The organism is Erwinia mallotivora (assembly GCF_000590885.1).
In the GTDB taxonomy this organism is placed as follows: Bacteria; Pseudomonadota; Gammaproteobacteria; order Enterobacterales; family Enterobacteriaceae; genus Erwinia; species Erwinia mallotivora.
The window spans coordinates 1-46,574 of the sequence record NZ_JFHN01000035.1; the positions used below are offsets into that span (position 1 = coordinate 1).

Genomic DNA, 46,574 nt, shown 5'->3' on the forward strand with positions numbered 1-46,574 from the left:
CTGGCTGGTTTTCAGCGGCAGACGAGCCTGCTCCAGCAACACCGGCACCACTTCCGTTTCCGGACGCCGCGTGGCGGAAGTGAGGGCGGCGCGGATAACCGACTGTGGCAGGATGGTTTCAGCAAAATGCAGAAATGGCTGATGTGACTCTTCTGCGGCCGGGGTTTCCCCCTCGGCATCGACGGGTTGTGAGGCGATCTCCGGCAGGGCTTCGCCGCGTTCAAGTTGTGCAAGGTAGTTAAAGATTGCCTGTTTAATCAGCCAGTGCGGCGTGCGATCAATCTGACTGGCTGCCAGCTTGATGCGTTCGCGGGTGGCGTCATCCAGTTTTACGCCCATGGTGGTGGTGCCCATACCTGAGAACTCCTCACGAATTAAATGATGATGTTACGAACAATATCATTCAAGTTGCAACTTTGTGCAACCATGTTAAATGTGAGCCGGTTTGCAGAGTCAGCAGCAATATTTAACCCGCTGGCATGATTGTTGCCTTCAGTCATTGTCGATCGCGAAGAATGTGTTAACTCCTGGTTTTAATATGGTTTTTTACAGGTGCAACCGCTTACACTGTGATCCAGTGCAACCTGTCAGCATCACAGTCAGGATTAATGGTGAAAGCGTTGTAACTACCGTGTTAAATCATTTGTCCGCTATCGCGGTTTACGGCAGGATACCCCGCTCCGGATCCAGAAAGAATTTTTAAGGATGTCTGCAGGCCGGGGAGTGTGCATTAACAATCATAAAGTGGAGAACCTGAATGACAGCAAGCACACCAATGATGGTGACCTTTTGCGTTTATATCTTCGGCATGGTGCTGATTGGATTTATTGCCTGGCGGTCAACAAAAAACTTTGATGACTACATACTGGGCGGACGCAGCCTGGGAAGCGTGGTCACCGCGCTGTCTGCCGGGGCATCTGATATGAGCGGCTGGTTGCTGATGGGCCTGCCCGGTGCCATTTTCCTCTCCGGTATTTCAGAAAGCTGGATAGCCATCGGCCTGACCATCGGTGCGTGGCTCAACTGGAAAATTGTTGCCGGACGCCTGCGCGTGCAGACCGAGCACCATGATAACGCCCTGACGCTGCCGGACTACTTCTCCAGCCGCTTTGAAGATAACAGTAAGCTGCTGCGGGTGATTTCTGCGCTGGTGATTCTGGTGTTTTTCACCATTTACTGTGCCTCCGGCATTGTCGCCGGGGCGCGTCTGTTTGAAAGCACCTTCGGCATGAGTTATCAAACCGCGTTGTGGGCAGGCGCTGCGGCCACCATCATCTACACCTTTGTCGGTGGTTTTCTGGCAATCAGCTGGACCGATACCGTGCAGGCCGGTTTGATGATTTTCGCGCTGATTCTGACCCCGGTCATCGTCATTTTTGCCGTAGGTGGGGTGAGTGACTCGCTGGCGGTGATTGAGGCGAAAAGTCTTGAAAACCTCAATATGCTGAAAAATCTCAATTTTATCGCGGTGATTTCCCTGCTGGGCTGGGGACTGGGCTACTTTGGCCAGCCGCATATTCTGGCGCGCTTTATGGCGGCCGACTCGCACCGCTCCATTCGTACTGCCCGCCGTATTGGCATGAGCTGGATGATCCTCTGCCTGGGCGGCGCGGTGGCGGTGGGCTTTTTTGGTATCGCTTATTTCCAGAACCATCCTGAGCAGGCGGCGGGGGTGTCGCAAAACGGCGAACGGGTGTTTATCGAGCTGGCGCGTTTGCTGTTCAATCCGTGGATTGCCGGGGTGTTGCTGTCGGCTATTCTGGCGGCGGTGATGTCCACCCTCAGCTGCCAGCTGCTGGTCTGCTCCTCGGCGCTGACCGAAGATCTCTACAAGAATTTCCTGCGTAAAAATGCCAGCCAGCGCGAGCTGGTATGGATGGGCAGGGCGATGGTGCTGCTGGTGGCGCTGGTCGCTATCCTGATGGCGTCCAATCCGGAAAACCGGGTGCTGGGGCTGGTGAGCTATGCCTGGGCTGGCTTTGGTGCGGCCTTTGGTCCGGTGGTTCTGCTCTCGCTTATCTGGAAACGCATGACCCGCAACGGCGCGCTGGCCGGAATGATTGTCGGCGCCGCAACGGTACTGATCTGGAAACAGTATGCCTGGCTGAATTTGTACGAAATCATCCCTGGCTTCCTCTTTGCCAGCCTGGCAATTGTGCTGTTCAGCCTGCTGGACCGTGAGCCTTCTGCCGCAGCGCAACAGCGCTTTGCCGCTGGCGAAGCGGAATTTAAAGCACACTGATATCAACGGGCCGTATTTCGCGGCCCGTTTAATCCTCACAGCACCACAGCCCGCACGAAAATACCTGCCACAACCCTTGTTTTTTCTGCCGCGATAATGATAATCGGTATCGTTTTGATTTACGTTTCTTTACCCGAACTGAATTTCTCTTAACACTTGAAGGTACCGGCATGTTTGTCCCGTTTCTCATCATGTTACGCGAAGGGCTGGAAGCCGCGCTGATCGTCAGTCTGATTGCGGGCTACCTGAAGCGGACCGGGCGAGGCCAGTGGTTCAGCGCCATGTGGATTGGGGTGTTTGTTGCCGCCGCGCTCTGCCTCGGACTGGGCTGGTTTATTAATGAAACCACCGGCGAATTTCCGCAGAAGCAGCAGGAGCTGTTTGAAGGGATAGTGGCCGTGGTGGCTGTCTGTATCCTGACGTATATGGTGTTCTGGATGCGCAAGGTTTCACGTAACGTGAAGGCGCAACTGGAAGGGGCGGTGGAAACCGCGTTGCAGAAAGGCAACGGCAGCGGCTGGGCGCTGGTGATGATGGTCTTTCTGGCGGTGGTCCGCGAAGGGCTGGAGTCAGTGTTTTTCCTGCTGGCGGCGTTTCAGCAGGATGTCGGCATGGCTCCGCCGGTCGGCGCGCTACTGGGCCTCGCGACGGCGGTTCTGCTCGGGGTGTTGATCTACTGGGGCGGGGTGCGCCTGAACCTGGCGCTGTTCTTCCGCTGGACCAGTCTGTTTATTTTGTTTGTCGCCGCCGGGCTGGCGGCCGGTGCAATACGGGCTTTCCACGAGGCCGAATTATGGAATCATTTCCAGACGGTGGCCTTCGATTTCAGTCAGACCCTCTCCACCGGTACGCTGGCAGGTACGTTACTGGAAGGCTTTTTTGGCTATCAGGAAACGCCCAGCGTCAGTGAAGTGGCGGTATGGTTAATCTATTTAGTCCCTGCGCTGGTGCTGTTCTTTATGCCAGCGCGTCCCCAGGTGGCAGCAATTCGCTCCTCGCGTTGAAGCCTTTATCCGATGAACTTTTCACAGGTATTGAATATGACTCTTCGTTTTCGTCACTCTGCACTGAGCGCTGCACTTGTTACCCTGCTGGCCGGGACCTCTGCGGCAATGGCGGCGGATATTCCTCAGGTAAAAATCACCGTCACTGACAAGCAGTGTGAGCCGATGGCGGTCACCGTCAGCACCGGTAAAACCCAGTTCATTATCCAGAACAACAGCCAGAAAGCGCTGGAGTGGGAGATCCTGAAAGGGGTGATGGTGGTGGAAGAGCGTGAAAATATCGCCCCTGGCTTCAGCCAGAAGCTGACCGCCACGCTGGAAGCCGGTGAATACGAGATGACCTGTGGCCTGCTAAGTAATCCAAAAGGCAAGCTGACGGTGAAAGGTGGCAGTGCAGCGGCAAATGGCAAAGCGGATGTGATGCAGCTGGCGGGACCGGTGACCGACTATAAAGCGTATGTCACCAAAGAAGTGGCGCAACTGGTAGCCGGAACCAAAGCCTTCACCGATGCGGTAAAAGCGGGCGACCTTGAGAAAGCGAAAGCCCTGTATGCCCCAACCCGCAGCCACTATGAACGTATTGAGCCGATTGCCGAGCTGTTCTCCGACCTCGACAGCAGCATTGATGCCCGTGAAGATGATTACGAGAAGAAAGCGGCCGATCCGAAGTTCACCGGCTGGCACCGTCTGGAAAAAGCCGTGTTCGGCGACGCCAGTACTAAGGGCATGAACGAGTATGCCGACAAGCTGAACAGTGACACGCTGGAATTGCAGAAACGCGTCAGTGAGCTGGCTTTCGCACCGGGTAAAGTGGTGGGAGGCGCGGCGTCGCTGATTGAAGAAGTTGCCGCCAGCAAAATTTCCGGTGAAGAAGACCGTTACAGCCGCACCGATCTCTCTGATTTCCAGGCGAACGTTGATGGCGCGCAGAAAATTGTTGATCTGCTGCGCCCGGCGCTGAAGAAAGCCGATGCGGCGCTGCTGGCTAAAGTGGATGCCAACTTCAAAAAAGTGGACGCCATCCTTGGCAAATATCGCAGCAAAACCGGGTTTGAGTCTTACGACAAGCTGACCGATGCCGACCGCACCGCGCTGAAGGGACCAATTACCACTCTGGCGGAAGATCTGGCTAAACTGCGCGGCACGCTGGGACTGGATTAACGGGCTATGGCAAGGAATTCTGCTGACGATACGGCGCGTACCGAGCGCCGTCGTTTACTGAAAGGTATCGGCCTGCTTGGCGGTGCTTTTGCCGTGGGCGGCGGTTGCCCGGCACACGCCGCTGCGCAAGATCAATCCTTCTCGCCGGGCGCGCTGTCACCCAATGCCCGTCAGGAAGTACAGCCTTTCTATGGCCGGCATCAGGCGGGCATTATCACTCCGCAGCAGGCGTCGATGATGCTGGTGGCGTTTGACGTGCTGGCAACCAACAAAGCCGAGCTGGAGCGGCTGTTCCGGCTGCTTGATAACCGCATCGCGTTTCTGACCAAAGGCGGTAAAGCGCCACAGGTGGATAATCCGCAACTGCCGCCGATGGACTCAGGTATCCTCGGCGATAAGATTTACCCTGATAATCTGACCATTACCGTTTCCGTGGGGCATTCGCTGTTTGACGATCGTTTTGGATTACAGGCGCACAAGCCGCTGAAATTACAGCCGATGAGCCGCTTTCCCAATGACGCGCTGGACAGCAGCCTGTGCCACGGCGATCTGTTGCTGCAAATCTGCGCCAATACCAATGACACGGTGATCCATGCGCTGCGCGATATCATCAAGCATTCGCCGGATTTACTGAGTCTGCGCTGGCGGCGCGAGGGCTTTATCTCTGACCATGCGGCACGCAGTAAAGGGAAAGAGACGCCGGTCAATTTGCTGGGCTTTAAAGACGGCACGGCTAATCCTGACAGCAGTAATCAGACGTTGATGGATTCGATTGTGTGGGTATCGGCGGAGCAGGGCGAACCGGCCTGGGCGGTAAACGGCAGCTATCAGGCCGCACGGATTATCCAGTTTCATGTCGAGTTCTGGGACCGTACGCCGCTTCAGGAGCAGCAAAGTATTTTTGGCCGGGTGAAGCACAGCGGTGCGCCGTTGGGTATGCAGAATGAGCATGACGTGCCGGACTATGGCCGCGACCCGGATGGCGACGTTATCCCGCTTGATGCACATATCCGGCTGGCTAATCCACGCACGCCGGAGACACAAAGCAGTCTGATGCTGCGACGGGGATACAGTTACTCGCTGGGCGTTTCCCATTCCGGGCAGCTGGAAATGGGTTTGCTGTTTGTCTGTTATCAGCACTGTCTTGAAAAGGGATTTCTCACCGTACAAAAAAGACTCAATGGCGAAGCGCTTGAGGAATATATCAAGCCGGTTGGCGGCGGCTACTTTTTTGTTTTGCCGGGCGTCCCCGATGACAAACATTATCTTGGTCAGTCTTTGATCGAAGCATAAACCGCGCAGCCTTCTCTCCGTGCAGGAGGGGAGGTTGTTTTTCGTACAATTATTCCTGCCAGGTTTAACTGATAATTTACAACTGCTAATTAAAATTTAACGTCCCCGCGTTAAATTTATCTCACTGATTCTAATCATCATTTAAATAAGCTCTGCCATTTTCACTGTTATTTAACCCCTTTGTGCTGCCGGTATGTAAAAATTAATGTTGCATTTCGGTTGAGATCTGTTGCACTTTATTCACAGCATCTGCTGGTCGTATTCATCACGGAGATTGCGTATGATAAAATCCTGTTGCCAACGGCAGTTTCAGAAAATAATCCGCGTATCTCCCTGCGACGGCTTCATTGCCTCAACGACCCTCTCTCTTTTTAATGACTACGTTCAGCTTTTCACCCGCCCTAATCTTATCCGGTACGCCGACGGCGTTTTTACCGTCGGTTTATCATTATCAACGGCCAGACAAGGCTTACAAGGAAGCCACCAAAACCTCTAAAGCGTTCACGTAATCGCGTCGATAGTTATGATGCGGGAAATGAAACCAACTGTAAGGTGCCACTATGGGAAGACAGAAAGCAGTGATCAAAGCGCGTCGTGAAGCCAAACGTGTGCTTCGTAGCGATTCACGCAGTCACCGTCAGCGTGAAGAAGAATCGGTCACCTCGCTGGTGCAGATGGGTGGGCTGGACTCGATAGGCATGGCGCGCGATACCCGCGACCATTCGCCGATTGAAGCCCGTAATGAAGCTCAGGCGCACTATCTTAAAGCCATAGAAAGCAAACAGCTGATTTTCGCCACCGGCGAAGCAGGCTGCGGTAAAACCTGGATAAGCGCCGCTAAAGCGGCAGAGGCCCTGATAAATAAGGATGTGGACAGGATCATCGTTACAAGGCCGGTATTGCAGGCGGATGAGGATTTAGGTTTTCTGCCTGGCGATATTTCAGAGAAATTTGCTCCCTATTTCCGGCCGGTCTATGACGTTCTGGTTAAACGTCTTGGTTCATCTTTTATGCAGTACTGCCTGCGTCCCGAAATTGGCAAAGTGGAGATTGCGCCATTTGCCTATATGCGTGGACGTACCTTTGAAAATGCCGTGGTGATCCTTGATGAGGCGCAAAACGTCACCGCTGCGCAGATGAAGATGTTCCTGACCCGCCTTGGCGAAAATGTAACGGTTATCGTTAACGGCGATATTACCCAGTGTGATCTGCCATCTCATGTGAAGTCCGGCCTGGGCGATGCCCTGGCGCGTTTTGAAGAGGACGATATGATTGGCGTGGTGCGTTTTGCCAAAGAAGACTGTGTACGCTCTCAGCTTTGTCAACGTACGCTGCTGGCCTACGATTAATTTCTCTGTCAGTCAAAAAGCAAACAGGCCCGGATGTCAGTCCGGGCTTTTTTATCAGCGGTTCATTAGCGGAGGGCGACGGTTAATTATCACTGCCAGTCCACGATTACCGGAAAGATTAACGGAAAAAAACTCGGTCAATTCTTTTAGAAAAAAGAAAATAAGGCACCCAGATAACCGCCCCGACAATGCCGCTTATCAATAATTTTATTTCTTCCTCGTCCGGACGGCTGTCCAAAATTATTGCGGGCAGTAAACCAACAAAGAGAGAAAAAAGTAATCCGCTCAGATAGAAAATAATCATGGCCTTACGGGTTCCTTTCTTACGCCTGAAAAAAAACCATGAGGCATAAAGTGTCACCAGCAGCCAGAGTGTCATACTGATAAGCACGGCGAGCGAGTAGTAAAACAGCAGGTTATCATCATTAAAAGGGCTGATGGTCACTATAAAAAAGATAACAATGCCGGCAGCGCCGCCAATAATACTTATTATCAGCCCCATCGCAGGAAGAATAAGCCAGCCGTTAATTTTACCGATGCTTTTCTTTTCACAACTATCGCATAAACCCGATTGTTCATTTGCTTCAGACATTTTGCATTCATTGCATTCCATTGTTGTTCCTCTCTATCCATGTTTATTGTTGGTAGTGGAACATGTTATTGCAGCTGCCCACGCAGAATGTGGGGGCACCTTATGTTCCGGACGAGATTATGCCCGCTGGTTTAAATAATGTCTGCACCCACACTGCCTTATTTATCGGCTGACTTTTTGCAACGGCAATCGCCAGCTCTCTCTGACAGATGAACGACTGATGGAGCCTGTTTTCCTGTTGGCGAAGGCAACCCCGATAGATTGAATATGGCCTGAGATGCTGAGGGGCAAGTCGTTTTTGCCATTGAGCGTAAGTGCCGCCGGTGCGATTTAAGATGTGGCAGGAGATTGCAGGAAAGGGTTAAGGGACAACGTCACAAATGTTGCAGTGCATTATCAACGCCAGATGAGGACAGCACCTGGCGTTCGGGGTTATCCGTTTACTGCGGTTTTAAATCCCCATACCACCAGGAGGCAGTCACGCCGCCGTCCATCAGAATGTCACTGCCTGCAATAAACGTCCCTTCCGGTCCCATTAACAGCGCGGCAACGGCAGCGACTTCATCAGGCGTTCCGCCACGCCCGGCGGGTGAACGTACCAGCATGTCACGGTAGCCTGCACCACGCGGGCCGGTCAGTTCGTCATTCGCCAGCGGCGTGTAAATGATGCCGGGGCTGATGGTGTTGACGCGCGCTTTACGTTTACTCCATTCAACCGTTTGTGCCATTACCCGCAGGGCATTACCGCGTTTCGCATACTGATAGGCCAGCAGTGAATCGGTGATGGTATCTTCCTGTAAAAAAGGCAGCGCCAGCAGTTCTTCCACGGGCGTCAGCGCCAGGGCCGCATTTTGCTCTTCAGGCAGCGCAGGCAGGCGATGGCCGGACTGGGAAGCGATGACGATGGCGGAGCCACCTTCGGCAATGACTTTACCAAATTCTTCCAGAATGACGGCGGTGCCGTACAGGTCAACCCGCAGAATGGTAGCCGGGGAAGCCTGAGAAGGTGAGACGCCTGCCGAATGGATAACTCCGGTAACCGGGCCGGTTTTGCTCGCCGTTTCGGCCAGTGCCTGGACGGAAGCGCGTGAAGAAACATCCACCTGGGTCGTGGTGGTGGAGAATCCGGCATCACGCAATATTTTTGCAGCGGCTTCGCTGTTTTCAGGGTGCAGGTCTGCCACCAGCAGATGCTTACCCTGACCAACGCGCCGGGCAATGGCCTGACCGATGGAACCCGCACCGATGATCACAATGACGTCTTTCATATCCGCTCCTGAGATTAAGTGAGACAGCGCCGCGATGACATTACCGTTGTCGGATGGCGGCGGCATGCAATGAAAAATAACCGGTTGAGAAGGGCGGGCCTTGCTTACCGGGTAATTCAGTTGCGCGAGAAGCTAAATATAATTGCAAGAGGTGATAATTGCTTTAAGTATGAGCTGCAAGGCTTTATGAGCCAGGCTCATTAATAAGGGGGGCCGTCTGTCGAACCCCGGCGGGGGTTCTCATCACCCCCCTTTGTACGGGGTATATGCAAAAAAAAATGCCCGGCGGTTAACCGGGCACTTCTCTGAAATCATGGCGGTGAGGGGGGGATTCGAACCCCCGATACGTTGCCGTATACACACTTTCCAGGCGTGCTCCTTCAGCCACTCGGACACCTCACCACATTTTCAACTGCCTCGCCCTGAAGGGCGACGGGGCGCTACTATAGGCAGTCGCCTGATTACGGTCAAGAAAAATATTCTTTTTATTCTGGCAGGTTAAGTAATGTACAGCAGTTAACCGACTCAATGAAAATTACTGCCGCAGGCCATCAGTCCAGGCAGGCAATATTATTTCGGGCGCAACATAGCAGATGGCAATAAATGGTCTTTCTGGTCTGCACGGTCTTCCAGTTTCAGACCCGGGACCCGCTCAAACTCTCTTGCATTGTTCGTTACCAGAATGGCGGTGAGGGGGGGATTGATTCGCTGCGCTCACCCTGCGGGCAGTCCGTCCGCAGGCGTCCGGCCTGTCCAGCGGCGTTGCCGTCTGTCGAACCCCGGCGGGGGTTCTCATCACCCCCCTTTGTAGGGGTATATGCAAAAAAAAAGTCTGAACGCGAATTCAGACTCTTCTTCGAATAATGGCGGTGAGGGGGGGATTCGAACCCCCGATACGTTGCCGTATACACACTTTCCAGGCGTGCTCCTTCAGCCACTCGGACACCTCACCACATTGTTACGCCGTCAGCAGCGCTGACCGGCGCTAATGTAGGGAAAACAACGACGGTGGTCAACACCCTTACTTCACTTTTCACTGCGTTTAGCCAGTTTTAAAACAGTTTGCCGTTTAAATCAGCAAAAGAGAGACGTTTATCACACCCGGTCAGGCAGGCAATTTACCTCTCAGATGACACCACCGCCCAAACTGCTCTGCTGCTTTGCGATAATCCAGCTACCTGTTTTCGGACGGTGAAAACAGACTTTATCCCCGGCAGCCCCCGCTGGCTGTATGAAAAAAAGACAACCCGGTTATCCCTGAAACGAAATATCAGCCCTGCAACTGCCAGCGACGATAAAAACATGCTGATAAACGGCACATATCAGCGCAATTTTTGCTTGTCAGACGCCTCTTTTTCCCTGAGCCTGAAGAAAAAACAGGAGAGCAAACGTGGACATCATTTTCTATCATCCTTCTTTCAATGCAGAAAAATGGTGCCAGGGGCTGCAACAGCGTCTGCCCCAGGCAAAGGTGCGTGTCTGGACTGCGGGTGACGATGCTCCCGCAGAATACGCGCTGGTGCGCCAGCCGCCAGTGGAGATGCTACAGGGGCGTCGTGGGCTGAAAAGCGTCTTTGCTCTCGGCGCGGGCGTCGATGACATCCTGGGACAGTTACGTAACAACCCGCAGATGCTGCCGCCAGAGGTGCCGCTCTACCGGCTGGAAGATACCGGCATGGGCCGTCAGATGCAGGAATATGCGGTGTATCACGTGCTCGGCTGGTTCCGCCGTTTTACCGAATATCAACAACAGAAAAATGAGTCGCGCTGGCATCATCTGCACAATTATCAGCGCGATCAATTCACTGTCGGTATCCTCGGCGCAGGTGTGCTGGGACGCAGCGTGGCAGAAAGCCTGAAAATGTGGGGCTTCCCACTGCGTTGCTGGAGTCGTTCACCCAAGGATTTGCCCGGTGTCACCAGCTTCCACGGCGATGAGCAGCTCAGTAGCTTCCTCTCCGGCACCCAGGTGCTGATTAACCTGTTACCCAATACCCCGCAAACGGTGGGGATCCTCAACCGCCAGTTGTTGAGCCAGCTGAAACCGCAGAGCTTTTTACTGAATCTGGCCCGTGGTGCTCACCTGGTGGAGGCCGATTTACTGGCAGCCATTGCCGCCGGAGAGGTAAAAGCTGCGGCGCTGGATGTGTTTGTTCAGGAACCACTGCCGCAGGATCACCCGTTCTGGCAGCATCCGGCGATTGCCATCACGCCGCATAATGCCGCCGTTACCCTGCGCGATGAGGCCATTGACGCCATTGCCCACGCCATCAGACAGTGTGAAGCGGGAGAAATACCCGCCGGACGCGTGGATGTCGGACGCGGTTATTAAACAGTGACTGGCAGGCGGTGACTGTCAGCACAATTCAGGAGAAATGTATGTATCCCGTTGATCTTCATATGCATACCGTTGCCAGCACTCATGCCTACAGCACGCTGCGCGATTATGTACAGCAGGCGCAACAGTGTGGGGTCAGGTTACTGGCCATCACCGATCACGGTCCCGATATGGCCGATGCGCCACATTACTGGCACTTCGTTAACATGCGTATCTGGCCACGGCGGGTGGATGGCGTGGGCATTTTGCGCGGTATCGAAGCCAATATTAAAAATATTGCCGGAGATATTGACTGCACCGGACCGATGATGGACGTGATGGATATCGTGGTGGCAGGCTTCCATGAGCCGGTTTTTGCCCCATCCGATCGGGCGACGCACACCGCTGCGATGATTGCCGCGATGGCCAGTGGCAATGTGCATATCATCAGCCACCCGGGCAACCCGAAGTATCCGGTCGATATTCCGGCTGTGGCCGCCGCAGCGGCAAAATACAATGTGGCCTTAGAGCTGAATAACTCGTCGTTTACCCATTCGCGCCCCGGCAGTGAACCCAACTGTCGCCAGATTGTGGCTGCGGTACGTGAGGCCGGTGGCTGGCTGGCGTTTGGTTCTGATTCTCACACCGCCTTTACCCTCGGCAACTTTGAGCACTGCCTGCGCATCGTCGAGGAGGTGGATTTTCCGCAGGATCGCATATTAAATGTCACTCCGCGCCGCCTGCTGGATTTTTTACAGCTGCGCACCGGTAAAACCATTACTGAATTTGCTGATATGTGACCCTGTCACCTACAGCCACTGACTGGACTGATTTGATGAATGAATTTTCCATTATCTGCCGCGTTCTGGGCTCTTTATTTCACCGCCAGCCACAGGATCCGCTGCTGGTGCCGCTGTTTTCCATGCTGCGTGAAGGCAAACTGCAACAGCACTGGCCGCTGGAACAGGATGCACTGCTGATTCGCCTGCAACAGAACAGCGACCCGCTGACGCTGGCTGCTGATTACAATGCGCTGTTTGTCGGCAGCGACTGCCGCGTGTCGCCTTATGGCTCACAATGGGAAAACGGTCCACAGGAAGACGAGGTCCGCGCTTTCTTACAGAGTCGCGGGATGCCTGTAACTGATTCACCAACCGACCATTTCGGTGCCCTGTTACTGGCCGCTTCCTGGCTGGAAGATCAGTCACAGGCTGATGAGTTTCAGGCGCAGATCACCCTGTTTGATGACTACCTGCTGCCCTGGTGCGGTGCGTTTCTCGGCAAAGTGGAAGCCCACGCAGAAACGGCATTCTATCGCACCCTTGCCTTGCTCAGCCGCGAAGCTATCCAGGCGATGCGTGATGAACTGGCGGAAGAGGCGGACCGCTGAGGTCGGGGCCGTCCTGTATTGCCCAGGCGGGCGGGGCGGGGATCCTGTTTACCGATCAATAATGAGGATATTTCAGTCATGAACACTGCTTCTCTGCCGCTGGCAATTATCCAGCTGGAGGTGCCGCCGGATGCGGTAAAAACGCTCACCGGCGATCAGTATCACTGGTTTGTGGCCGCGCTGGGACTCCAGCCCGATGAATATATCGTGGTCCGTCCCGATCTGGGCGATGCCTTACCCGATCCCGCCTGCGTGGCGGCGGCCGTCCTGACCGGCTCGTGGGCGATGGTTACCGACCATGCCGACTGGAGTGAGCGCACTGCCGCGTGGATCCGCAGCGCGGTTGAACACTCGCTGCCGCTGTTGGGGGTCTGCTATGGTCATCAGCTGATGGCTTATGCACTGGGCGGGCAGGTGGCTGACAATCCCCGAGGCTGGGAAGGGGGATTACAGCAGCTGGTTGCCGATGCGGCGTGCAGGCAGGATCCCTTACTGGCACCGCTGCCGGAGCAGTTTACCGCCTGGCTTTCGCACCGCCAGTCGGTATTGCGTGCGCCGCAGGGCGCGCAGGTGCTGGCAAAATCGGCGCTGGATGATTGTCAGATAATTCGCTACAGCCCGTCTGCACTCTCTTTCCAGTTTCATCCGGAGTTTACCGCCGAAATTATGGCTGCCTGCGCCTCCACGCCTTTGCCGGAGAGTCACGCTGAACCCCTCTGGCCGCGACGGATGTTGCAGGTCTTCTGGCAACAACAACGTCAGCTGGATAAAACCGCCTGATTAATCTGCCAAAGCCGCGCCTGTAACGACGTCGCTTTGGCCGCCTCTCTTCACCGCTGTGCGCTGTTTCACACTTCGTTGTGAAATCAGCGGCCAACAGCGCATCCGATCACAGTTTCAGCATCGACAGCCTGACATTCTCCTGTACCGATCATTAATGTTAATGATTGGTTTAAATGTTGTTAATTTTCGTCGCGCAGTCACCTACAGGAGAACGATGATGCGTTATGCTTATCCGGGCAGCAAAGATTCCCTAATCACCCTTAAATCTCAGTACGGTAATTTCATCAACGGTGAATTTGTGCCGCCGGTTAACGGGGCCTGGTTCAGCAATACGTCGCCGGTTAACGGATCGGTTATCGGTGAGTTTCCCCGTTCGGACCAGCAGGATGTGGAGCGGGCGCTGGATGCGGCCCACGCGGCAGCGGCGCAGTGGGGCAAAACCGCCGTACAGGCCCGTTCACTGATCCTGCTGAAAATTGCCGATCGTCTGGAAGAGAATCTGGAATATCTTGCGGTAAATGAAAGCTGGGATAACGGTAAGCCGGTGCGCGAAACCCTCGCCGCCGATCTGCCGCTGGTGGTGGACCATTTCCGCTATTTTGCCGGTTGCCTGCGGGCGCAGGAGGGAGCCGCTGCGGAAATAGACGAGTTCACTGCGGCTTACCACTTTCATGAGCCGCTGGGGGTGATAGGGCAGATTATTCCGTGGAATTTTCCCCTGCTGATGGCCGCGTGGAAGCTGGCCCCGGCGCTGGCGGCGGGCAACTGTGTGGTACTGAAGCCCGCCGAGCAAACGCCGCTCTCCATCACTTTGTTTATCGAGCTGATCGCTGACCTGCTGCCTAACGGCGTGTTGAATATGGTACACGGTTTTGGCCGTGAAGCAGGTGAAGCGCTGGCCGCCAGCCCGCGTATCGCCAAAGTGGCCTTTACCGGTTCAACCCAAACCGGTGAACATATTCTGCAACTGGCGGCGAAGAATCTGATCCCCTCTACCGTTGAGCTGGGCGGCAAATCGCCAAACCTCTTTTTCGAAGACATCATGCAGGCGGAACCTTCTTTTATTGAAAAAGCCGCAGAAGGCGTGGTGCTGGGTTTTCTCAATCAGGGCGAAATCTGTACCTGTCCGTCGCGGGCGCTGGTACAGGAGTCAATCTACGAACCCTTTATGGCTGCGGTACTGAAGCGCATGAAAAATATCAAACGCGGCGATCCGCTGGATACCGAGACCATGATTGGCGCGCAGGCTTCCCGCCAGCAGTTTGATAAAATCCTCTCTTATCTGGACATTGCCCGTCAGGAGGGCGCAGAAGTGCTGACCGGAGGCGGTACAGAATCGCTGCTTGGCGATCTGTCTGGTGGCTTCTATATTCAGCCCACCCTGTTGAAGGGCAACAACAGTATGCGCGTCTTTCGCGAGGAGATTTTCGGCCCGGTGGTCGGCGTGACCACCTTCCGGGATGAGGCGGAGGCCATCGCTATCGCCAATGACTCGATTTATGGCCTGGGTGCCGGCGTCTGGACGCGGGATATCAATCGTGCTTATCGGGTGGGGCGGGCGATCAAAGCCGGTCGGGTGTGGACCAACTGCTACCATCTCTATCCTGCTCATGCTGCATTCGGCGGCTATAAAAAATCGGGTATCGGGCGCGAAACGCACAAGATGATGCTGGATCACTATCAGCAGACCAAAAATCTGCTGGTCAGCTACAGCACCGAGCCGCTGGGCTTTTTCTGAGGTGCACCCAGGACGCGGTAAACCGGCGGGCGTCAGCCCGCTTTACGCGGCGTGAGCAGTCCGACAATTTCTGCTTCCGGCACCGCCTGTGAAAAATAAAATCCCTGCAACTGATTGCAGCCTGCCTCCGACAGCGCGGCCATCTGGCTACGGGTTTCGACGCCTTCTGCCGTCACGGTCAGTCCCATTGCCTGTCCCAGCCTGACCATCGACTCCATAATAGCGCCGCCGTTGCCGGTGACGCCGAGTGACTGAGTGAAGGAGCGATCGATCTTAATTTTATCCACCGGAAAATGGCTCAGGTAGTTCAGGCTGGAATAGCCCGTGCCGAAGTCATCCAGCGCGATACGAAAACCGACCTGACGCAGCTGTGAAATGGTTTCCTGTGCCCCTTTTTCATCCTCAATCAGTACCCCTTCCGTAATCTCCGGTTCAATACGCGATGGCAGGGTTTTCTCCTGGCGAATAATGGCGGTGGTGCGTTCAGCAAACCCGGCGGTGCGAAATTGCAGCGGTGAAACATTTACCGCGATGATCAGATCCGGCCACGCCAGCGACACCCGGCAGGCTTCCCGCAGCACCCACTCGCCAATCTGCATAATCAGTCCTGCCTCTTCCGCCAGCGGGATAAATTCGGTCGGCGCCATTTCGCCATACCGCGGGTGGTTCCAGCGGATCAGGGCTTCCAGCCCGACTACCTTCTGCCCGTCCATATCCAGCTGAGGCTGATAATAAACGGCCAGGTCCTGTTTGCTTTGCAGTGCGGCCCGCAGATCGGCCGCTACCTGCTGACGGGTTTTTACCGATTCATCCATTGCCGCGACAAACAGCCGGAACTGACCCCGTCCCTGACTTTTTGCTTCATACAGGGCGATATCGGCTTTACGCATCATCTCCGCTTTGTCGCTGGCGTCCTCTGGTGCCAGCGTCACCCCGATGCTGACGCCCGTCCAGACGTCGTTGCCCAGCAGGGTAAAAGGACGGTTGATGGCATCAATGATTTTTTCACACAGCAGCTGCACGCTGTGCAGTGAATCAATCTGATTCACGATCACCACAAATTCATCACCACCCAGCCGCCCCACGGTATCGCCGTCATTAATCAGCTCGCCGAGACGGCGGCCCACCTCAATAATTAACTCGTCCCCGGCGTGGTGGCCGTAAGTGTCGTTGATCAGTTTGAAACGGTCCAGGTCCAGCAACAGCAGGGCGACCTGCTGTTGCTGGCGCATCAGCCTGGCCAGAGAGTGGGTCAGATTCTCTTCCACCAGCGCCACCACCGCTACCAGTGGCCCGATAAAGTGCAACATCAGGGTGCCGGGTTTTTCCGGTTGCCAGGCCAGATAGCCCAGGGGACGGTTTTCTTTATCGGTCAGCAGCCAGTTGGCTCCGGCTTCAGCAGGGTGCCCACTGATGTAGCGCAGGTCGCTCAGCAGGCTGCGTCGTGAGAGCGAGAGCAGATAGCGGTCGTCGAGAAACTTCACGCTTATCAGCATAAAAGCCTGCTCTGCGCTGCTGTCGCTACCGATAATGCCGATTGCCAGCGCGGCGGGGCGGTTATCTATGCGGGTGAAGTCGACGATTTCGCGCATCTGGTCGCCAGCCTTCAGCCGCCGCATCATTGCCTCAACCGGTTGCCGCAGATGAGTAAACTGCGCCACCGGCACATTGCTGCCGTTCTCCCAGCGATAGACGGGCTGGCCGCTGGCATCAACAATGTAAACCAGCTGATGCTCAAACATATCCGCCAGCCATGAACCGACGTTCTGATTAAACCAGGCGGTATCCTGCGGCTCACTGAGCAGTTTTCGGGCCAGGGGAGGCCACAGCGCCAGACTGCGATGCTGTCTGGCCATTTCACTGAGGCTTTGTGAAAGAGAAGTTTTGATAATCTGTTGTTGCTGCGCCAGCGCAACCGCATTACTTCTTTCTGTCGCCCAGCCAACGGTGTAGCTGGCGGCAACAAAGGTGATTAACAGGACCAGTACCAGCGGCAGAAGGATTTCACGAATAAAATGGCTGCGAAAACTGTTTGATATTCTCATGTTTTTTTATACCTGTCCTGTCAGGCTGCGCTACAGTCAACCCTCTTTCAGGCTAGCATAAATCTTATCACCGGTTTACCCGCTGGCTCTGGCAGGCAGATAAGGATGAGTATACAGGGGATGGTAATATACAATTTTTCTTAACTAAGAGGTGTGCGTTGTTTTCTTTTTAAATAAAAGAGAAATCATTAAAACGCTTTTTCTGTTTTCACCGTCATTGTGAAAAATTGTTTCCGTTATGGCAGGCAGATGACAATCACACGCCAGAGTGAAGCAGTGAAACTGTAAATAAAAATTTTTATTCAGCGCTAAAACGGTAAAAAAAGGTAACCGGCAATAATAAAAATTAACTCCAGACAGTATCTGCTGCTGACAGCATTAAATCGAGTTTGTAACTCTGGTTATTTTAAATTGCAGAGCATCGACGGCTATTTTTATCCGCCGTCGCTTTTGAGCATTTAAAAAGCATCCTGATGACGGTGTTTGTTACCAGGTTAATTCTTAAACAGTGAATACGTTTAGCTCAGGTTTAACTTTTGTCGGCGGTTAAACTGAACGGCAGTGGTAGCAATAATTTAATTTTATCCTGCTGTTATTTAAAAGTTTACTTCTCTGCGACCCTCATCAGGCTGCTTTCAGCGGCACCCGGTTTCTTGTCACCCTGATTTGCTGTCTGACAGCAACAGGCTGCGTAACTTATTACAAATGATCATTAAAAGGTTACACCTCGTTGAATTTTAAATCTGGCTTTTTAATTTAATCCGTGACAGGTGAAAAAGAAAAAACCGGGCGTCAAAGGCGGCTATTTTAATGACAAAGTGTTGCTAATGATTTCTGCTTTGTAACCTCATTCTGACCGGCGTTTTTTAAGATTATTGCCCAGGTGTAGTGCCAGTGACAATTTGTTAATCTGAAATAACAGCTCCAGCTATTTTTTTAACAAAAGAAGAAATTATGTCGATTAAACGTAATGCGGTGGCGAATTATGTTGGTCAGCTCTATTCCACGTTGGCCGGAATTCTGGTGGTGCCGCTCTATATTCACCAACTGGGAATGGAAATCTATGGCCTGATTGGCTTTTTCTCAATTCTGCTCACCTGGCTGCAATTGCTGGATGTGGGTATTTCCTCAACGTTGCTGCGTGAAGCGGCGCGCTATCGTGCCGATCGGCAACAAAATCCTTATTTCCCTGCGCTGTTCGCTACGCTGGGTAAATTTTTCCTGATTTCGTCAGCGGTGCTGGTGGTGCTGGGCTGGCTGGCTTCGCCGTGGATTGCATCACACTGGCTGCATGCCCGCACCATTCCTCACCAGGATCTGATCATTGCCGTGGCGGTGATGGTGCTGACCGCCGCCATCCGCTGGCGTACCGGGCCGTTTCGCAGTGTGATTGTCGGCTATGAACATCAGGTCTGGCTGAATGCGCTGAATGTCATTGTTATTACCCTGCGCACCTTTGCGGCGGTATTCGTCATCCGCTTTGCCAGCAACCCGGTGATATTTTTCTTCGGCTGGCAGCTGGTTATCTCCATCGCTGAGGCCGCCTGCTGTATCTGGAAGTCTTATCAACTGGTCCCCCGCAGCGCGCGCAGCGATAAGATGCCGGACCTGAACAGCGTGGTGAAGCCGTTCATCCGCTTTGCGCTCGGCGCGGCCTTCTCCAGCGCTATCTGGACCTTTATCTCGCAGATTGACCGCCTGGTCCTGTCGAAAACGCTGCCGTTATCAACCTATGGTGCCTTCACCGTGGTGGCGACCGCGGCAACCGGCATCGTGATGCTCAGCAGCCCGATTATTCAGGCGATTGTGCCGCGTATGACCGGAATGAAAACCAGCAGCGAGAAGGGCGACAGGCCGATGCTTGACCTTTACCGCTGGACCACCCAGGCGGTGAGCATCTTTATGGCTCCGCTCAGCATCACTATCGCCATGTATCCCACCCAGCTGATCTGGGCCTGGACGCAGAATGCCCAGATTGGCGAACAGATGTGGCTGGTCATGACCCTCTATGCGCTGGGGAGTGGTATTCAGGCTATCTGTGGCCTGCTTTACAACCTGCAATATGTCAGCGGCAATCTGTCCCTGCATATGAAAGGCTTCACTGTCTTTGCCATCGTACTGATCCCGCTGAATATTCTGGCTGCTATCTGGTACGGCGCGCTGGGAACCGGCGTGGTCTGGCTGGGGCAGAACATCTTTTATTTGCTGGTCTGGGCGCTGATTGTCCACCGCAAATTTGCGCCCAGAATCCATATCCCGTGGCTGACCCGCGACGTGATGTTGATTTGGGGTGTTTCGGCCTGTGTGGCCTTTCTCACGCTGTACATTCCCTTCGAATGGAATGTTAACCGCTGGATGAACCTGCTGTATCTGGGCGTCATTGGCTTTATCAATCTGGCCATTTGTTGCCTGTTTCACAGCAAGGTTACCGGATACCTCAAAACCACAACCTTTGGTCGACTGAATTTTCGGGGGGAAAGATGAACACAGTTTATGGCCTGGTGCAGAAGCCGACCCTGTCGGTGATTATGCCTGTTTACAACGGGCGCAGGTATCTGGCAGAGGCGCTTGACTCGCTGCTGAAGCAGACTTCCGCACCGGAAGAGATAATCATTATTGATGATGGCTCGACCGATGGCACCGATCAACTGATTGAGGATTACTGTCAGCGCTATGGGCATATCAGGCTGTTACGCAATACCCATGCCGGGGTGAGTGCGGCCCGTAACAAAGGTCTGGAGGTGGCCAGCGGGGATTTTATCTACTTTATGGATGCCGATGATCTTGTCGCACCGACCCTGTTTGCCGATTTTATCCGCGAAAAACGGGTCTGCCCGCAGCTGGAACTGTATGGCTTCTCCGCCGAGATGTTCCCGGACGTTCCTGCCGAACAGCGCAAGTATACCCGCACGCACACCCGCGCCATGCAAGGGGAGTTCGCCGGGGGCAGCGAGATGCTGCGCAAACTGATTGCCAGTAACTCGGCGCACCGGGTGTTGTGGTCCAGCGTTATTTCCCGTGAATTAATCGACCGCACGCACAGTGCGTTTCTGCCGGTGCAGAACCACGAAGACGCTCCCTTTATGTTTACGCTCTACCTGCAGGCCAGCCGGGTGTTTTTCACCGCAACCGCCTACTATTTCAAGCGTTATACCCAGAGTTCACTGTCGGTGAGCACCCGGGATTTTTCGTGGGTGAAAAACTATTTTATCGTGCGGGAAGGGACGGAGAATGCGCTGCGGGCAGCGGGCCTGCCGCTGGACAGCAAGCTACTGGACAGCTACTACTTTCCGGTGATGAGCGGCTGTCTGATGATGGTGCGAAAACACCGTATGGTGGTGCCGAAGGAGTATCAGCTGCCGTTAAATACGCTGGCGCGGCAGATTACCCGCCACAGCCTGCGCATGAGCCTGGTCTGGTATTGTCACCCGTTGTACAGCGGCCTGACCTGGTTTCGTAAAAAGCTGTCGGGGTTCAGTGCCTGATGACGGATCTGGCGGTATCCGCAGCGTGGTGATACCGCCTGCCAGCTGATGGGCAAAAAGGGCGATAACTTCGCTCGCAGGCCTGCGCATTCTGTGCCGTCGTCGCAATTAGGGGCGGGGAAAGATTGTCACCCGGCGTGCAGAGGTATAGTGTTAGCCCTCTCCTTTTTTTACTCCGGTGCTCAGCCGCCGGAGTTATGTCGCTAAAACGAGGTTGTTTTGTCCAGTTATTCTCCAGGTTTACGCCCACGCCGTCTGCGTCAGACGCCTTCCCTGCGTTCGATGTTTCAGGAAACCACTCTCAGCCTGAATGACCTGGCTCTGCCGATTTTTGTTGAAGAGGAGCTCGATGATTACAAAGCGATTCAGGCCATGCCGGGCGTACTGCGTATTCCCGAAAAGCGTCTGGCATATGAAATCGAGCGTATTGCCAGAGCAGGTATCCGCGCGGTAATGACTTTTGGCATTTCACATCACACCGATGCCGATGGCAGTGACACCTGGCAGGAGAACGGTCTGGTTTCGCGCATGGCGCGTATCTGTAAACAGACGGTGCCGGAAATGATCGTCATGTCCGATACCTGCTTTTGCGAATATACCAGCCACGGCCACTGCGGCGTGCTGCATGACCACGGGGTGGACAATGATGCCACGCTGGTCAATCTGGGCCGACAGGCGGTGGCCGCTGCCCATGCCGGTGCCGACTTTATCGCACCGTCGGCGGCGATGGACGGGCAGGTCGCGGCGATCCGCCATGCGCTGGATCAGGCTGGATTCACCGATACCGCCATCATGTCCTACTCCACCAAGTTCGCCTCTTCCTTTTATGGTCCTTTCCGTGAAGCGGCAGGAACATCGCTGAAAGGCGACCGCAAAACCTACCAGATGAATCCGATGAACCGCCGCGAGGCAATCCGCGAATCCTTAATCGATCAGGCTGAAGGTGCCGATTCGCTGATGGTGAAGCCCGCCGGAGCCTACCTGGATATTATCCGTGAGCTGCGCGATCGCACCGAGCTGCCGCTGGCGGCTTATCAGGTGAGCGGTGAGTATGCGATGATCAAATTCGCCGCGCAGGCGGGGGCGATCGACGAGCGGCAGGTGGTGCTGGAGAGCCTGGGCGCAATCAAACGCGCCGGTGCAGATTTGATTTTCAGCTACTTCGCGCTGGATCTGGCAGAGCAAAAACTGTTGTAACGCCTGCGGGCAGGGGCGGCATTCAACGCCGCCGCGTCTGCCCGCTTATTGCCGCAAACGGCTATTCCCTCACTTCTGCAATCCACTTTATCGAAGCGATATTGGTAAAGTTCGCCACGTCAGCGACGATTTCATCAACATGCCCGCTCATTCCCTGCTGCAACGCTTCCTCCGACTGGCACAGCAGATGACAGGCGGCCACAAAGGGCGCGGCAGAGCCATCCGGCATGGCGGTGATCCTGTCAATCGTGTAAGAGAGCAGCTTGTCGCCCATTCGGGCTTTGATCAGCGGCAGATGAACGTCGCGATAATAGTCGTGGTCAAAGGTGCCGTTGGCGGTGTGGGGATAAAGTACGCTGTATCTGATCAAAGTGGTTCCTCAGCTGTTGGTTGGCGTAAAGGCATCGCGCGCAAGGCGCTTTCCGCGACACAATTATAGCCATCAGCCAGCACATTTCCTGCCGGGCGGGCTGCCTGCGCACGGTCTGTTAAGGACAGGGGACGGCTATTTATTGCATTGGCGGGTGCAATTTTTGCGACTGATTCTGCGCGGGCCGAATGCTATATCTGCTCTCTCTTTTCTGAACCTGTGGAATAAATGATGATTTTACTGCCCTGGCTCAGCATCAGCGGAATCGGTGTGTTGCTGTGTTGCATAGTCAGCGTTGGCTGGTGGTGTTGCCGCCAGAGAGGGATGCTGCATCAGTTACAAAATTACAACCAGCTGTTATCGGAACAAAACCAGGCGATGACCCGGAAACTGAGCGAGCTGGCTGAACAGCTGTCGCTGCTCTCTGCGGCATTCCGGGAGCTTAACCGGCAACAAGCACAGCCGGAAAACAGGGGTTATTCCGGCGGCCAGTCAGAAAAGTACTCTGGCAAGAAATAAGCGCCGGTCGTCGGATAAAATTTACAGCCGCAGCCTGCTGCCCGTTTTTTCACCGTGCTGATGCCGTCGGGCTGAAGATGAGAAAATTTTTGCCGGATGGCCCATTTTTACCCCGATTATTCTGCCAGCGTCAGCTGGTGGCCCTGCCGGTAATCGGTGGGCGAACAGCCAAACCGGCTGCGAAATTCCCGGGAAAACCACGACATATCGCTGAAGCCGTTTCGCCAGGCAATTTCGCTGACCTGAGTGTGGCTGTTCAGCGGCGAACGTAGCGCCTGTGCGGATTTCTCCAGCCGCTGGCTGAGCAGATACCTGCCGAACGAGGTGCCCTCTTTCTGAAAAAGCCGGGCCAGATAGCGGGGAGAAATGTTAAAGTTCGCCGCCACCGTGCTGGCGGAGAGGCTCTGTTCCGCCAGATGGCTGTTGATCATGATTTTTATCTGAAATAACAATCCATGCCAGCTACCGTTCTGGTTTCTGGTGGTTCTGTACTGGTCAGAAATGATACTGCTGACCAGCGACAGCAACTGGTCGTAGAGCATCGCCGCATACTGTTGTGGCAGGCTATCCGGCAGGGCCATCAGATTAGCCAGCAGCATTTGTAAATAGGGCACCAGCGGATGCTGGCTGCCAAAAACGCAGGCCAACAGACGATCGGTTTTTCCCAGCCGCTGCCAGAGGTGTTCCACCGGAATCTGCACCACATGTTGACGCGATTCCCCTTCAAGGTGCAGCTGATAGGGCTGACGGGTGTCATAAAGCCCGAATTCACCCGCCGTCAGAGAAACCTGCTGACCGGCCTGAGCCACCGAGGTGGTGCCCTGACTGACCACGCTGAGCAGGATCAGATTATCCGGATGATTATCTGCCCCCCGGCGGCGTCGCGACACATTCTGGGCGCTACAGGCAATTTCGGAGATACGCAGATCCTGCCAGACGCCGCTGGTGATGCGGCCCTGATGGTCACCGTCAGCAAATGCGCACTCCAGCGGGATAAAGGTTTGACTGATGGCATCGCGCCAGTAATCACTGCGGTCGGCCCAGGCCACGGCCCCGGTATCAAAGGTCTGCATCGCTTGCTCCTCCACTCGTACTGCAATGGTCAATGCAAACTTTGTTCCATAACCTTGCGAGATTCAGGACGCAGCGGTGGAACACCCGGTTGTTCCCTGACAGACAATGATTGGTTCCTTCCTGTCATATCGCCCCGGCCACGGCGGCGGCTATAACGTTCTCCTGCCCATTTCAGTTTCAGGAGTACAAAAAAATGATGAACAAACCGATTACCGTGGCCTGTGTACAGGCGGCCCCTGTCTGGATGGATCTGCAAGGGACCGTAGATAAAACCCTTGAGTTGATTAAACAGGCCGCGGCCAGTGGCGCTGAACTGATCGCGTTTCCGGAAACCTGGATCCCTGGTTATCCGTGGTTTCTGTGGCTGGACTCTCCGGCAGCAAATATGCCGATGGTGTATCAGTATCATCAGAATTCGCTGGTGCTGGACAGCGTGCAGGCCCGGCGTATTGCCAGCGCCGCGCGGGAACACAATATCTGGGTAGTGCTGGGATTCAGTGAGCGCGACCACGGCAGCCTGTACATCTCGCAATGGATTATTGACAACAATGGCGAAACCGTCGGCACCCGCCGAAAACTGAAAGCCACCCATGTCGAACGCACACTTTTTGGCGAAAGCGACGGCTCGTCACTGACCACCTGGGATACCCCGTTAGGGGTGATGGGGGCGCTGTGCTGCTGGGAGCATCTGCAACCGCTGACCCGCTACGCCATGTATGCACAGCACCAGGAGATCCACATTGCCGCCTGGCCCAGCTTCAGCCTGTACAGCGGGGCGACCGCCGCCCTGGGACCGGAGGTGAACACCGCCGCCTCCCGCCTGTATGCCGCAGAAGGGCAGTGTTTTGTCATTGCCCCCTGCGCCATCGTGTCGCCAGAGATGGTGGCGCAGCTGTGCAGCGACGACAGCAAAAAGCAGCTGCTGAGCGCCGGTGGCGGCCATGCGCGGATTTACGGCCCGGACGGCGGTGAACTGGCTACGCCGCTGGCAGAAAATGAAGAAGGTCTGCTGATTGCCACTCTGCAACCGGCAGCCATCACCTGTGCCAAATTTGCCGCCGATCCGGTCGGGCACTACTCGCGGCCTGATGTGACCCGCCTGCTGTTTAATCCGGCGGCAAACCGGCCGCTGGTCACCGCTGATGAAACTGTCGCCCGGCAGTGGATTGAACTGCCGGAAGCCGGGGAGGAATAAAATGGAATCAGCCATTCCGCAACATCTGCGCGTGGCGCGAGAACATCCCGCGACGCTGCCTGAGAATTACCAGCCGCCTTTTCCGGCGTGGACCGCCCGTTTTACCCCGCTGACCGGACAGGTGGTGATGGCGTATTTCGGCGTGCAGGCCAGAACGCCACTCTCACTGGCGGATCTGCATCCGGTAACCACGCGCTTTGCGCAGCCGGACGGGCCGTTGCACTGGGATACCGCCTGCTGTCAGGACGCGATGGGTTTTCATAATCTGGTTGCCATTGCTTACTGGGCTTCGCCGCAGCAGTTTGACCAGTGGCAACACAGCAGTGGTTTCCACAGCTGGTGGACCTCACCGCAGCGGGAGGAGGGATCCTGCGGCTATTTTCTTGAGGTGGTGTGCCCGACAGCCGATCGCTTTGAAACCATCTTTTCCGACCGCGCATCAAAGGAGGGCGTGGCGCACCTTGCCAGCGGGATGAGTGATGAAATGCAGGAGCACGGTTACTGGGGCAGCGCCCGCGACCGGCTTCCTGTCGCACAGCGCGCAGAATTAGCGGGCAGCACGCTGCCTCAACGCCGCCAGTCACAGGGGCGGCGGGTGACGCTGGACGGGCGGGAGAATCTTTGCCTGATCCGCTCCGGCCAGGACTGGTCAGCCACCGGGCAGGAGGAGCGCCGCAAATATCTTGCTGAAGTCGCACCGGTGCTGCGCGAAGGGATGGATTTTTTGCGCGACGAGGGGGCGACCATCGGCTGCCTGAGCTGTCGCTTTATGACGGCGCTGGACAGGGTCAGCGGCGCTGAAACAGAAAAAACCTTCGGGCTGGCGCATTTCAGCGATCTGGCGGCGCTGGAACTTTGGGCCCGCAGCCATCCCACCCATGTCGCCATTTTTGGTGGATTCATGCGCTACGTGAAGGAGCTGAACTTCAATATCACCCTGCGCTTGTGGCATGAAATTGTGGTGGTGCCAGCCAGTGCACAACATTTCAGCTACATCAATTGCCATCCACACAGCGGTCTGATGGCGCACAGCCTGGGGGAAAAACAATGAAAAAAATAAGCATCCTGGCCCTGTTAGCGGTGATGCCGACGGCCCACGCGCTGGAATTCGCGCCGGGCGATTATGAGATGTTGCCCGCAGACAAAAATCTGTTCCTGACCTATTTCCAGTATACGCACAGCGATACGCTCTGGTCGCAGGGCAGCAAAGTGGCAGGCGATAACCGGTTACGCTCCACGGCTATGCTGCTGCGCTATATCCACGCCTGGCGACCGCAGGAGAATATCAGCATTGAGCCACAGGTGATCCTGCCGTGGGCCAGCGTCAGTGCAGGCGGCGAAGCGGCGGCGTTGGGGGAGGCATCCGGCGCGGGTGATATCATTTTTGGCCTGCCGGTGAAAGTCGACCCCGTCGGCGATGGGCGCGATATTCTCTCGCTGGCCCCGTTTATTTATGCGCCAACCGGGGCTTACGATAACGACAAGCCAATAAACGTCGGCGAGAATCGCTGGCGATACCTGATGCAGGGGGTGTGGATCCACCATTTTTCGGATGCCTGGGCGGTTGAGAATGGGGCAGATGTCTCCTGGGTAAGCAGCAACAGCCGCTACGGGGCTGGTGATGCCACCCTGCAACAGCAACCGCGTTATCAGTATCAGGCCTGGCTGCGTTACAGCCTGTCGCCCGCAACCCAGTTTGGCGTCGGTGGGGGCTGGATAACCGGTGCCGAAAGCCGCATTGACGGCGTGCGCCAGCATGACCGGCTCGACACCACTTACCTGCGGGTATCGGCAGCGCATTTTATTACCCCGGGGATCCAGTTGCAGATCTCGGCGGGACGCGATCTGTCGGTTGAGCAGGGATTCCGCCAGGATACCAGTCTCAGCTTCAGGGCAGGTTTTCTGTTCTGAGCCGGTGGACGGCACGGATGCCGCTTTGCCTGGCGGTAAAGCGCCACAGCCTGAGCTTCGACTAAAAATCAGCATGGCGTTAAAAGTTGCGGCTGTTGTAGACTGATCTTTATTTAACACTCTGGTTACGATGTGAAAACCTCAACGCTTCCTTCCGGCAATCATCCTGACCTGTATGGTGAGCGCCTGCGCGCCTGCCGTCATCTGCTGTCGCCACGGCTGCTGGCGGTGGCTGAGTATATTGACCAGCACCGCACTGCCGTACTGAATATGACCGCCATTGAGATCGCCGCCGGGACACACACCTCTGACGCCACGGTGATCCGTGCTATTCAGGCGCTGGGGTTCTCCGGACTGCGCGATGTAAAAAATGTGCTGAAAGGCGGACTGATCGACACCCTGAGCTTCCCGGCCCGGCTGGCGACGACCGTCAGCGCCCTGACGCCGGATACCAATTCCAGCACCGATTTTGTCCTCAACAGTTATCTGATTAGCTGTGAAATGCTGGCGACCGAAGCCAATCGCGCTGCCATCTCCCGCGCCACCACGCTGCTCCAGTCTGCCAGCCGCATAGCGGTATTTGGTATAGGCGCTTCATCTCTGCTGGCGGACTATGCGGTGCGGCTGTTTAACCGTAATGGTACGCCTGCCTATGCACTCAACCGCACCGGGGCAGGGCTGAGCGAACAACTGGTAGCGATGCGTAAGGGCGATGCGCTGATTATGCTGGCACAGCGCAGTGCCCACCGTGAAGGCACCACCACCGTATCCGAGGCGCAGCGGCTGGGAATGCCGGTCATTCTCCTCACCGGGACGCCGGATGCGGCTTTCGTTGACTATGCTGATACGGTAATCCTGATCCCGCGTAGCGCGGAAGCGGGGAAGATACCGGTGCACGGCACGCCACTGATCTGTCTTGAGATCCTTGTTCTGGCCCTGGCTGCCGCCGCGCCGGAAGTGCCGATGTTGACCACCAACCGTCTGTATGAATTAAGTAACGCCCTGACCAAACCGCGAAAAAATGGCCGCTGAAAGGGGTTAAAACGATCTGTCTGTTGAACGGTAAATACTGAAGCTTTGCGCCGCCGGGCCGATATTTTTTCTGAAGAGTGAGACCGGCAGTATCCCAGGGGAGAAGCCAATGATCATTAAAGTTCAGACTGATGAGCTGCGCACCGGGATGTATGTGCACAAGCTGGAGGTTTTCTGGCTGAAAGATCCTCTGGTGCATAACGATATGTTGCTGACCACTGAACAGCAAATTCACACTATCGCAGCCAACGGCATTCAGGCCGTATGGATTGACCTCGACAAAGGGTGCGGTCCGGCGGTAAGCGACAGCGATCACGCCAGCATCCACACCGCACAGGGTATTCATCAGGAGATTATGCAGGCCGAAGCCCTCTGTCTGCGGGCGAAAGAGCAGGTCAGGGAGATGTTCAGTGAAGCCCGGCTGGGGCGCACCATCGATACGGTCAGCACTCTGCCGCTGGTGGACGAAATCGGTAACTCCGTCAGTCGCCACCCGGTCGCGCTGCTCAGCGTGGTGCGGCTGAAAACCCATGATGATTACACCTGGCTGCACTCGGTGGCGGTTTGTGCGCTGATGGTGGCGCTGGCGCGGCAGCTGCAACTGAGTGAGTGGCACATCCGCTGTGCCGGAACCGCCGGGCTGTTGCACGATGTCGGCAAGGCGGCGATTCCGCTGGCAATCCTTAACAAGCCCGGCAAGCTGACCGCAGAAGAATTTACCCTGATGAAGCAGCATCCGGAGGCCGGTGAGGCGCTGTTACGGCAAAGCGGTGAAAATGAAGAGGTGCTGGACGTGGCCCTGCATCATCATGAAAAAATGGACGGCAGCGGTTATCCCCACGGATTGAAGGGGCTGGCTATCTCTCAGCTGGCAAGGATGGCGGCGGTCTGTGACGTCTATGATGCGGTCACCTCAGACCGGCCCTATAAGGCAGGCTGGAACCCGGCCAGCGCCATGCGTCAGATGGCGAGCTGGCAGGGCCATTTTGACCGTAAAATCTTTCATGCCTTTGTAAAAGCGGTGGGCATCTACCCGGTGGGTTCTGTCGTACGTCTGGCCTCCGGGCGGGTGGCGGTAGTGGCGGAGCAGGGGGGAGAGTCATTGCTGCAACCGAAAGTCTGCGTTTTTTACTCCCTGAAGACCCGCCAGTATCTTGGTCGGCAGATGGTGGATCTGGCCGACAGCCAGTGCCTGGACAGGATTTCCGGTCCTGAAGATTCAGACTGCTGGGACGGGGTGGATACCAACGCGTTGTGGATGCGGCCGGTCGCCTGAAGAACGTTGAGGTGTCATGCAGCGCAGAGGATTTTTTGCCCCGTCTGAGTGGCCGGTACTGAAGCCGGACCAGCCCTGTCTTTTCTCTGCCGCTACCTTGTCTGGCAGAACCCTTACCAGGGTCTATACTTAAAAACGTATTGTCGCGTAAATGACAATGGGGTGAGGTCAGATGCACCTGTCGTGCAGACCAGCGAAGAGGGAAACAGAACATTACTGAAATCTGCCCGCACGTATGCTTTTTCATCTGCTGCTGAATAATCTCTTTTCTGATTATTCGCTGTCGCTGTCCCTGACCACTCTTTTTCTCATGCGATACGGATGTTCCGGCCAGCCAATGGTCGCTGAAGATCGTGCTACCGGACTGAACACGCCGTGGTGATGAGACTTTTTATCAGGAGGAATAGTGTGAATACTCAGAACGGTATCGGACCTGATTTATCCCGGAAGGTGCGCTACGCCTTCTTTTTTGATGTCGACGGCACGCTGGCTACCATTCAGTCACGTCCGGACGAAGTTTTTATCCCTGAGCCGGTTATTACCAGTCTGGCGGCGCTGGCCCACGTCAGTGAAGGCGCGCTGGCCCTGGTTTCAGGCCGTCCCATCAGCGAGCTGGATGCGCTGGTCGCCCCCCTGCACCTGCCGCTGGCGGGGGTGCATGGTGCCGAGCGTCGCGATGCCAGCGATCGGCTCGAACGCCACACTCTGCCGGATGAGGTGGCAGCAGCGCTTACTTCCCGGCTTTCGGAGGCAATGGCCACGATGCCGGGAACTCAGCTTGAAACTAAAGGCATGGCCTTTGCCCTACATTATCGCCGTGCAGAACAGTATCAGTCACAGGTACTGACGCTGGCGGAGTCCATGGTTGCCCGCTTTCCGCAACTGACGTTGCAACCCGGAAAATGCGTGGTGGAAATTAAACCCAAAGGGGTTAACAAAGGGGCTGCCATTGCAGCATTTATGCAGCAGGCCCCGTTCTCCGGCAGAACGCCGGTATTTATTGGTGATGATTTGACCGACGAAGCAGCATTTACCGCGGTCAATGCCATGGACGGTATTTCAGTCAAAGTCGGTGAAGGCCAGACCGAGGCAGGGTATCGCCTGCCGGATGTCGCGGCCGTTGGTCACTGGCTGGCACAAATACGATTAAAATTAGACAAAGACGATACAACGTCGGTAAGGAGTCAAGGTTATGAGTCGTTTAGTGGTCGTATCTAACCGCATCGCTGTTCCCGATGGATCAAAAGTCAGTGCAGGCGGTCTTACCGTTGGCATTATGGATGCGCTGAAAACTACCGGAGGCTTGTGGTTTGGCTGGAACGGCGAAATCAATGAAATAGGCGAAGATGACGAGGAGTTGAACCTGTTTGAGCAGGACGGCGTGACATACGCCTCGCTGGGGCTTAATCAGAACGATTACGATCTTTACTACCTGCAATTCTCCAACGGGGTCATCTGGCCCGCTTTTCACTACCGTCTCGACCTGGTTAACTATCAACGCGAAGCGTGGGAAGGGTATCAGAGCGTCAATAAAATGCTGGCGAACCGCTTGCTACCGCTGTTAAAGCCGGATGATGTGATCTGGATCCATGATTATCATCTGCTGCCGTTTGCCGCCGCGCTGCGCAAACTGGGGGTACAGAACCGCATCGGCTTCTTCCTGCACATTCCGTTCCCCACGCCGGAAATCTTTAATGCGCTGCCGCCGCACAACGAACTGTTGGAAATGATGTGTGAATACGATTTGCTGGGCTTCCAGACAGAAAGTGACCGCACCGCATTCCTCGAATGTCTGTCACTCTGTACCCAGCTGCGCGGGAAAGGAAAACAGCATCAGGCGTTTGGTCAGCACTTTGTTACCGAGGTCTATCCCATTGGCATTGAGCCGGACAGTATCAGCGAAATGGCGGAAGGGCCATTACCGCCGAAAATGGCGGCGATGAAAAAAGATCTCGGTGATGCAAAGAATATTATCGCCTGCGAGCGTCTTGATTATTCCAAAGGGCTGCCGGAGCGCTTCCTGGCCTATGAAGCCTTACTGGAGAATTATCCTGAGCATCGCGGGAAAATCCGCTATTCGCAGATTGCGCCGACATCGCGTGGCGACGTTCAGGCCTATCAGGACATCCGTCATCAGCTGGAAACAGAAGCCGGACGCATCAATGGTAAGTACGGCACGCTCGGCTGGACGCCTCTTTATTACCTGAATCAGCATTTTGACCGGCGTCTGCTGATGAAGATTTTCCGCCTGACGGATATTGGTCTGGTCACGCCGCTACGGGATGGTATGAACCTGGTGGCGAAAGAGTACATCGCTGCTCAGGATCCAAAGGACCCTGGCGTACTGGTGCTGTCCCGTTTTGCCGGTGCCGCTAACGAACTGACGTCGGCGTTGATTGTTAACCCTTACGATCGCGATGAAGTGGCTGCTGCGCTTAACCAGGCGCTGACCATGCCGTTAAACGAGCGTATCTCACGCTACAACGACATGATGGCGGTATTACGTAAAAACGATATCACCCAGTGGCAGAAATCCTACCTGAAGGATTTACAGGCGTTACCGTTGCGTAGTGAGCATTCTGCTCAGGGTAATAAGGTGGCGACGTTTCCGCGCCCCGCATAATCTGTGCCAGAAATGAACAAGAGCGATCCCGGATCGCTCTTTTTTTTTTGCTTTTAAGGCAAATTCAGGCCGTCAGATGGCCGTAAAAAGGGCCAGTGAAAATAAAAACAGGAAAAAAGTGCCATTTTTATTAAAGAAAATGCTGCACCAGCCGATACTCATGGTGCAGTCCTGGAATTCGCCAATACATTCATAATATTAATGTAATTCCCTGTTACATCTTCTTTCATCCGCTGAACACTTACCCACCACGCCTTACAAAAGACCAACACTTGCCGGAAAAAATTTGCGCTGTGTCACATTTTTTTACTTCAATACAGGCGTGATAGTCACATTTGTAAATTTAATTTTTTACCCCTTCCTGATGGATTTATCAGGATATAATCCTGATATTATTTCTTAGGGCAGTTAATTATTTATGTTTTATCATTTTACACCCTGTTTAACGGTGCTATTTGCTGAGAATGAATGAGTTCCATTTGCTGATGCGCCGAAAAGGCAGAAATTTAACAAAAATTGACGAAAATGGTTAGTTAGTAAACTAATGAACAGTCCTGCTTTAGGTTTTTTTGATCAAAACACCCCAAAAAATGTGACGCAGATCACACTTTATCTAAAATTTAGCCTGGCTCACGTTGAATCCGTAAATCAGAGCATATAAAGTTGCTTTGTTTTCGGAATAGTCTTAAGAATGACTAAGGCTCAGTAGGGTGAAGCCAGGGAAAAGCAAGAAAACGTCGGAGCAGTAACTGGCAAAATGAGTTTATGACTACTTTCTGTATGGCTACCTCTTTTGGGTTGCCCTCAGCTTTGCAAGCGTTTGGCTATGGCCACTAAATTTTTTGCCATCTTCAGATTTACCAGTCAGTAATCAGGTAGCGGCGCAATCCGTAAACGTTTAAGTCGTGACAGTGGGATGGGAAAAAATGGGTACATCAGAATTACTAAAACATATCTACGACATTAACTTGTCATATTTACTGCTTGCACAGCGTCTTATTAACCAGGAAAAAGCCTCTGCAATGTTTCGTCTGGGTATTGACGAAGCCATGGCCGATGCCCTCTCTCAGTTAACCTTGCCAGAAATGGTCAAGCTGGCTGAAACCAATCAACTGGTGTGTCAGTTTCGCTTCACTGACCACAATACAATTAATCGCCTGACCCAGGAATCTCGTGTGGATGACCTGCAACAGATTCACACCGGCATTTTATTATCCAGCCGTTTACTGCGCAGCGTCTCTGATAAGAAAGATGAACTGCCTAAAAAGAGGGCGAGTTAATGAGCGAAAAAAGTATTGTTCAGGAAGCGCGTGATATTCAGCTGGCAATGAAATTAATTTCCCTCGGCGCACGTCTTCAGATGCTGGAAAGTGAAACCCAGCTCAGTCGCGGTCGTTTAATTAAATTATATAAAGAACTGCGCGGCAGCCCACCGCCAAAAGGTATGCTGCCTTTTTCTACCGACTGGTTTATGACCTGGGAACAGAATATTCATGCCTCGATGTTCTGTAACGCCTGGCAGTATTTACTGAAAAGCGGCCTGAGCAAAGGTGTCGATGCGGTGATTAAAGCGTATCGCCTCTACCTGGAACAGTGTCCGCAACAGCAGGAAGAAGGGCCGCTGCTGGCGCTGACCCGCGCCTGGACACTGGTACGTTTCGTCGAGAGCGGAATGCTGGAACTTAATGACTGCAAATGCTGCGGCGGAAGCTTTATAAATCATGCGCATCAGCCTGTTGGCAGCTTTGTTTGCAGCCTGTGCCAGCCGCCTTCTCGTGCGGTAAAAAGACGTAAACTTATCGCAGATTCTGCCGATAACATTTCACAACTGCTGGATGAACAGGTTAAACAAGCCGTTTAATTGAGTTTGCCACGTGGAATGGATCCAGCAGCGGTTTTTAACCGCTGCTTTTTTTTTGTCCACGGCCGGTAATATCAATCTGCGGCGGTCTGAACGTCTTCCACCCACACGTCAGCAGACGTAAGGATTTATCGTGTTAATTATTTTGGGTTATATCCTGGTCCTCGGATCGGTGTTGGGCGGATTCGCAATGGTAGGCGGCGAGCTTGGCGCGCTTTATCAACCCTCTGAGCTGCTGATTATTGGCGGGGCGGCAATTGGCGCATTTGTTGTGGGGAATAACGGTAAGGCAATTAAAGCCACCATGAAATCTCTGCCGCTGTTGATGCGTGGGGCGAAATATAACAAGTCGGTCTACATGGACCTGATGGCGCTGTTATATCGTCTGATGGCGAAATCGCGTCAGCAGGGGATGTTGTCGCTGGAAGCCGATATTGATAATCCGCAGGAAAGTGAAATTTTTGCTAATTACCCGCGCATCCTTGCCGATAAAAGATTAGTGGACTTCATTACCGATTATTTACGACTGATGGTCAGCGGCAATATGAACGCCTTTGAGATCGAAGCGTTAATGGACGAAGAGATTGAAACCTACGAACACGAATGTGAAGTACCGGCCACCGCGCTGCAATCGATGGGCGATTCACTTCCCGCTTTCGGTATCGTGGCGGCGGTAATGGGGGTGGTACACACGCTGGCGGCTGCCGACCGACCTGCCGCAGAGCTGGGCGCTTCGGTGGCCCATGCGATGGTGGGAACCTTCTTAGGCATTCTGTTGGCATATGGCTTTATTTCTCCTCTTGGCGGGGTGTTGCGACAGAAATGTGCGGAAACCACCAAGATGATGCAGTGCATTAAGGTGACGTTGCTGTCCAGTCTGAATGGGTATGCGCCACAAATCGCGGTGGAATTTGGTCGTAAAACACTCTATTCAACCGACCGGCCATCCTTTACCGAGCTGGAAGAACATGTACGTAACGCCAAGACACCAGCGAAACAGACTTCGGATCAGGACGCATGAAACACAATAACCATCCCATCATTCTGGTCAGGAAAAAGAAGCATAAAGGCCATGAAGGCGGGCATGGTTCATGGAAGATTGCTTACGCTGACTTTATGACCGCGCTGATGGCGTTCTTTATGGTGATGTGGCTGATTTCCATCTCCACCCCTTCAGAGCGCGCCAGTATTGCGGAATATTTTAAAACCCCGCTGAAGGTGGCGCTGACCGGCGGAAGTCGCAACAGTGAAAGCGTCAGCGTCATCCCCGGCGGCGGCCAGGATGTGACACAGCAGAGCGGCGAAGTGCATAAAGTGGTCGATATGGATGCGGAAAAACGCAAGCTGGATGAGATCCGTCTTAACCGCCTGCGTGAAAAGCTGGATCAGCTGATTGAAGCCGATCCGCGACTGAAAGCGCTACGCCCGCATCTGATCATCAATATGGTGGAAGAAGGGTTACGTATTCAGATTATCGACAGCCAGAACCGGCCGATGTTCAAAACAGGCAGTGCGGAGGTGGAACCCTATATGCGTGACATTCTGCGGGCGATTGCGCCAATCCTGAATGATATTCCGAACAAAATCAGTCTGGCCGGACACACCGATGATTTCCAGTATGCCACCGGTGACCGGGGATACAGCAACTGGGAACTGTCAACCGATCGCGCTAATGCTTCACGTCGCGAACTGGTGATGGGCGGGCTGGATGCCGGCAAGATGCTGCGGGTGCTTGGCATGGCTGACACCATGAAATTAAAAAATCGCGGCGCCAATGATGCCGTTAATCGCCGCATCAGTTTACTGGTGTTGAACCATGACACCGAAATGCAGATTGAAAAAGAAAACTCGGAAAGTGACGCGGTTCAATTCAGCGGTGGCGACACAACCGGTCTTAAAGAAATAGTGGCACCGTCAATACCGTCGGATGCCAACAATAACCCAGCCCCTCAACCACCAAAGGCTGAGCCGGCAGCAAGCCAGACTGCACCGAGAGCATTTTCCTCGGGACGGCCTGATGCTGCGGCGCAGACCGGTCGCGACTCACAGCAGAGGTGATACCGTGAGCATGGATATCAGCGATTTTTATCAGACGTTTTTCGATGAGGCCGACGAGTTACTGGCCGACATGGAACAACACCTGCTGGGCCTCGACCCGCAGGAACCGGATGCGGAACAGATGAATGCTATCTTCCGCGCAGCCCACTCAATTAAAGGCGGCGCGGGGACCTTTGGTTTCACTGTATTGCAGGAAACCACGCATATTCTGGAAAACATTCTTGACGGTGCCCGGCGCGGTGAAATGCAGCTGAGCACCGATATCATCAACCTGTTTTTGGAAACGAAAGATATTATGCAAGAACAGCTGGATGCCTATAAAACCGCCTCGGAACCCGATGCCGCGACGTTTGAGTACATCTGTCAGGCGCTGCGTCAGCTGGCTCTGGAAGCCAAAGGCGAAACCATCGCGCCGGCGAAAAAGCTGGCAGCAGAGCCGCCTGTGGCGGCAGAAGCCACCTCTCCTGCGGGCCTGCGTCTGGCGCTGCTTGACCTGAAACCCGCTGAAATCCCGCTGATGCTGGAAGAGCTGGGCAATCTGGGCAGCGTATCCGATGTGCTGAAAGGGGAAACCTCTGTTGAGGTGACGCTGGACTCGTCCGTCAGCCCCGATGATATCGTGGCCGTGCTCTGCTTCGTGATTGACGAATCCCAGATTAAGTTCCTCAACGCCGGAGCCGAACCTGCTGCCCCTGCCGTTGAAGCGGCCGCACCAGCAGAACCGGTTGCTGAGGAAGAAGCGGCACCGGTAGCAAAACTTGCCAGCGTCAGCGAAATCACTCCGGCGGTGAAGCGCGAAGCGGCGAAAAAACCTGCCGCGCCGAAGGCCAGCGAATCCACCAGCATCCGTGTGGCGGTGGAGAAAGTAGACCAGCTGATTAACCTGGTGGGCGAGCTGGTGATCACCCAGTCGATGCTGGCACAGCGTTCTGGAGAGCTGGACCCGGTTGCGCATGGTGACCTGCTGAACAGCATGGGGCAGCTGGAGCGTAACGCGCGTGAAATGCAAGAGTCGGTGATGTCAATTCGTATGATGCCGATGGAGTATGTCTTCAGCCGCTTCCCGCGTCTGGTACGTGACCTTGCCAGCAAGCTAGGGAAAGAGGTGGAGCTGACTCTGCTGGGTAGCTCTACTGAGCTGGATAAAAGTCTGATTGAACGCATTATCGATCCGCTGACGCACCTGGTGCGCAACAGCCTCGACCACGGTATTGAGTCACCGGAAAAACGTCTGGCTGCCGGTAAAGCGGCGGTGGGTAATCTGACGCTCTCTGCGGAACACCAGGGCGGCAACATCTGTATCGAAGTGGTGGATGACGGTGCCGGTCTGAACCGGGAACGTATTCTTGCCAAGGCGCTCTCTTCCGGCCTGCCGGTCAGTGAGTCGATGAGCGATGAAGAAGTCGGCATGTTGATCTTTGCGCCGGGCTTCTCGACGGCGGAGCTGGTGACGGACGTTTCCGGACGTGGCGTTGGCATGGACGTGGTGAAACGTAACATTCAGGAGATGGGTGGGCATGTCGAAATTGCTTCGAAACAGGGCAAGGGCACCACTATCCGTATCCTGCTGCCGCTGACGCTGGCGATCCTCGACGGCATGTCAGTGCGCGTGGCGGATGAAGTCTTTATTCTGCCGCTGAATGCGGTAATGGAATCCCTGCAACCGCAGGCAAATGACCTGCATCCGCTGGCCGGGGGCGAGCGCGTGCTGGAAGTGCGCGGTGAGTATCTGCCGCTGGTCGAACTGTGGAACGTCTTTGACGTGCAGGGCGCGAAAACTGAAGCGACGCAGGGCATCGTGGTGATCCTGCAAAGCGCAGGAAAACGCTATGCACTGCTGGTTGATCAACTGATTGGTCAGCACCAGGTGGTGGTAAAAAATCTGGAAAGCAACTATCGCAAAGTTCCGGGCATATCGGCAGCCACCATCCTCGGTGATGGCAGCGTGGCGCTGATCGTCGATGTATCGGCTTTGCAATCTCTCAACCGTGAAAAGCGTGTGGCGGGAGCCGCAGCCTGACTATAACCGATTAAGGGTATAACTATGACTGGAATGGCAACTGTCACTAAACTTGCTGGCGAAACGGTAGGCCAGGAATTTTTGGTGTTCACACTGGGTAAAGAAGAATACGGTATTGATATCCTCAAAGTGCAGGAGATCCGCGGCTATGACCAGGTGACGCGCATCGCCAACACGCCACCGTTTATTAAAGGCGTGACTAACCTGCGCGGTGTGATTGTGCCGATTATCGACCTGCGCATTAAGTTCGAACAACCCGGTGTGCAGTACAACGACAACACCGTGGTGATCGTGCTCAATCTGCAACAGCGCGTGGTGGGGATCGTGGTGGATGGCGTCTCTGACGTGCTGTCACTGACTCAGGATCAGATCCGACCTTCCCCGGAATTCGCGGTCACTATGTCTACTGAGTATCTGACCGGGCTGGGCGCGCTGGGCGAGCGGATGCTGATTCTGGTGGATATTGAGAAGCTGTTAAACAGCGAAGAGATGGCGTTGATGGATACGCTGCGCAGCGCCTGATCCTGACGGGCTGTGTCGCCGGGGCCTGAGTAGTCGGGCAGGCCCCTCAGCTGACCAGTAATCCAGGCCCGTTATTAAACGCGTTGCTCACCCCTTTTTCCCGCGATGAAATACTGCCACAACGATTAAGCCGGTATTTCAGTCTGACAAACCTGATTACAGCCACATAAAGAATTTTATAACCACGCCGATACAGGCGTTACAGCGTCACTTTTTTACTGAGGTTTGCCATGTTCAAACGTATCAAAGTCGTCACCAGCCTGTTGCTGGTGCTGCTGGTTTTAGGCTCGCTGCAACTGCTGGCCGGAGGGTTGTTCATTAATGCGCTGACCAGCGACAAAAATAACTTCTCCGTTGCGCAGAACGCCAGTGAGAACGTATCGTCCTTCACCGATGCCTGGGTGCTGTTAAACCAGACCCGTATTGCGGTAAACCGGGGGATGCTGCGCCTGCAAACCGATGCGCAAAACGGCGGTGCCGCGCCGGTCACCAGTAACACCACCTCGCTCGCCACCATCAGCGCGCAGGGTAAAGAACTGCTGGCCAGTGCTGACAAAACCTTTGCTTTTTATCAGGCTATCCCCGATACCAAAGGCGTCGATGCGACCATAACCAAAACCATGGAAGACGATTACGTCGCCTATTCGCAGGCGCTGGCGCAGATGCTGCAACTGATGGACAGCAGGCAGCTGGACCAGATGTTTAAGCTCAACGTGGAGCAGAACCAGAATAAACTGAAGGCTTCGTATACCGCCTGGCGCAGTGCGCAGAACGTGGTCACCTTGCAGGGTGTGGCGGATAACGACAAGGCGTACCGCACCATGCTGTGGGTTATCAGTAGCGTACTGGTGCTGGTGGTGGTCACCATCGTGCTGTGCTGGATTGGCCTGAACCGTATCCTGATCAAACCGCTGCAAACCAGTATTACGCATATCAGCCATATCGCTGGCGGTGACCTGACCCATCCGATTGAGGTGGAAGGGCGCAATGAGATGAGCCAGCTGGCCGGCAGTCTGCGAGATATGCAGCAGTCGCTGGTGCGTACGGTGAGTGACGTGCGCGACGGATCGGATGCGATCTATACCGGAGCCAGTGAAATCTCCGCCGGAAACAACGATCTCTCCGCGCGAACTGAACAGCAGGCGGCGTCGCTGGAACAGACCGCCGCCAGTATGGAGCAGCTGACCGCCACGGTGAAACAGAACGCCGAAAATGCCCGTCAGGCTTCGCAGCTGGCGCGCAGCGCTTCCGATACGGCGCTGAAGGGCGGCAAGGTGGTGGATGGCGTGGTGAAAACCATGAGCGACATTGCCGGTAGCTCGAAGAAAATTGCCGATATTACCAGCGTGATTGACGGTATTGCCTTCCAGACCAACATTCTGGCGCTGAACGCGGCGGTGGAAGCGGCGAGGGCCGGGGAGCAGGGGCGCGGCTTTGCGGTGGTAGCCGGTGAGGTGCGCAATCTGGCACAGCGCAGCGCCCAGGCGGCGAAAGAGATTAAAGGACTGATCGAGGACTCCGTGGCGCGGGTGGACAGCGGTTCTGCGCTGGTCGGCACGGCGGGTGAAACCATGACGGAAATCGTCAATGCGGTGACCCGCGTTACCGACATCATGGGTGAGATCTCATCGGCTTCAGACGAGCAGAGTAAGGGGATCGACCAGGTGGGCACGGCGGTGACCGAAATGGATCGCGTCACCCAGCAGAACGCCTCGCTGGTGCAGGAATCTGCCGCCGCCGCCGCCGCGCTGGAAGTTCAGGCCAGCCGTCTGACCCAGGCCGTTGCCGTCTTCCGGGTGAATAAGGCGGTTAACATCACGGCCCCTGTCGCGGCGCTGCCAAAACCGCTGCAACCTGCGCTACGTAAACCGGCTGTCACCCCGGTGGCCGGTGAGGGCAACTGGGAAACGTTCTAATATCGTACCTCTGCAACCGGCTGCATCAGCCAGCCGGTTGCGCTATACCCACCATACAGACCTTTTCTGATGCAACAGTCCACTTTGTTCCGGGAGCGGACATATGCACCGGGGCATCATAACTACCATCTGCTGCTGTAAGCGTTAAACACGGGCAATCGGGAAACCGGTGAAAAGCTGATGCTGAAAGCGACCGATGACGGCGCGGAAATGCTGACCAGTCACTCTTTCCACCAAGCCTAGCGGCTCACCGTTCTGGAAAACTGCCACAGAAACCAGGGTGCGCCAATAAAGGCGGTCAACAGTCCGGCGGAAACCGGCCAGGGCCAGGCAATATTGCGCCCCAGCCAGTCGGCCAGCACCATCAGCGTTCCCCCGATCGGTGCGGCGGCGCAGAGCTGATGCCGCAATGCCCGCACGCCCAGCGACCTGGCACACTGCGGGGCCAGCAGGCCGATAAAACTCAGCGGCCCCACCAGCAGCGTGCCGGCGGCGGTAAGTAGCGATATCAACAGCAGCACCAGCAGATTGGTGCGCGATAAATGGATTCCCAGCGACTGCGCGGTGAGCTGGCCGAGGCCGAGCAGCTGTAGCCAGCGTTGCATCAGCAGCGCCAGCGGGCACAGCACGACGGCGGCAATCAGGGCTTCAATCGCCATTTCGGCATTAATCCCGGCGGTAGAGCCGGTGCTCCAGTTCAGCAGCATCAGCGCACGCGGATCGCCGCTGAGCATCAGCAGCATATTCAGCGCCCCGGCCAGGCTGGTCAGGCTCAGGCCGATCAGCACCACCTTCTGCGGGTTAAACCGGCTGCGTGCGCCAAACACTAACAGCAGCAGCATGGCGATGATGCTGCCCGCTATCGCCGACGGCAGCATCGCGGCCATTGGCAGCGGCGTGAACAGAACGGTCAACAGCACCGCCAGCACGGCACCGCTGCTGATGCCGGTCAGCTCCGGGCTGGCCATGACGTTGCCGGTCAGCCGCTGGATCAGTACGCCCGCGCAGGCCAGCATTACTCCGGCACAGAGCGCGCCGGTCATTCTCGGCCAGCGCCAGGCCAGCAGGTGTGAGGTCAGCGCACCCGGCGGTTCGCGGTTCAGCCATAGCGAAGCAGGCAGCGCCAGCGCTAAAAGCAGCAACAAAATGCCCAGCTGTCGGGTATTAAACCGCGTAACCGCCGGGGCGGCAGGCTGAACTACCGGTGACCCCGTCACCCGCTGGCGTAACAGCAGCACCAGCAGCAGCGGTGCACTGAGCAGCGCGGTGACCGCTCCCGTCGGAATATCCCCGGCGGCGGGGGAAAAGCGCAGCGCCAGCTGATCGACCAGCGTCAGCATCACTGCGCCGGTCAGCACCGTGGCGATCAACTGATGCAGAAAACGGCGGATGCCGCTGGCTCTGACGATAGCGGGGGCGGCCAGGCCGATAAAGCTGATTATGCCCACCTCGCTGGTGATAATGGCGCTGAGCACTACCGCCACGCTCAGCGTCGCAATGCGCACCTTCAGCACCGAAATCCCCAGCGCGCTGGCCTGCTGCTCTGACAGGCTGAGCACGGCCAGCGGCCTGACCAACAGCAGGCTGAAAATCAGGGCAGAGCACAGCGCGAGCGCCAGCACGATACTGCTGCGCCAGCCGCTTTGCGGTAACGCGCCGGCCTGCCAGCTGAAAAGATCGCTGAGGTAATCGTGATTGAACAGCACCAGCAGGGTATTCAGCGCGTTGCCGTACAGGCTGAGCACCATTCCGACCAGGATCACGCTGAGCGGCGCAAAACGGTGGCCCGCAGTGAGTTTCATCAACAGCAGGACGGCGATAGCCGAACCGGACAGCGCCAGAACAGGCAGGCCGAGGGCCAGCAGGCCGGGCGCGAAGACCAGGGCAGCGGACATCGCCAGATTAGCCCCGGCGGCCACGCCGAGCGTACCCGGTTCGGCCAGCGGATTTTGCAGCACCTGCTGAAACAACAGGCCGGCCAGCGCCAGGCCCGCGCCGCACAGCAGGCTGACCAAAACGCGTGGCAGAAAGCTCTGGTCCAGCAGCAGGGTGGCAAGCGATGACGGATAGCGTGCCATCAGCGCGAAATAATTGAACGCCACGCAGGCCAGGGCGGCGGCAAAGCAGAAAAGCAGGATACCGGCTGCGGTAGCAGATCTCATTTTTCCGCCTCCAGCGCCCGGGTAATGTCCCCGGCCAGCGCCAGTCCGGTAGCGAGGCCACCAAAGGGGAAAAAATGCGCCAGATGCGTGACGCGGTCACTTTTAAACAGCGGCAGCTGCTGCCATAGCCCGTCGGGCTGCCTTGCCCGCATCAGCCGGGTGATCGCGGTGGGTAATTCGGTAAAGAACAGCCGGTCGCAGGGCAGATCCGCCAGTTCCTCAATACGCACGCGGGCAATATGGGCGGCATTTACCGCCTTTTGCCAGGCGTTGCGTAGCCCAAGCTGGCGGAGCACCGCATCCGCCAGACTGCCGCGACCATAGATCGTGGCGTATTTGCCGTCCTGATCCAGTACCATTACCAGCACCCGTGCCTGCTGATGTGCCTTAATCCGCTGGCGGAGATCGTTCATCTCCAGCTGCACCTGCTGCAACCAGCGCGTGGCGGCAGCCTCTGCGCCAAGCCGATGCCCGGTTCGCTGCGTCCAGTCGTGCAGCGCCTGCCACGGATTGCCCGAGGTATACCAGCCCGATACCGTTTCCAGCGGAGCAAGGGTCGCCATTTTTGCCATCACCGGCGCGGCGAGCTCATCGCTGATAATCAGCGACGGCCGCAGAGCATCGAGCAGTTCCATATTGGGTTCCCAAAACGGCCCGATGTCCTGCACGCGGTCAGGCAACACCGGCTGCGGGATGCGGCGTCGAAAATAGCCGCTATCGGAAATCGCCAGCGGCGTGATGCCGATGCTGAGCAGCGTTTCCGCCGCCGCCCAGTTAATTGCCACGATACGCTGCGGGTCCACCGTCGGCAGACCTGCATGCGCCGCCAGCGGCAGCATCAACAGCATTTTCAGACAGCGACGGCGGCTGAACCCGGCCATCAGAAGTTCAGTTTCAGCGAGCCGATAAAGGTGCGCTCCTGTCCCGGGTAGCAGCTGGTATCACCGTCGCAGGTGCCCACGTAGTGGCGGTCAAACAGGTTCTGCACGTTGAAGCCGACCTGAATATTTTTATTCACCTGGTATTTCACGCCGGCATCCATCAGGGTGACGTTCTTCACCTGGATGGTATTGGCGTTATCGCCGTACATGCTGCCGATGTAGCGCACGCCGGAACTCAGCATCAGCCCGTCAAGCAGCCCCTGGTGGAAACCATAGTTGACCCACACGGAGGCCATGTTTTTCGGCACGTTCGCCTGCTGATTGCCTTCGTCACCGTTGTTGCTTTTGGTGATTTGCGCATCGGTCAGGCTGTAAGACGCCAGCGCATCAAGGTTATCCGTCAGCTTCGCCTGGGCTTCCCACTCGATACCGCGGGAACGCACTTCTCCGGAGGCCACCTGATAGCCGGTTGCGCTGCCGTTGACGATCTCATTGGTCAGCACGTTGGATTTGGTGATTTCAAAGGCGGCCAGGGTCATCAGCAGGTTACTGTCAGGCTGGTATTTCACCCCCATTTCATACTGGTGCGCCTTGCTGGGATCGAAGGTGCGGTTCTGGCTGTCGGTACCACTGTTCGGCACAAACGACTCGGCGTAGCTGATGTAAGGAGCCAGGCCGTTGCCGACCAGCCAGGTCAGTCCCGCGCGGCCGGTCCAGGCATCTTTATCTATCCAGGAAGTGTTGCCGGTGAGATTGTTCTGCGTGCGCATGCTGATGTCGTCATGACGACCGCCCAGCGTCAACAGCCAGTGTTCCGTCAGGTGGATCTGATCCTGCAGATAGACGCCCAGCTGTTGGGTCGTTTGATCGTTGTTATTCACCGCGTTGGTCGGGTCGGAAATATCCAGGCCGTAGAGCGGATTGCTCAGGCTCAGGGCCGGGGCGACCGCGCTGAAGCGTTTGGCGTTTGCGTCCAGCCAGCTGTAGTCCACCCCGGCCAGCAGCGTGTGCGCCACCGTTGCCGTGTTGAAATCCATCTGCAACTGGTTATCGACATTGAAGGCCTTCATGTGCTCATCGAACCGGATGGCGTTGCGCGAGACGCTGTCCGTGGTGAAGTCCGGATCGCCCGGCAGCAGGTTGTTCAAAATCGTGTCGGTCTGGCCGTAGCGCAGGTTCTGGCTGAACTTAACGCTTTCCGCCAGCTGCTGGCTGAATTCGTAGCCGACGCTGTACTGCTCCTGGCGGAAGCGGTTGTAACTGTAGTCGCCCAGCAGCGTATCGGTGACTTTGCCGCCTGGCGTGGTGAGAACAGCGATGGTGCCGCCGGAGGTGTCGCGCAGATAATCGGCGCGCAGCGTCAGGCTGGTGTCCGCCGACGGGATCCAGGTCACCGTTGGCGCAAGGTAAACGCGATTGTCTTCCACGTCCGGCCCGTCACGATACTGGAACTGGGTATCGCTGTCGCGCGCCAGGCCGACCATGCGGTACAGCCACTCGCCGTCTTCGTCCAGCTTGTCGCTGATATCAAACTGCACCTGACGGCGATTGAAATTGCCGAGCTGTACTTCCACTTCATGCACGCCGCGCGCGTCCGGTAATTTACTGATGCGGTTGATAATCCCACCCGCATCGCCCAGGCCGAACAGGGTTGAAGAAGGGCCACGAACAATATCCACACGCTCCAGCGCATAAGGCTCGGTGCGGAAATAGCTGTAACTATTGTTCAACTGGCGCAGGCCGTCGCGATAGTCATTGGTGGTCAGCGCGTTGAAGCCGCGAATGTAGATCCAGTCGTAGCCCTTGGGATCGATGCCGTAGGTTTCGGTTTTCACGCCTGGCACATAGCGCAGTGCCTCAGTAACCGTCTGCACGTTCTGACGATCCAGCTGCTGGCGGGTGATCACTGACACCGATTGCGGGACGTCGATCAGCGGGGTATCGGTTTTGGTGGCGCTGAGGGTCTGCTGTGGCACAGCTTCGGCGTTACTGGCGTTGGCGCTCACGGTGAGCGTGCCGTCAGCCGGGGGAGAAGGGGTAACGGAGACGGTGCCGCCTGTCAGCTTCCACTCCAGTCCGCTGCCTGCCATCACGCTATTCAGTGCGCTCTCCAGTGACAGGGAGCCGCTCACCGCCGGGGCCATTTTGCCGTCCAGCGATGAGGGTGCGGCAATCAGTTGAACGCCAGCCTGTCGGGCCAGCTGATTCAGCGACGTTGACAGCGGCTGGGCTGGCAGCGACACCGACAGGGTGGACGCCGCGTCAGCGCCGGATACCGGCAGCGCTGTGGCGATGACCACCGCGAGGAGCTGTGTACGAAACGCACGTAAAGCAGAAAAGGCAGCCATTCATAATCCCCAGAATTAAAGTAAATAATAATCATTCTCTTATGAAGACGCAGCGCGAGGCTAAATCCTGACGTCGTTTTTAATTATTTTTTCTTTCAGCGACGGATGAGATGATAATTAACTGATTTTTCATGGTTTTTATTTTTACTGGCAGCACCAGCGGCAGCGATTTCACAAAGCTTCCGGCACGGTCGGTATCGAAACTTCCGCTCACCCTCAGCGCGGCAACGGTCGGTGAATCGGCCTGGACTGATACATCGCCATAGCGGGCAAATTCCGCCAGCGCCATATCCAGCCGCGTGTTGTTCAGTACGATGCGGTCATTGCGCCAGGCGGCAATACTCTCTGCGGGCAGCGTGGTGCGCGCGATCAGCCGCCCTTCGGCGTCGCCGGTTGCACGTTCGGAAGCGTACAGCACGGCCAGGTGCGCGCTGGCCTGCGGCAAATGAAGATGCTGCATGGCCCGCCACCAGCCATTCTGCCAGCGGCCGCGTGGGCCAATACGCACCGCGCCGCTGCTGACCGCGATCTCGGTGCCGTCGCCGCTCATGGTGTGCGGCAGATAGCGCACGCTGAACCCGGTGCCCACTACGGTCACCCGCGACGGGCCGCTCAACACCTCAAAGGGCCGTTGCGGATTATGTGCAACCTGGAAGAAGGCCTGCCCCTGCGCCATCTGCACTTCCCGGCGGCTGGCGTAATAGCGCACGGTCAGCTGTGTCCCGGCATCCAGCGAAATTTTGCTGCCGTCGGGCAGATCGACGCTGCGCATCTCGCCGCGAGCGGTCTGCCAACTGGCGCTGTAAACCGGCGCGCTGAACTCAGCGCGTAGCGGCAACCACAGCACCGCCGCCAGTATCAGCAGCGCGCAGCCGTACACCAGCGGCCGCCAGACGCGGCGGCGAACCGGGCCAGGGCGCAGATGACTCACCGCATCGGCGG

Annotated in this window: 38 protein-coding genes and 2 tRNA genes; 28 read left to right on the plus strand and 12 right to left on the minus strand. The window is 55.7% G+C overall.

Features of this window, described 5'->3' with window-relative positions; genetic code table 11:
- Window positions 1–354: proline dehydrogenase (locus BG55_RS06420; RefSeq protein WP_034935678.1), on the minus strand; the 354-nt coding region annotated here is incomplete at its 3' end.
- Window positions 355–757: 403 nt separating this feature from the next.
- Between BG55_RS06420 and putP the strand changes: the two genes are divergently transcribed.
- The 5 genes from putP to phoH all read left to right on the plus strand — a co-directional run bounded on the left by putP (window position 758) and on the right by phoH (window position 7,049).
- Window positions 758–2,242: a sodium/proline symporter PutP gene (gene putP / locus BG55_RS06425; protein WP_034935680.1), complete on the plus strand. Its 1,485-nt coding sequence runs from the start codon at window positions 758–760 to the stop codon at window positions 2,240–2,242.
- Between the two features lie 170 nt (window positions 2,243–2,412).
- Entirely contained in the window at window positions 2,413–3,246 is an 834-nt protein-coding gene (efeU, locus tag BG55_RS06430) for an iron uptake transporter permease EfeU (protein ID WP_034935682.1), read from the plus strand.
- A 36-nt stretch (window positions 3,247–3,282) separates the two neighbouring features.
- Window positions 3,283–4,407 (plus strand): iron uptake system protein EfeO, encoded by a 1,125-nt coding sequence (gene efeO, locus BG55_RS06435; protein ID WP_034935684.1) that lies wholly within the window; start codon window positions 3,283–3,285, stop codon window positions 4,405–4,407.
- 6 nt (window positions 4,408–4,413) lie between these two features.
- On the plus strand, window positions 4,414–5,700 hold the full coding sequence (gene efeB / locus BG55_RS06440; protein ID WP_034935687.1) for an iron uptake transporter deferrochelatase/peroxidase subunit: 1,287 nt from the start codon (window positions 4,414–4,416) through the stop codon (window positions 5,698–5,700).
- A 560-nt stretch (window positions 5,701–6,260) separates the two neighbouring features.
- Complete coding sequence (gene phoH, locus BG55_RS06445) at window positions 6,261–7,049, plus strand: phosphate starvation-inducible protein PhoH (protein WP_034935689.1); 789 nt, start codon at window positions 6,261–6,263, stop codon at window positions 7,047–7,049.
- A 118-nt stretch (window positions 7,050–7,167) separates the two neighbouring features.
- On the opposite strand, the gene BG55_RS06450 is transcribed toward phoH, so the two are convergent.
- The 4 genes from BG55_RS06450 to BG55_RS06465 all read right to left on the minus strand — a co-directional run bounded on the left by BG55_RS06450 (window position 7,168) and on the right by BG55_RS06465 (window position 9,861).
- Window positions 7,168–7,641 (minus strand): DUF2569 domain-containing protein, encoded by a 474-nt coding sequence (locus tag BG55_RS06450; protein ID WP_235192731.1) that lies wholly within the window; start codon window positions 7,639–7,641, stop codon window positions 7,168–7,170.
- 440 nt (window positions 7,642–8,081) lie between these two features.
- Window positions 8,082–8,909 carry an SDR family oxidoreductase gene (locus tag BG55_RS06455; RefSeq protein ID WP_034935695.1) on the minus strand — a complete coding sequence of 276 codons (828 nt, stop codon included), beginning with the start codon at window positions 8,907–8,909 and terminating at the stop codon, window positions 8,082–8,084.
- A 314-nt stretch (window positions 8,910–9,223) separates the two neighbouring features.
- Window positions 9,224–9,311 (minus strand) — tRNA-Ser (locus tag BG55_RS06460).
- A gap of 462 nt (window positions 9,312–9,773) precedes the next feature.
- Window positions 9,774–9,861, minus strand: a tRNA-Ser gene (locus BG55_RS06465).
- A gap of 438 nt (window positions 9,862–10,299) precedes the next feature.
- On the opposite strand from BG55_RS06465, the gene ghrA reads away from it, so the two are divergent.
- From ghrA to exaC, 5 genes are all read left to right on the plus strand, one after another.
- Window positions 10,300–11,241: a glyoxylate/hydroxypyruvate reductase GhrA gene (gene ghrA / locus BG55_RS06470; RefSeq protein WP_034935697.1), complete on the plus strand. Its 942-nt coding sequence runs from the start codon at window positions 10,300–10,302 to the stop codon at window positions 11,239–11,241.
- A 47-nt stretch (window positions 11,242–11,288) separates the two neighbouring features.
- Window positions 11,289–12,026 carry a phosphatase gene (locus tag BG55_RS06475; RefSeq protein ID WP_034935698.1) on the plus strand — a complete coding sequence of 246 codons (738 nt, stop codon included), beginning with the start codon at window positions 11,289–11,291 and terminating at the stop codon, window positions 12,024–12,026.
- A gap of 35 nt (window positions 12,027–12,061) precedes the next feature.
- Entirely contained in the window at window positions 12,062–12,616 is a 555-nt protein-coding gene (locus BG55_RS06480; protein WP_034935700.1) for a TorD/DmsD family molecular chaperone, read from the plus strand.
- 78 nt (window positions 12,617–12,694) lie between these two features.
- Window positions 12,695–13,396, plus strand: coding sequence for a glutamine amidotransferase (locus BG55_RS06485; protein ID WP_034935702.1), 702 nt, complete (start codon window positions 12,695–12,697; stop codon window positions 13,394–13,396).
- 220 nt (window positions 13,397–13,616) lie between these two features.
- Window positions 13,617–15,137: an acetaldehyde dehydrogenase ExaC gene (exaC, locus tag BG55_RS06490; RefSeq protein WP_034935705.1), complete on the plus strand. Its 1,521-nt coding sequence runs from the start codon at window positions 13,617–13,619 to the stop codon at window positions 15,135–15,137.
- A 32-nt stretch (window positions 15,138–15,169) separates the two neighbouring features.
- On the opposite strand, the gene BG55_RS06495 is transcribed toward exaC, so the two are convergent.
- Complete coding sequence (locus BG55_RS06495; protein WP_034935708.1) at window positions 15,170–17,182, minus strand: bifunctional diguanylate cyclase/phosphodiesterase; 2,013 nt, start codon at window positions 17,180–17,182, stop codon at window positions 15,170–15,172.
- Between the two features lie 954 nt (window positions 17,183–18,136).
- Here BG55_RS06495 and BG55_RS06500 point away from each other — a divergent pair.
- From BG55_RS06500 to hemB, 3 genes are all read left to right on the plus strand, one after another.
- Window positions 18,137–19,666, plus strand: coding sequence for a lipopolysaccharide biosynthesis protein (locus tag BG55_RS06500; protein WP_052018721.1), 1,530 nt, complete (start codon window positions 18,137–18,139; stop codon window positions 19,664–19,666).
- On the plus strand, window positions 19,663–20,667 hold the full coding sequence (locus BG55_RS06505) for a glycosyltransferase (RefSeq protein WP_034935710.1): 1,005 nt from the start codon (window positions 19,663–19,665) through the stop codon (window positions 20,665–20,667). Before BG55_RS06500 ends, BG55_RS06505 begins: the two co-directional genes overlap by 4 nt.
- A gap of 219 nt (window positions 20,668–20,886) precedes the next feature.
- On the plus strand, window positions 20,887–21,864 hold the full coding sequence (gene hemB / locus BG55_RS06510) for a porphobilinogen synthase (RefSeq protein ID WP_034935713.1): 978 nt from the start codon (window positions 20,887–20,889) through the stop codon (window positions 21,862–21,864).
- Window positions 21,865–21,925: 61 nt separating this feature from the next.
- On the opposite strand, the gene BG55_RS06515 is transcribed toward hemB, so the two are convergent.
- Entirely contained in the window at window positions 21,926–22,234 is a 309-nt protein-coding gene (locus BG55_RS06515; protein WP_034935715.1) for an EthD family reductase, read from the minus strand.
- Window positions 22,235–22,462: 228 nt separating this feature from the next.
- On the opposite strand from BG55_RS06515, the gene BG55_RS06520 reads away from it, so the two are divergent.
- A complete protein-coding gene (locus BG55_RS06520; protein ID WP_152542667.1) occupies window positions 22,463–22,753 on the plus strand; it encodes a hypothetical protein in 291 nt (96 codons plus the stop codon).
- 116 nt (window positions 22,754–22,869) lie between these two features.
- Here the strand turns inward: BG55_RS06520 and BG55_RS06525 are convergent, their stop codons facing one another.
- Window positions 22,870–23,826 (minus strand): helix-turn-helix domain-containing protein, encoded by a 957-nt coding sequence (locus BG55_RS06525; RefSeq protein ID WP_034935719.1) that lies wholly within the window; start codon window positions 23,824–23,826, stop codon window positions 22,870–22,872.
- A 194-nt stretch (window positions 23,827–24,020) separates the two neighbouring features.
- Here BG55_RS06525 and BG55_RS06530 point away from each other — a divergent pair, with 194 nt between their 5' ends.
- The 14 genes from BG55_RS06530 to BG55_RS06595 all read left to right on the plus strand — a co-directional run bounded on the left by BG55_RS06530 (window position 24,021) and on the right by BG55_RS06595 (window position 40,241).
- Window positions 24,021–25,022, plus strand: a complete 1,002-nt coding sequence (locus BG55_RS06530) for a nitrilase (RefSeq protein WP_200871598.1) — start codon at window positions 24,021–24,023, stop codon at window positions 25,020–25,022.
- A 1-nt stretch (window position 25,023) separates the two neighbouring features.
- On the plus strand, window positions 25,024–26,073 hold the full coding sequence (locus BG55_RS06535; RefSeq protein ID WP_034935721.1) for a phenylacetaldoxime dehydratase family protein: 1,050 nt from the start codon (window positions 25,024–25,026) through the stop codon (window positions 26,071–26,073).
- Window positions 26,070–26,933 (plus strand): transporter, encoded by an 864-nt coding sequence (locus BG55_RS06540; RefSeq protein ID WP_034935723.1) that lies wholly within the window; start codon window positions 26,070–26,072, stop codon window positions 26,931–26,933. The genes BG55_RS06535 and BG55_RS06540 overlap by 4 nt, the downstream gene beginning before the upstream one ends.
- 132 nt (window positions 26,934–27,065) lie before the next feature.
- A complete protein-coding gene (locus BG55_RS06545) occupies window positions 27,066–27,965 on the plus strand; it encodes a MurR/RpiR family transcriptional regulator (protein ID WP_052018722.1) in 900 nt (299 codons plus the stop codon).
- Between the two features lie 109 nt (window positions 27,966–28,074).
- Window positions 28,075–29,241, plus strand: coding sequence for a cyclic di-GMP phosphodiesterase (locus BG55_RS06550; protein ID WP_034935724.1), 1,167 nt, complete (start codon window positions 28,075–28,077; stop codon window positions 29,239–29,241).
- A gap of 381 nt (window positions 29,242–29,622) precedes the next feature.
- Window positions 29,623–30,459, plus strand: a complete 837-nt coding sequence (gene otsB / locus BG55_RS06555) for a trehalose-phosphatase (RefSeq protein ID WP_152542669.1) — start codon at window positions 29,623–29,625, stop codon at window positions 30,457–30,459.
- Window positions 30,434–31,864 carry an alpha,alpha-trehalose-phosphate synthase gene (gene otsA / locus BG55_RS06560; RefSeq protein WP_034935727.1) on the plus strand — a complete coding sequence of 477 codons (1,431 nt, stop codon included), beginning with the start codon at window positions 30,434–30,436 and terminating at the stop codon, window positions 31,862–31,864. Before otsB ends, otsA begins: the two co-directional genes overlap by 26 nt.
- A 926-nt stretch (window positions 31,865–32,790) precedes the next feature.
- Window positions 32,791–33,144, plus strand: a complete 354-nt coding sequence (gene flhD / locus BG55_RS06565; protein WP_034935729.1) for a flagellar transcriptional regulator FlhD — start codon at window positions 32,791–32,793, stop codon at window positions 33,142–33,144.
- Window positions 33,144–33,725 carry a flagellar transcriptional regulator FlhC gene (gene flhC / locus BG55_RS06570; RefSeq protein ID WP_034935731.1) on the plus strand — a complete coding sequence of 194 codons (582 nt, stop codon included), beginning with the start codon at window positions 33,144–33,146 and terminating at the stop codon, window positions 33,723–33,725. The genes flhD and flhC overlap by 1 nt, the downstream gene beginning before the upstream one ends.
- A 133-nt stretch (window positions 33,726–33,858) precedes the next feature.
- The gene (gene motA, locus BG55_RS06575; protein WP_034935732.1) at window positions 33,859–34,746 is read left to right on the plus strand and encodes a flagellar motor stator protein MotA; all 888 of its coding nucleotides are present in this window, start codon (window positions 33,859–33,861) and stop codon (window positions 34,744–34,746) included.
- Entirely contained in the window at window positions 34,743–35,783 is a 1,041-nt protein-coding gene (gene motB, locus BG55_RS06580; protein ID WP_034935734.1) for a flagellar motor protein MotB, read from the plus strand. Before motA ends, motB begins: the two co-directional genes overlap by 4 nt.
- Before the next feature lie 10 nt (window positions 35,784–35,793).
- Entirely contained in the window at window positions 35,794–37,803 is a 2,010-nt protein-coding gene (gene cheA / locus BG55_RS06585) for a chemotaxis protein CheA (protein ID WP_200871599.1), read from the plus strand.
- Window positions 37,804–37,827: 24 nt separating this feature from the next.
- Window positions 37,828–38,325 (plus strand): chemotaxis protein CheW, encoded by a 498-nt coding sequence (gene cheW, locus BG55_RS06590; protein WP_034935738.1) that lies wholly within the window; start codon window positions 37,828–37,830, stop codon window positions 38,323–38,325.
- A 230-nt stretch (window positions 38,326–38,555) separates the two neighbouring features.
- The gene (locus tag BG55_RS06595; protein ID WP_034935739.1) at window positions 38,556–40,241 is read left to right on the plus strand and encodes a methyl-accepting chemotaxis protein; all 1,686 of its coding nucleotides are present in this window, start codon (window positions 38,556–38,558) and stop codon (window positions 40,239–40,241) included.
- Between the two features lie 239 nt (window positions 40,242–40,480).
- On the opposite strand, the gene fhuB is transcribed toward BG55_RS06595, so the two are convergent.
- From fhuB to BG55_RS06615, 4 genes are all read right to left on the minus strand, one after another.
- Window positions 40,481–42,403 carry a Fe(3+)-hydroxamate ABC transporter permease FhuB gene (fhuB, locus tag BG55_RS06600; protein WP_052018724.1) on the minus strand — a complete coding sequence of 641 codons (1,923 nt, stop codon included), beginning with the start codon at window positions 42,401–42,403 and terminating at the stop codon, window positions 40,481–40,483.
- On the minus strand, window positions 42,400–43,284 hold the full coding sequence (locus BG55_RS06605; protein ID WP_034935742.1) for an ABC transporter substrate-binding protein: 885 nt from the start codon (window positions 43,282–43,284) through the stop codon (window positions 42,400–42,402). The genes fhuB and BG55_RS06605 overlap by 4 nt, the downstream gene beginning before the upstream one ends.
- Window positions 43,284–45,632, minus strand: coding sequence for a TonB-dependent siderophore receptor (locus BG55_RS06610; protein ID WP_034935744.1), 2,349 nt, complete (start codon window positions 45,630–45,632; stop codon window positions 43,284–43,286). Before BG55_RS06610 ends, BG55_RS06605 begins: the two co-directional genes overlap by 1 nt.
- Before the next feature lie 79 nt (window positions 45,633–45,711).
- Window positions 45,712–46,574, minus strand: an 863-nt coding sequence (locus tag BG55_RS06615; protein WP_052018725.1) for a FecR family protein, incomplete at its 5' end; no start/stop codon positions are given.

Bases quoted from the DNA above. Each gene is read 5' to 3' on its own strand.
- putP (WP_034935680.1), top strand. From the start codon at position 758: ATGACAGCAAGCACACCAATGATGGTGACCTTTTGCGTTTATATCTTC.
- efeU (WP_034935682.1), top strand. From the start codon at position 2,413: ATGTTTGTCCCGTTTCTCATCATGTTACGCGAAGGGCTGGAAGCCGCG.
- efeO (WP_034935684.1), top strand. From the start codon at position 3,283: ATGACTCTTCGTTTTCGTCACTCTGCACTGAGCGCTGCACTTGTTACC.
- efeB (WP_034935687.1), top strand. From the start codon at position 4,414: ATGGCAAGGAATTCTGCTGACGATACGGCGCGTACCGAGCGCCGTCGT.
- phoH (WP_034935689.1), top strand. From the start codon at position 6,261: ATGGGAAGACAGAAAGCAGTGATCAAAGCGCGTCGTGAAGCCAAACGT.
- BG55_RS06450 (WP_235192731.1), bottom strand. From the start codon at position 7,641: ATGTCTGAAGCAAATGAACAATCGGGTTTATGCGATAGTTGTGAAAAG.
- BG55_RS06455 (WP_034935695.1), bottom strand. From the start codon at position 8,909: ATGAAAGACGTCATTGTGATCATCGGTGCGGGTTCCATCGGTCAGGCC.
- BG55_RS06475 (WP_034935698.1), top strand. From the start codon at position 11,289: ATGTATCCCGTTGATCTTCATATGCATACCGTTGCCAGCACTCATGCC.
- BG55_RS06480 (WP_034935700.1), top strand. From the start codon at position 12,062: ATGAATGAATTTTCCATTATCTGCCGCGTTCTGGGCTCTTTATTTCAC.
- BG55_RS06485 (WP_034935702.1), top strand. From the start codon at position 12,695: ATGAACACTGCTTCTCTGCCGCTGGCAATTATCCAGCTGGAGGTGCCG.
- exaC (WP_034935705.1), top strand. From the start codon at position 13,617: ATGCGTTATGCTTATCCGGGCAGCAAAGATTCCCTAATCACCCTTAAA.
- BG55_RS06495 (WP_034935708.1), bottom strand. From the start codon at position 17,182: ATGAGAATATCAAACAGTTTTCGCAGCCATTTTATTCGTGAAATCCTT.
- BG55_RS06500 (WP_052018721.1), top strand. From the start codon at position 18,137: ATGTCGATTAAACGTAATGCGGTGGCGAATTATGTTGGTCAGCTCTAT.
- BG55_RS06505 (WP_034935710.1), top strand. From the start codon at position 19,663: ATGAACACAGTTTATGGCCTGGTGCAGAAGCCGACCCTGTCGGTGATT.
- BG55_RS06520 (WP_152542667.1), top strand. From the start codon at position 22,463: ATGATGATTTTACTGCCCTGGCTCAGCATCAGCGGAATCGGTGTGTTG.
- BG55_RS06525 (WP_034935719.1), bottom strand. From the start codon at position 23,826: ATGCAGACCTTTGATACCGGGGCCGTGGCCTGGGCCGACCGCAGTGAT.
- BG55_RS06530 (WP_200871598.1), top strand. From the start codon at position 24,021: ATGATGAACAAACCGATTACCGTGGCCTGTGTACAGGCGGCCCCTGTC.
- BG55_RS06535 (WP_034935721.1), top strand. From the start codon at position 25,024: ATGGAATCAGCCATTCCGCAACATCTGCGCGTGGCGCGAGAACATCCC.
- BG55_RS06540 (WP_034935723.1), top strand. From the start codon at position 26,070: ATGAAAAAAATAAGCATCCTGGCCCTGTTAGCGGTGATGCCGACGGCC.
- BG55_RS06550 (WP_034935724.1), top strand. From the start codon at position 28,075: ATGATCATTAAAGTTCAGACTGATGAGCTGCGCACCGGGATGTATGTG.
- otsB (WP_152542669.1), top strand. From the start codon at position 29,623: ATGAGACTTTTTATCAGGAGGAATAGTGTGAATACTCAGAACGGTATC.
- otsA (WP_034935727.1), top strand. From the start codon at position 30,434: ATGAGTCGTTTAGTGGTCGTATCTAACCGCATCGCTGTTCCCGATGGA.
- flhD (WP_034935729.1), top strand. From the start codon at position 32,791: ATGGGTACATCAGAATTACTAAAACATATCTACGACATTAACTTGTCA.
- flhC (WP_034935731.1), top strand. From the start codon at position 33,144: ATGAGCGAAAAAAGTATTGTTCAGGAAGCGCGTGATATTCAGCTGGCA.
- motB (WP_034935734.1), top strand. From the start codon at position 34,743: ATGAAACACAATAACCATCCCATCATTCTGGTCAGGAAAAAGAAGCAT.
- cheA (WP_200871599.1), top strand. From the start codon at position 35,794: ATGGATATCAGCGATTTTTATCAGACGTTTTTCGATGAGGCCGACGAG.
- cheW (WP_034935738.1), top strand. From the start codon at position 37,828: ATGACTGGAATGGCAACTGTCACTAAACTTGCTGGCGAAACGGTAGGC.
- BG55_RS06595 (WP_034935739.1), top strand. From the start codon at position 38,556: ATGTTCAAACGTATCAAAGTCGTCACCAGCCTGTTGCTGGTGCTGCTG.
- fhuB (WP_052018724.1), bottom strand. From the start codon at position 42,403: ATGAGATCTGCTACCGCAGCCGGTATCCTGCTTTTCTGCTTTGCCGCC.
- BG55_RS06605 (WP_034935742.1), bottom strand. From the start codon at position 43,284: ATGGCCGGGTTCAGCCGCCGTCGCTGTCTGAAAATGCTGTTGATGCTG.
- BG55_RS06610 (WP_034935744.1), bottom strand. From the start codon at position 45,632: ATGGCTGCCTTTTCTGCTTTACGTGCGTTTCGTACACAGCTCCTCGCG.